The organism is Pseudomonas marginalis, from assembly GCF_001645105.1.
In the GTDB taxonomy this organism is placed as follows: Bacteria; Pseudomonadota; Gammaproteobacteria; order Pseudomonadales; family Pseudomonadaceae; genus Aquipseudomonas; species Aquipseudomonas petroselini.
Window position 1 is genome coordinate 57,387 of record NZ_LKEG01000026.1, and the last position, 57,671, is coordinate 115,057.

The 57,671-nt window shown below is 60.8% G+C and carries 49 protein-coding genes and 1 other RNA gene (2 of these 50 cut by a window edge); 33 read left to right on the forward strand and 17 right to left on the reverse strand.

What is annotated here, in order from left to right; all coding sequences use genetic code 11:
* From ppsA to AO064_RS05300, 8 genes are all read left to right on the forward strand, one after another.
* On the forward strand, positions 1-916 hold the end of the coding sequence (ppsA, locus tag AO064_RS05265; protein ID WP_015885351.1) for a phosphoenolpyruvate synthase. Its footprint begins 1,460 nt before the window's first position; 916 of the gene's 2,376 nt are visible here — the last part of the coding sequence; its start codon lies off the left edge, out of view; it ends in the stop codon at positions 914-916.
* Between the two features lie 106 nt (positions 917-1,022).
* A complete protein-coding gene (locus AO064_RS05270; protein ID WP_064052645.1) occupies positions 1,023-2,012 on the forward strand; it encodes an alpha/beta fold hydrolase in 990 nt (329 codons plus the stop codon).
* Positions 2,013-2,200: 188 nt separating this feature from the next.
* Positions 2,201-2,692 (forward strand): ribonuclease E activity regulator RraA, encoded by a 492-nt coding sequence (gene rraA / locus AO064_RS05275; RefSeq protein WP_064052646.1) that lies wholly within the window; start codon positions 2,201-2,203, stop codon positions 2,690-2,692.
* Positions 2,693-2,716: 24 nt separating this feature from the next.
* Positions 2,717-3,712, forward strand: coding sequence for a zinc transporter ZntB (locus AO064_RS05280; RefSeq protein ID WP_064052647.1), 996 nt, complete (start codon positions 2,717-2,719; stop codon positions 3,710-3,712).
* Positions 3,713-3,798: 86 nt separating this feature from the next.
* The gene (locus AO064_RS05285; RefSeq protein ID WP_015885347.1) at positions 3,799-4,044 is read left to right on the forward strand and encodes a hypothetical protein; all 246 of its coding nucleotides are present in this window, start codon (positions 3,799-3,801) and stop codon (positions 4,042-4,044) included.
* 2 nt (positions 4,045-4,046) lie between these two features.
* Positions 4,047-4,871 (forward strand): mechanosensitive ion channel family protein, encoded by an 825-nt coding sequence (locus tag AO064_RS05290; protein ID WP_003175519.1) that lies wholly within the window; start codon positions 4,047-4,049, stop codon positions 4,869-4,871.
* An 87-nt stretch (positions 4,872-4,958) separates the two neighbouring features.
* Positions 4,959-5,549, forward strand: a complete 591-nt coding sequence (sigX, locus tag AO064_RS05295; RefSeq protein WP_003175518.1) for an RNA polymerase sigma factor SigX — start codon at positions 4,959-4,961, stop codon at positions 5,547-5,549.
* 107 nt (positions 5,550-5,656) lie between these two features.
* Positions 5,657-6,637, forward strand: a complete 981-nt coding sequence (locus AO064_RS05300; RefSeq protein ID WP_015885346.1) for an OmpA family protein — start codon at positions 5,657-5,659, stop codon at positions 6,635-6,637.
* A 60-nt stretch (positions 6,638-6,697) separates the two neighbouring features.
* On the opposite strand, the gene cobA is transcribed toward AO064_RS05300, so the two are convergent.
* From cobA to AO064_RS05325, 5 genes are all read right to left on the reverse strand, one after another.
* Positions 6,698-7,441 (reverse strand): uroporphyrinogen-III C-methyltransferase, encoded by a 744-nt coding sequence (cobA, locus tag AO064_RS05305; RefSeq protein ID WP_064052648.1) that lies wholly within the window; start codon positions 7,439-7,441, stop codon positions 6,698-6,700.
* 26 nt (positions 7,442-7,467) lie between these two features.
* On the reverse strand, positions 7,468-9,138 hold the full coding sequence (locus tag AO064_RS05310; protein WP_064052649.1) for a bifunctional protein-serine/threonine kinase/phosphatase: 1,671 nt from the start codon (positions 9,136-9,138) through the stop codon (positions 7,468-7,470).
* Entirely contained in the window at positions 9,138-10,349 is a 1,212-nt protein-coding gene (locus AO064_RS05315) for a nitrate/nitrite transporter (protein ID WP_043205751.1), read from the reverse strand. The genes AO064_RS05310 and AO064_RS05315 overlap by 1 nt, the downstream gene beginning before the upstream one ends.
* A gap of 209 nt (positions 10,350-10,558) precedes the next feature.
* Complete coding sequence (locus AO064_RS05320; RefSeq protein WP_015885342.1) at positions 10,559-11,134, reverse strand: ANTAR domain-containing response regulator; 576 nt, start codon at positions 11,132-11,134, stop codon at positions 10,559-10,561.
* A gap of 13 nt (positions 11,135-11,147) precedes the next feature.
* On the reverse strand, positions 11,148-12,374 hold the full coding sequence (locus AO064_RS05325) for a CmpA/NrtA family ABC transporter substrate-binding protein (RefSeq protein ID WP_064052650.1): 1,227 nt from the start codon (positions 12,372-12,374) through the stop codon (positions 11,148-11,150).
* 277 nt (positions 12,375-12,651) lie between these two features.
* Here AO064_RS05325 and sctC point away from each other — a divergent pair, with 277 nt between their 5' ends.
* From sctC to AO064_RS05345, 4 genes are all read left to right on the forward strand, one after another.
* Positions 12,652-14,097 (forward strand): type III secretion system outer membrane ring subunit SctC, encoded by a 1,446-nt coding sequence (gene sctC / locus AO064_RS05330; protein ID WP_064052853.1) that lies wholly within the window; start codon positions 12,652-12,654, stop codon positions 14,095-14,097.
* A gap of 156 nt (positions 14,098-14,253) precedes the next feature.
* A complete protein-coding gene (locus AO064_RS05335) occupies positions 14,254-14,673 on the forward strand; it encodes a winged helix-turn-helix domain-containing protein (RefSeq protein WP_064052651.1) in 420 nt (139 codons plus the stop codon).
* Between the two features lie 31 nt (positions 14,674-14,704).
* Positions 14,705-15,127 carry a transglycosylase SLT domain-containing protein gene (locus AO064_RS05340; protein WP_279615280.1) on the forward strand — a complete coding sequence of 141 codons (423 nt, stop codon included), beginning with the start codon at positions 14,705-14,707 and terminating at the stop codon, positions 15,125-15,127.
* 86 nt (positions 15,128-15,213) lie between these two features.
* Complete coding sequence (locus tag AO064_RS05345; protein WP_046036415.1) at positions 15,214-16,239, forward strand: quinone-dependent dihydroorotate dehydrogenase; 1,026 nt, start codon at positions 15,214-15,216, stop codon at positions 16,237-16,239.
* A 132-nt stretch (positions 16,240-16,371) separates the two neighbouring features.
* Here the strand turns inward: AO064_RS05345 and rmf are convergent, their stop codons facing one another.
* Positions 16,372-16,587, reverse strand: coding sequence for a ribosome modulation factor (rmf, locus tag AO064_RS30050; RefSeq protein WP_002553055.1), 216 nt, complete (start codon positions 16,585-16,587; stop codon positions 16,372-16,374).
* Between the two features lie 532 nt (positions 16,588-17,119).
* Between rmf and rlmKL the strand changes: the two genes are divergently transcribed.
* Positions 17,120-19,384 (forward strand): bifunctional 23S rRNA (guanine(2069)-N(7))-methyltransferase RlmK/23S rRNA (guanine(2445)-N(2))-methyltransferase RlmL, encoded by a 2,265-nt coding sequence (rlmKL, locus tag AO064_RS05350; protein ID WP_046036416.1) that lies wholly within the window; start codon positions 17,120-17,122, stop codon positions 19,382-19,384.
* 140 nt (positions 19,385-19,524) lie between these two features.
* Positions 19,525-21,921 carry a sensor domain-containing diguanylate cyclase gene (locus AO064_RS05355; RefSeq protein WP_064052652.1) on the forward strand — a complete coding sequence of 799 codons (2,397 nt, stop codon included), beginning with the start codon at positions 19,525-19,527 and terminating at the stop codon, positions 21,919-21,921.
* A gap of 239 nt (positions 21,922-22,160) precedes the next feature.
* Here the strand turns inward: AO064_RS05355 and dacB are convergent, their stop codons facing one another.
* On the reverse strand, positions 22,161-23,621 hold the full coding sequence (gene dacB / locus AO064_RS05360; protein ID WP_015885335.1) for a D-alanyl-D-alanine carboxypeptidase/D-alanyl-D-alanine endopeptidase: 1,461 nt from the start codon (positions 23,619-23,621) through the stop codon (positions 22,161-22,163).
* A gap of 237 nt (positions 23,622-23,858) precedes the next feature.
* On the opposite strand from dacB, the gene AO064_RS05365 reads away from it, so the two are divergent.
* Positions 23,859-24,203: a YggL family protein gene (locus AO064_RS05365; protein WP_046036418.1), complete on the forward strand. Its 345-nt coding sequence runs from the start codon at positions 23,859-23,861 to the stop codon at positions 24,201-24,203.
* A gap of 36 nt (positions 24,204-24,239) precedes the next feature.
* Here AO064_RS05365 and AO064_RS05370 read toward each other — a convergent pair whose 3' ends face one another.
* Entirely contained in the window at positions 24,240-25,430 is a 1,191-nt protein-coding gene (locus AO064_RS05370) for a benzoate/H(+) symporter BenE family transporter (protein ID WP_064052653.1), read from the reverse strand.
* Positions 25,431-25,656: 226 nt separating this feature from the next.
* Here AO064_RS05370 and AO064_RS05375 point away from each other — a divergent pair, with 226 nt between their 5' ends.
* Positions 25,657-26,421: a GntR family transcriptional regulator gene (locus AO064_RS05375; protein ID WP_015885332.1), complete on the forward strand. Its 765-nt coding sequence runs from the start codon at positions 25,657-25,659 to the stop codon at positions 26,419-26,421.
* A gap of 126 nt (positions 26,422-26,547) precedes the next feature.
* Here the strand turns inward: AO064_RS05375 and guaD are convergent, their stop codons facing one another.
* The 4 genes from guaD to xdhA all read right to left on the reverse strand — a co-directional run bounded on the left by guaD (position 26,548) and on the right by xdhA (position 32,680).
* Entirely contained in the window at positions 26,548-27,852 is a 1,305-nt protein-coding gene (guaD, locus tag AO064_RS05380; RefSeq protein ID WP_064052654.1) for a guanine deaminase, read from the reverse strand.
* A 7-nt stretch (positions 27,853-27,859) separates the two neighbouring features.
* Positions 27,860-28,717, reverse strand: coding sequence for a xanthine dehydrogenase accessory protein XdhC (gene xdhC, locus AO064_RS05385; RefSeq protein ID WP_064052655.1), 858 nt, complete (start codon positions 28,715-28,717; stop codon positions 27,860-27,862).
* A 122-nt stretch (positions 28,718-28,839) separates the two neighbouring features.
* A complete protein-coding gene (xdhB, locus tag AO064_RS05390) occupies positions 28,840-31,239 on the reverse strand; it encodes a xanthine dehydrogenase molybdopterin binding subunit (protein WP_064052656.1) in 2,400 nt (799 codons plus the stop codon).
* Positions 31,232-32,680, reverse strand: a complete 1,449-nt coding sequence (gene xdhA, locus AO064_RS05395; protein ID WP_064052657.1) for a xanthine dehydrogenase small subunit — start codon at positions 32,678-32,680, stop codon at positions 31,232-31,234. Before xdhA ends, xdhB begins: the two co-directional genes overlap by 8 nt.
* 280 nt (positions 32,681-32,960) lie before the next feature.
* Here xdhA and AO064_RS05400 point away from each other — a divergent pair, with 280 nt between their 5' ends.
* The 10 genes from AO064_RS05400 (at position 32,961) to AO064_RS05445 (ending at position 46,696) form a co-directional block, all read left to right on the forward strand.
* Positions 32,961-33,620: a GntR family transcriptional regulator gene (locus tag AO064_RS05400; RefSeq protein ID WP_015885327.1), complete on the forward strand. Its 660-nt coding sequence runs from the start codon at positions 32,961-32,963 to the stop codon at positions 33,618-33,620.
* A 2-nt stretch (positions 33,621-33,622) separates the two neighbouring features.
* Positions 33,623-37,111, forward strand: a complete 3,489-nt coding sequence (smc, locus tag AO064_RS05405; RefSeq protein ID WP_064052658.1) for a chromosome segregation protein SMC — start codon at positions 33,623-33,625, stop codon at positions 37,109-37,111.
* A 259-nt stretch (positions 37,112-37,370) separates the two neighbouring features.
* Positions 37,371-38,234, forward strand: coding sequence for a cell division protein ZipA (zipA, locus tag AO064_RS05410; protein ID WP_064052659.1), 864 nt, complete (start codon positions 37,371-37,373; stop codon positions 38,232-38,234).
* Positions 38,235-38,321: 87 nt separating this feature from the next.
* Complete coding sequence (ligA, locus tag AO064_RS05415; protein ID WP_064052660.1) at positions 38,322-40,679, forward strand: NAD-dependent DNA ligase LigA; 2,358 nt, start codon at positions 38,322-38,324, stop codon at positions 40,677-40,679.
* A gap of 243 nt (positions 40,680-40,922) precedes the next feature.
* Positions 40,923-42,089, forward strand: coding sequence for a zinc-binding metallopeptidase family protein (locus AO064_RS05420; RefSeq protein ID WP_064052661.1), 1,167 nt, complete (start codon positions 40,923-40,925; stop codon positions 42,087-42,089).
* Between the two features lie 175 nt (positions 42,090-42,264).
* An RNA gene (ffs, locus tag AO064_RS05425) (signal recognition particle sRNA small type) lies at positions 42,265-42,361 on the forward strand.
* 125 nt (positions 42,362-42,486) lie between these two features.
* Positions 42,487-42,918 carry a hypothetical protein gene (locus AO064_RS05430; protein ID WP_064052854.1) on the forward strand — a complete coding sequence of 144 codons (432 nt, stop codon included), beginning with the start codon at positions 42,487-42,489 and terminating at the stop codon, positions 42,916-42,918.
* A 20-nt stretch (positions 42,919-42,938) separates the two neighbouring features.
* Positions 42,939-44,900, forward strand: a complete 1,962-nt coding sequence (locus AO064_RS05435) for a hypothetical protein (protein WP_064052662.1) — start codon at positions 42,939-42,941, stop codon at positions 44,898-44,900.
* 157 nt (positions 44,901-45,057) lie between these two features.
* A complete protein-coding gene (locus AO064_RS05440) occupies positions 45,058-46,104 on the forward strand; it encodes an N-acetylmuramidase family protein (RefSeq protein ID WP_015885320.1) in 1,047 nt (348 codons plus the stop codon).
* A gap of 1 nt (position 46,105) precedes the next feature.
* On the forward strand, positions 46,106-46,696 hold the full coding sequence (locus AO064_RS05445; RefSeq protein WP_064052663.1) for a hypothetical protein: 591 nt from the start codon (positions 46,106-46,108) through the stop codon (positions 46,694-46,696).
* A gap of 213 nt (positions 46,697-46,909) precedes the next feature.
* Here the strand turns inward: AO064_RS05445 and AO064_RS05450 are convergent, their stop codons facing one another.
* Positions 46,910-47,776: a LysR family transcriptional regulator gene (locus tag AO064_RS05450; RefSeq protein ID WP_043205739.1), complete on the reverse strand. Its 867-nt coding sequence runs from the start codon at positions 47,774-47,776 to the stop codon at positions 46,910-46,912.
* Between the two features lie 103 nt (positions 47,777-47,879).
* On the opposite strand from AO064_RS05450, the gene AO064_RS05455 reads away from it, so the two are divergent.
* Positions 47,880-48,839 carry a DMT family transporter gene (locus AO064_RS05455; protein WP_064052664.1) on the forward strand — a complete coding sequence of 320 codons (960 nt, stop codon included), beginning with the start codon at positions 47,880-47,882 and terminating at the stop codon, positions 48,837-48,839.
* Here the strand turns inward: AO064_RS05455 and AO064_RS05460 are convergent.
* Positions 48,753-49,124, reverse strand: coding sequence for a VOC family protein (locus tag AO064_RS05460; protein ID WP_064052665.1), 372 nt, complete (start codon positions 49,122-49,124; stop codon positions 48,753-48,755). The genes AO064_RS05455 and AO064_RS05460 overlap by 87 nt on opposite strands.
* A 53-nt stretch (positions 49,125-49,177) precedes the next feature.
* Complete coding sequence (locus AO064_RS05465) at positions 49,178-49,927, reverse strand: substrate-binding periplasmic protein (RefSeq protein ID WP_064052666.1); 750 nt, start codon at positions 49,925-49,927, stop codon at positions 49,178-49,180.
* 133 nt (positions 49,928-50,060) lie between these two features.
* On the opposite strand from AO064_RS05465, the gene dnaX reads away from it, so the two are divergent.
* The 5 genes from dnaX (at position 50,061) to AO064_RS05490 (ending at position 55,732) form a co-directional block, all read left to right on the forward strand.
* On the forward strand, positions 50,061-52,127 hold the full coding sequence (gene dnaX / locus AO064_RS05470) for a DNA polymerase III subunit gamma/tau (RefSeq protein ID WP_064052667.1): 2,067 nt from the start codon (positions 50,061-50,063) through the stop codon (positions 52,125-52,127).
* A gap of 42 nt (positions 52,128-52,169) precedes the next feature.
* The gene (locus AO064_RS05475) at positions 52,170-52,508 is read left to right on the forward strand and encodes a YbaB/EbfC family nucleoid-associated protein (RefSeq protein ID WP_003175481.1); all 339 of its coding nucleotides are present in this window, start codon (positions 52,170-52,172) and stop codon (positions 52,506-52,508) included.
* A 133-nt stretch (positions 52,509-52,641) separates the two neighbouring features.
* The gene (locus AO064_RS05480) at positions 52,642-53,676 is read left to right on the forward strand and encodes an NADP-dependent oxidoreductase (RefSeq protein WP_046036433.1); all 1,035 of its coding nucleotides are present in this window, start codon (positions 52,642-52,644) and stop codon (positions 53,674-53,676) included.
* Positions 53,677-53,741: 65 nt separating this feature from the next.
* Positions 53,742-54,344, forward strand: a complete 603-nt coding sequence (gene recR / locus AO064_RS05485) for a recombination mediator RecR (protein ID WP_015885312.1) — start codon at positions 53,742-53,744, stop codon at positions 54,342-54,344.
* A 239-nt stretch (positions 54,345-54,583) separates the two neighbouring features.
* Positions 54,584-55,732, forward strand: coding sequence for an acyl-CoA dehydrogenase family protein (locus tag AO064_RS05490; protein WP_064052668.1), 1,149 nt, complete (start codon positions 54,584-54,586; stop codon positions 55,730-55,732).
* 129 nt (positions 55,733-55,861) lie between these two features.
* Here AO064_RS05490 and AO064_RS05495 read toward each other — a convergent pair whose 3' ends face one another.
* Positions 55,862-56,410 (reverse strand): adenine phosphoribosyltransferase, encoded by a 549-nt coding sequence (locus AO064_RS05495; RefSeq protein ID WP_015885310.1) that lies wholly within the window; start codon positions 56,408-56,410, stop codon positions 55,862-55,864.
* 106 nt (positions 56,411-56,516) lie between these two features.
* Positions 56,517-57,251, reverse strand: a complete 735-nt coding sequence (gene fnr / locus AO064_RS05500; protein WP_064052669.1) for a fumarate/nitrate reduction transcriptional regulator Fnr — start codon at positions 57,249-57,251, stop codon at positions 56,517-56,519.
* Between the two features lie 153 nt (positions 57,252-57,404).
* Between fnr and AO064_RS05505 the strand changes: the two genes are divergently transcribed.
* Positions 57,405-57,671, forward strand: the 5' portion of a protein-coding gene (locus tag AO064_RS05505; RefSeq protein ID WP_064052670.1) for a FlxA-like family protein. Its footprint extends 201 nt past the window's final position; the window shows 267 of its 468 coding nt (coding positions 1-267); it begins with the start codon at positions 57,405-57,407; its stop codon lies off the right edge, out of view.

A 57,671-nucleotide genomic window follows, 5' to 3' on the forward strand; every position in this document is an offset into this window, starting at 1 on the left:
CGGCAACCCGGACCGCGCCTTTGACTTCGCGCAGTTGCCGAACGCCGGTGTGGGCCTGGCCCGCCTGGAGTTCATCATCAACCGCATGATCGGCGTGCACCCCAAGGCCCTGTTGAACTACGACGGCCTGCCGCTGGACATCAAGGAAAGCGTCGACAAGCGTATTGCCGGCTACAACGACCCGGTCGGCTTCTACGTCGAGAAGCTGGTGGAAGGCATCAGCACCTTGGCGGCGGCGTTCTACCCGAAAAAAGTCATCGTGCGCCTGTCGGACTTCAAGTCCAACGAATACGCGAACCTGATCGGCGGCAAGCTCTACGAGCCGGAAGAAGAAAACCCGATGCTGGGCTTCCGTGGTGCCTCGCGTTACATCAGCGAAGCGTTCCGTGATTGCTTCGAACTCGAATGCCGCGCCCTCAAGCGCGTGCGCAACGAGATGGGCCTGACCAACGTCGAGATCATGGTGCCGTTCGTGCGCACCCTGGGCGAGGCGAGCCAGGTGGTCGACCTGCTGGCTGAAAACGGTCTGTCGCGTGGCGAAAACGGTCTGCGCGTGATCATGATGTGCGAACTGCCGTCCAACGCCATCCTGGCCGAAGAGTTCCTGGAGTTCTTCGACGGTTTCTCCATCGGCTCCAACGACCTGACCCAACTGACCCTGGGCCTAGACCGCGACTCCGGGATCATCGCGCACCTGTTCGACGAGCGTAACCCTGCGGTCAAGAAGCTGCTGGCCAATGCCATCCAGGCGTGTAACAAGGCCGGCAAGTACATCGGTATCTGTGGCCAAGGCCCTTCCGACCACCCTGACCTAGCCAAATGGCTGATGGAGCAGGGCATCGAAAGCGTCTCGCTGAACCCCGATTCCGTGCTGGAAACCTGGTTCTTCCTGGCGGAAGGCCAAGCGTCCGTCTAAGGTCGTTACGTCAAAAGTGCCGGTCACCTCTCGAGGGTGACCGGCATTCTTATCTGTGCAGGGCGGAATTCCTTCCGGACGCCGCCCTTTTTTGTGCAAGAGCATTATGCAAAGCAGCAGCAACCTGTTTCCCGTCGCCCTGATCAGCGCTGAACGTCGTGGCGACCTGAGTGAAGATGTGTACCGCCTCAAACCCGGTAACAGCCCCGACGGTACCGTCGAGCTGGCCGTTACTCGTTTGGGCTTGGCCGATGTCCCGGAAAACCGGGGCATCCCGGTTATTTTGTTGCATGGCAGTTTTTCCAACCGGCGCTTCTGGTACTCACCCAAGGGCATTGGCCTGGGGGCTTACCTGGCACGCCAGGGGTTTGATGTGTGGATCCCGGAAATGCGCGGCCATGGTTTGTCCAAGCGCAATCATAACTACGCCCGCAATCGCGTCGCTGACTATGCACGCTATGACTTGCCGGCGATTGGCGCGTTTGTGCGTGAGCAGAGTGCGCAGATTCCCCACTGGATCGGCCATTCCCTGGGCGGCACAAGCCTGGCTGCGGCGCTGGGTGGGCACCACCTTGGCGCGCCGGCAGTGGCTTCGGTGGCGTTGTTTGGTTGCCAGGTCAGCCGCACCCACTGGCCGTTGAAATTGCCACCGGTGGAGTGGACTGGCCGCTTGCTGCTGAAACGCTTCGGCGAACTGTCCGGCTCACGGTTCAAGCGTGGCCCGGAGGACGAGCCCGCGGGCGTGTTGATCGAAGCCATGCGTTGGAATGGTCTGTTCGGCCGCTTTGGCGAGGGTAAAAACGACTGGTGGAAAGGCTTGGCAAGTGTCGATGTGCCGTTGTTGGCGGTCAGCGCCGCCGGCGATCATCAGGACCCTGACTGGGCGTGTCGCAAATTGTTCGAGCAAGTCGGATCCGAGCACCGTCAATACCTGTGCCTGGGCCGCCAGCAAGGGTTTACCGAGGATTTCGGGCACGTGGAAATGCTGGTCAGCAAAGCCGCACAGGTTCAAGTGTGGCCATTGGTGGAGCAGTGGTTGAAAGATCCGCTCACACCCTTATTCGGTGTGCAGGCCGAGGTGCTGGCCACGGTTTGAGGCAACGCTCTGCCAAGGGCGTTTCACTCGTGTGTGGTTGCGGCTAAGATATGACGCGTTAAACGCTTCTGGTCATATTCAGTCGCGCAGTGGCTATTGCGTTGCGGCGATGCGGATGGGATGTTTCGCCCCTGCTTGGGCTGGCGCTTCTTTCGAAAGACACCTCTTTGACAGAAAGGAATTTTTCAATGAACCATTACGTGACCCCTGACCTGTGCGACGCCTACCCGGAACTGGTGCAGGTGCTTGAGCCGATGTTCAGCAATTTCGGCGGCCGAGATTCCTTTGGTGGTGAAATTGTCACCCTAAAATGTTTCGAAGATAACTCCTTGGTCAAGGAACAGGCCGACCAGCCTGGCGCCGGCAAGGTGCTGGTGGTCGATGGGGGTGGTTCCCTGCGCCGCGCGCTGCTGGGCGACATGATCGCCGAGAAAGCCGCAAAAAATGGCTGGGAAGGCCTGGTGATCTACGGCTGCATCCGTGACGTCGATGTGATCGCCCAGACCGACCTGGGGGTGCAGGCCTTGGCGAGTCACCCGATGAAGACCGACAAACGCGGCATCGGTGACTTGAACGTGGTGGTCACGTTTGCGGGGGTGACGTTCCGTCCGGGTGAGTACATCTACGCCGACAACAACGGCGTGATTGTGTCGCCCAGCCCGCTGAAAATGCCTGAATAAACCGCAATAATCGACGGGGTGAGGATGTTCGAGGAAGAAAACGCGCAATGGGGGCTGGTGCATGCCCTGGTGCTGGACGGTAAAGGCGGTGCGCGTTCGATTGCCCGGACAGAGCTCGACGACTTGCAACTGCAACCTCAGGAAAGCCTGTGGTTGCATTGGGATCGCAGCCATCCGCAGACTCAGACCTGGCTGCGTAAATCCAGTGGCTTGAGCGAGTTCGCCTGTGACCTGTTGCTGGAGGAGAACACCCGTCCGCGTCTGTTGCCGTTGCCGGACGCGGAATTGCTGTTGTTTCTGCGTGGGATCAACCTCAACCCAGGGGCAGAGCCGGAAGACATGGTTTCGGTGCGTATCTTCGCCGCAGCCAGTCGTGTGATTTCCCTGCGTTTGCGCCCGTTGCGCGCCACTGACGAGCTGCTGGTGCAGTTGGCGGACGGCAAGGGCCCGAAAACGGCCTCGGAACTTATCCTTTATATGGCGCAGTACCTGACCAATAAAGTGCAGGATCTGGTCACGGACTTGTCTGAAGTCGTCGATGCAGAGGAAGAAAAACTCGATACCGACGAACGGTATACGCCGGAACATGGCAGCGTTTTGCAGATCCGTCGACGCGCCGCTGGGCTGAAGCGATTCCTCGCACCGCAGCGGGATATTTTTGCCCAGCTCACGCGGATCAAATTGCCGTGGTTCTGTGACGACGATGCCGACTATTGGAACGAATTGAACAACAGCCTGACCCGCTACCTGGAAGAGCTCGAATTGACCCGGGAGCGCGTGGGGCTTGTGCTTGAGGCCGAAGACCGGCGCTTGAGCGTACGCATGAACCGCACCATGTACCGGTTCGGGATCATCACCGGGATCTTCCTGCCGATGAGTTTTCTCACCGGGCTGCTGGGTATAAATGTGGGCGGGATTCCGTTCTCTGCCAGCCCCTATGGATTCATGATTGCGTGCCTGTTGATGGTCTCGGTCGCGCTTGGACAATGGTGGCTTTTTCGACGGTTGCGCTGGGTTTGAGCTGAATATGACCTGAACGTATGAAGGGTCCTATGTGACCTCAGGAATTTTACCCTCGTCTTTTAAATCACTTGCGAGAGGTCTTTATGCACGATCCGTTCGAACAGTCTTTGCGTGACATGCTCAATGCCTCGCCGTCCAATCGGGACGACGATGCCTGCCTGGGCCGCGTGTTGAAAACCGCCAACCGCCAGGTGGGTGCGGGTGACCTGTTCGGTCTGCTCGGCCGCTGGATGCCGGCGCTGATGATGGCGCTGAACAATGGTTCGGCCCACGTATCGCCTGTTTCCCGTCGTAAACCTCTTGCTCGTACTGCTGATAAGGCTGATTGAATATGGAACTTGATCTCTGGACGCAGAGCCTGGTCACCGCGATGACCGCATTGTGGACCAAGGTGGCGAATTTCATTCCCAACCTGTTTGGTGCGCTGGTGCTGGTGCTGTTGGGTTTTGTCGTAGCCAAGCTGCTCGACACCCTGCTGTCCAAATTGCTGGCAAAACTGGGCCTGGACCGGCTGATGGCAGGCACCGGCCTGACCAAGCTGTTGGGCCGTGCCGGGCTGCAAGTACCGATCTCAACATTGATCGGCAAGATTGTTTATTGGTTTGTTTTGCTGATTTTTCTGGTTTCTGCGGCTCAATCCCTTGGACTTGAGCGAGTTTCAGCTACGCTCGACATGCTGGCGCTGTATTTGCCGAAGGTTTTTGGCGGCGCGCTGGTACTGCTGGTAGGCGTTTTGCTGGCGCAATTGGCCAATGGGCTTGTGCGGGGCGCCGCCGAAGGCGTGGGACTGGATTACGCCGCCGGCCTGGGGCGAATCGCTCAAGGGCTGGTGATCATCATCAGTATTTCGGTCGCGATCAGCCAGTTGGAGGTCAAGACTGACCTGCTCAACCATGTGATTGTGATCGTTTTGATTACCGTTGGTCTGGCAGTTGCGCTGGCCATGGGCTTGGGAAGCCGGGAAATTGCCGGTCAGATTCTTGCGGGAATCTATGTGCGTGAGCTGTATCAGGTTGGGCAACAGGTGCGTGTGGGCGAGGTCGAAGGGCAAATCGAGGAGATCGGCACAGTCAAGACAACGGTGCTGACCGATGACGGCGACCTGGTGTCGCTGTCCAATCGGATTCTCCTGGAACAGCAGGTCAGTAGCCGCTAACCCGGCAAACCCTGCTAATGTACGCCGCCGCGAACCCGGCTGATCGGGCTGTGGCGGACATTGACCTGACTGTCGGCACGACTTGTTTTGAATAAAGCCCAAACGCTGTCCACGCGCTATGACCCCCGTGAGCTCTCTGATGAGGAGTTGGTCGCGCGTGCGCACACGGAGCTGTTTCACGTAACTCGCGCGTACGAAGAATTGATGCGCAGATATCAACGCACTTTGTTCAACGTTTGTTCAAGGTATTTAGGGAACGATAGAGATGCGGATGATGTCTGTCAGGAAGTGATGCTCAAGGTGTTGTACGGCCTGAAGAACTTCGAGGGCAAATCGAAGTTCAAGACCTGGCTGTACAGCATCACGTACAACGAGTGCATCACGCAGTATCGGAAGGAACGGCGAAAGCGTCGCTTGATGGACGCTTTGAGTCTGGACCCCCTTGAGGAGGCGTCTGAAGAAAAGGCGCCGGCACCCGAGGAGAAGGGCGGACTCGATCGCTGGCTGGTGTATGTGAATCCGATTGACCGGGAAATTCTGGTGCTACGATTTGTCGCAGAGCTGGAATTTCAGGAAATCGCCGACATCATGCACATGGGTTTGAGTGCTACAAAAATGCGTTACAAACGTGCTCTTGATAAATTACGTGAGAAATTTGCGGGCGAGACTGAAACTTAGTGCGTGGCAAATATCTCTTACGTGTAGGCAAGTTCTGTTAGACTTGTCGCCGAGTTGTCCCCCGGTTTGTGGGACTGCTTTACAATCACCAGATGGGGATTTAACGGATGAAACTGAAAAACACCTTGGGCTTGGCCATTGGTTCTCTTATTGCCGCTACTTCTTTCGGCGTTCTGGCACAAGGCCAAGGCGCAGTTGAAGGCGAGCTGTTCTACAAGAAGCAGTACAACGATAGCGTCAAGCACATCGAAGACGGCTTCAATCCTGGCGCTCGCATCGGTTACTTCCTGACCGACGACCTGTCCTTGAACCTGTCCTACGACAAAACCAACCACACCCGTTCGAACGACGGTACTGGTAACCAGAAGATCAAAGGCGATACCGGCAGCCTGGTTGCCCAGTATCACTTCGGTCAAGCTGGCGTAGACAGCCTGCGTCCATACGTAGAAGGCGGTTTCGGCCACCAGAGCCGTACCAACGTTCAGGCTGACGGCCACAGCGGTCGCGACCAGACTACCTTCGCTACCGTTGGTACTGGCGTGAAGTACTACTTCACCAACAACCTGTACGCTCGTGCCGGTGTTGAAGCTGACTACGGTCTGGACAACGGCAAGTGGGACTACTCCGCACTGGTTGGCCTGGGCGTGAACTTCGGCGGTAACGCTGGCGCAGCTGCTCCAGCTCCTACCCCAGCACCAGCTCCAGAGCCAACTCCAGAGCCAGAAGCTCCAGTTGCTCAGGTTGTTCGTGTTGAGCTGGACGTTAAGTTCGACTTCGACAAGTCGGTTGTTAAGCCTAACAGCTACGGCGACGTGAAAAACCTGGCCGACTTCATGGCTCAGTACCCAGCTACCAACGTAGAAGTTGCTGGTCACACTGACTCCGTAGGTCCAGACGCTTACAACCAGAAGCTGTCCCAGCGTCGTGCTGACGCTGTTAAGCAAGTCCTGGTTAAAGATGGCGTTGCTCCAAGCCGCATCACCGCAGTAGGTTACGGCGAATCCCGCCCAGTTGCTGACAACGCAACTGAAGCTGGTCGTGCTGTTAACCGTCGCGTAGAAGCGTCGGTTGAAGCTCAAGCTCAGTAATTACTGAGTGGTAGAAAAAAGCCCGGCTTAGGCCGGGCTTTTTTTCGCCTGCGATTTGCCTCAGGCGCGTACCGCTTCTGCGAGGTAGGCGGCCTGTTCGGCGGCGGCAACACGGCCGATCACCAGGATCGCGGGGCTCTTCAGGGCAAATGCCTGTGCATCTTCATACATCCGGGACAGCTCGCTGCGGCATTCCCTTTGTTGGGGCAGCGATGCGTTTTCGATCATCGCCACCGGCATATCCGCCGCCATCCCGCCGTCGAGCAATTGCTGACGGATCTCCTCCAGCTTCGCTACGCCCATGTACACCACCAAGGTGGTCCCGCCCTCTGCCAGTGCACGCCAATTCAGGCTGCTGTCGTCCTGGGTGTGCGCTGTGACCAGGGTCACGCCACGACTCACGCCGCGCAACGTCAGCGGAACCGCGCAATTCGTCGCGCCCGCCAGCCCCGCCGTAATCCCGTTGACCAACTCCACTTCGACACCTCGTTCACGCAGCCAAACAGCTTCTTCGCCACCGCGCCCGAAAATGCATGGGTCGCCGCCCTTCAGTCGCACCACGCACTTGTCTTGACGGGCATAGCGCAGCATCAGGCGGTGAATAAAGTCTTGCGGCGTTGAGCGGCAGCCGCCGCGTTTGCCGACGGTGATCACTCGTGCCCCTGCGCAATGCTCCAGTACGGCCGGGTTGACCAGATCATCGATCAGCACCACATCGGCTTCGTGCATGGCCCGTACGGCCTTGAGGGTCAACAGTTCTGGGTCACCGGGACCTGCGCCTACCAGCCAGACTTTTGCGTTCATGTGTTTTCCCTCGTGTAGAGATGACGTCAGCGGTGAAAGAGTGAATACAGCAGCACCAGATTGATCAGCAGCGAAGCCAGCGCCAGGGTCCGCCAGACTTTCAATGGCTCGCGCTCCAGCAAAGGCCTGGGCCGGATGCTCAGTTCCTGGCGGTCTGCCTGTTCCAGCACCCGCAACCATTCCTCGGCGGTTTCATATCGATGCTCAGGCTGGGCGGCCACGGCTCGCTCCAGGCTGAGCGGCAGCCAATCCGGCAAGTCGGGGCGATAACGGCTGGCGCTGACCGGCTGGGTAAACTTGGGGCGTTGGAAGGCCTCGATCTCACCGTAGGGGTAATGCCCGGTCAGCAGGTAATAGAGGGTGACGCCGACGCTATATAAATCCTGTTGAGCGGTAGGAGGGTCACCATTGAATGCCTCGGGTGCGATAAAGCTCGGCGTACCAGGCAGTACGTGAGCGCGGTCCTCCGAAAGGCCGGGGCAGTAGGCCAGGCCGAAATCCAGCACCCGCAGTTCACCGTCGTCCCCTTGCAGCAGGTTTTCCGGCTTAATGTCGCGGTGCAGGATTTGCCGTCGATGCAGCATGCCCACCGCCCGCAGCAAGCGCTCGGCAATGGACTGCCACTGCGCCAGGGGCAACGTACCCTGTTGCTTGAACACTTCAGCCAGGGTTTGCCCTGGGTATTCGCGCATGACGTAGTACAAATGCTGACGCCCGCTGGCGGGATGGACTTCAGGAAAGGACCGCCCGGCGACGCGTCGTAAAAACCACTCCTCCGACAACAACGCCTGGCCGGCGTCGCTGTCATCGTCGCGGCTCAACGGCAGGGTTTTCAGCAGCCAGGGTTGCTGTTGGGCATCCCGCACCCGGTACAGCAATGACTGTCGGCTTTGCGCCAGCACGGTTTCTACCTGCCAGCCTTCAAAACGTTGTCCGGCCTTCAAGGCTGGCGGCAGTGGCCATTGCTGTAATTGCACCAGCGCATCGCCCAACGTGGCCTCGCCGAGGGTGTCCACGCGCACCAGCAGGGCGCTGGCGTTGTCCTGGCTGCCCGCCAGGTGCGCGGCGTTCACTAGCGTGTTGACCGCCAGATCCAAGTCCGTTTGTTCGCGCAGGATGGCGCTGATGCTGTGATCGCCCAGGGTTGCCCACACGCCGTCACTGAGCAGCAGGAAACACTCGCCTTCGCGCAATTGGCCATCCAGGAAGTCCAGCACCAGGTGCTGGTCCAGACCCAATGCGCGCTTCAGAACGTGTTGCATGCCCGGCTGTTCCCAGACGTGATCCTCGCTGATGCGCTGCAACTCACCGTCCAGCCAGCGATACGCCCGGCAATCCCCAACATGCGCCAGGGTAAAGCGCTGGCCGCGAAACACCAGGGCGCTGAGGGTGGTCAGCAAGGGCTGGCCACCCCCATTGGCTTGCAACCAGCGATTCTGTGCCAGCAGCAAACGTTCCAGGGCCTGGGCCACGCCCCAGGTTTGCGGCGTGGCGTAGTAATCCAAGGCCAGCGCCTGCAAGGTCGAGCGCGCGGCCAAGCCACCATCGGCACACTGGCTTACGCCGTCGGCGATGGCGCACAGGTAGCCTTTGCTGGCCGCCAGTTCGGCCACGGGCGTCACCACCCGCAGCGCGTCCTGGTTTTCCGTGCGTGGGCCGATGGCACTGGCCTGGGCGACGCTCAGCTGCAGGCTCATCAGACGCGGGCAGCCGTCACAGCGGCCGAGCCCCAGGTGGTTCTCCAGCGGCGTTTCACGCCATGCAGGCCAAACCAGGCCAACACGCCCAGGCTGGCAAACAGCCACAGCGCCATTTGATAGCTGCCGGTGCTTTGTTTGATCGCACCCATGCCCGCCGCCAGGGCGAAGCCGCCGATGCCGCCGGCCATGCCGATCAGGCCGGTCATCACGCCGATCTCACGCCGAAAACGCTGTGGCACCAGTTGGAACACCGCGCCATTACCTGCCCCCAGGCCGAGCATGGTGCAGACGAACAGGGCCAGCGCCGCGTAGGAACTCGGCAGGTTGAAGCCCACCGCCGCAATGCAGATCGCCGCTACGCTGTACATGCCCAACAGGGTCCGGATCCCGCCGAAACGGTCCGCCAGTGCTCCGCCCAGTGGGCGCATCAGGCTGCCGCCGAACACGCACGCGGCGGTGTAGTAGCCGGCGGTCACCGGGCTCAGGCCGTACTGGTCGTTGAAATAGCCGGGCAGAGCGCTCGCCAGGCCGATAAAGCCGCCGAAGGTCACGCTGTAGAAAAACATGAACCACCAGCTGTCACGGTCGCCCAGCGCCTTGAAGTAGTCGGCCATGGACTTGGCTTTGGGCCGTTCAGGGGCATTGCGGGCGAGCCAGGCAAAGACGATCAGGGTCAGCACCAGTGGGATCAAGGCGAAGCCGAAGACGTTGCTCCAGCCAAATGCAGCGGCCAATACCGGCGCCAGCAATGCGGCGAACACCGTGCCGGAGTTACCTGCACCGGCGATGCCCATGGCTTTGCCCTGATGCTCGGCCGGGTACCACTGGGACGCCAGCGGCAGTGCAACCGCAAACGACGCGCCGGCCATGCCCAGAAACACGCCCAGCAACAAGGCTTGCTCGTAACTGTGAATGCCCAGTTTCCAGGCGCCGAACAAGGCGCAGATGACTATCACCTGTCCAATCATGCCGGCGGTCTTGGGCGACAGTTTGTCCGCGAGCATGCCCATCAAGAAGCGCAGCACCGCGCCGGCGAGAATCGGCGTCGCCACCATAAGGCCGCGCTGCTGGGTGGTGAGGTGCAGGTCGGCGGCAATTTGGATTGCCAGTGGGCCAAGCAGGTACCAGACCATGAAACTCAGGTCGAAATACAGGAAGGCGGCAAATAGGGTCGGGGTGTGCCCGGATTTCCAGAAGCTTGATTTCATCACGCACCTCAACGGTTGGGAGTCTTGTAAGAAGGCCTGGTGATGGAACAGCCGGCTAAGGCCGCCCCACCGGCCCCGTTTCCGGGGCCAAAACAAAAAAACGCCGCCACCGGGTTCGCAAGGGCAAACCGGGTGTGCGACGTCTTTGTCGTGGAGGGGCAACCGCCGTTGGCTACCTGTGATGTTTACTTAGCAAGAGCTGCGCCAAATCAGCCAAGCAACTCACTCATGGCGATAATCTGCTCCGCTACCTGGATCAGCTTCTGCTGGCGGCTCATGGCCTGGCGGCGCATCAGCGTGTACGCCTCTTCCTCGTTGCAGTCCTTCATTTTCATCAGCATGCCCTTGGCCAGCTCGATGCGCTTGCGCTCGGCGAGCTGTTGGTCCCGCGCTTGGAGTTGGGCGCGCAAGGCCTGGTCGCTTTCGAAGCGGGCCATGGCCACGTCGAGGATCGGCTGCAGGCGCTGGGCCTGGATACCTTCGACGATGTAGGCGCTGACGCCGGACTTGATCGCCTGGCGCATCACGTTCGGGTCGTGTTCGTCGGTAAACATCACGATGGGCCGTGGTTGATCGCGGCTGACCAGGACCACTTGCTCCATCACATCGCGGCCCGGTGACTCGGTATCGATCAGGATGACATCCGGACGCACCGTTTCGACGCGCGCCGGCAGGTCGATGGTCAGGCCGGACTCATCGATCACCTCAAAACCGGCTTCGATCAGCGCTGCCCTGAGACGGCCGACCTTGCGCGGGGTGTCGTTGATTAACAGGATTCGCAGCATGGACGTCCTCCTGTCAGCGCAAGGCTTGGCGGTGGGTGTGATCGGCCAGGGCATGCAGGCGGAAGCTGCGGGCATAGCCGGCGGGGTCGGAACCGTCCCAGATTTTGCCGTCGATCAGTTGGCTGCTGCGCATGTCCTGGTCTTTCGTGGTGATACCCAGCGCCTCGGCGGCCTGGCGATAAAGCCCAAGTTGCTGCACCTGGCGTGCGACACCGAGATAGTCGGGGTCTTCGCGCAAGAGGCCCCAGCGTCGGAATTGGGTCATGAACCACATGCCGTCGGAGAGGTAGGGCAGGTTGACGTCACCACCGGCAAAAAACCTCAGGGCGTGCGGATCCTGCCACCGGTTGCCCAGGCCGTCGTCATAGGCGCCCAGCAGGCGCGGTTCGATGCAATCGAGCGGGGCGTCGAGGTACTCGCGGCCACTGAGCAATTGCGCGGTGGAGCGGCGGTTTTCGCTGCTCGCTTCGATAAACCGACTGGCTTCCAGGATCGCCATCACCAGTACACGCGCGGTGTTGGGGTACTGTTCGACAAACGCCTGGGTGCAACCGAGCACTTTTTCCGGATGATCCGGCCAGATCGTCTGGGTGGTTGCCAAGGTAAATCCTTGGTTTTGCTTTACCGCGCTGGCACACCAGGGTTCGCCGACGCAAAACCCATCGATGCGCCCGGCTTGCAGGTGCGCCACCATTTGCGGTGGCGGCACCACCACGCTGTCCACATCCTGTAATGGATGAATCCCTTGGCTCGCCAACCAGTAATAGAGCCACATGGCGTGGGTGCCTGTAGGAAAGGTCTGGGCGAAGGTCAGTTTTGTTCGGCTTTGGTGCACGTGACGGTCCAGCGCCTCAGGAGTGATCACCCCTTGCTGCTGCAAACCGTGGGACAGGTTGATGCTCTGGCCGTTCTGGTTGAGTCCCATCAGTACGGCCATGTCGGTGGGCGCGACGCCGCCGATGCCCAGGTGCACGGCATAGATCAACCCGTACAGGCTGTGGGCGGCATCCAGTTCGCCGCTGACCAGTTTGTCGCGCAGATTGGCCCAGGACGATTGACGCTTGAGGTTCAGGGTCAGGCCGTAAGGTTGAGCGAACCCTTGGGTGGCTGCCACCACCATCGAGGCGCAGTCGCTCAGGGCCATGAAGCCGAGGTCGAGGCTGCTCTTTTCCGGGGCATCACTGCCGTTGACCCAGGCCAGCGGGTCGTTCATCGGGCTGTTGCCAACCGAATCGTTCATCTACACCTACCTTTTCATTCAAAAAAAAGCGTCGTTCCCTCAGATGGCGATGTAAGCCACTGCGGGTAACGACGCCTTTGTCTGTCAGCTCGCGCCGCCGTTGGTGCGTGCTCTGATACCGAGTTCATAGCAAGGCACATGCCACGGGCGGTGCGCCTCGGGCAGCCATCAACTTTCCATCAAGATTGAAACCGGGCGGCCTTTCACTATGGCGGCACTCTCAATGCCAGACTGCCCAGGAATCCCACCCCCGGTGTACGCCGACTTCATTGCAACGATGCCCCGTCTCTGGCTGTGCCGTCGGTTGTTGTTTGCCGTGCTGCTTGCCGTGCTGGTGTCGGAAAGTACGCTCGTCTGGGGCGAGCTTTACCAGGCGCAGGACGAAAGCCTGCATACCGTGTTCACCGCCCTGTCGGAGCCGCTGGGGTTGCCTATCGTTGTCAGCGCCGCGGTGGCGCGCAAACGCGTCAGCGCAGCGCTTGATTTCGAGACGCCGCAGCCGGCCCTGGAGGCGCTTGCACTGCAACAAGGGTTGATCTGGTACAGCGACGGTCAAGCGCTCTATGTCTATGACGCTGACGAGGCGAAAAGCTCTGCGGTGACCTTGCGGCATATTTCCGTCGACAGGCTGCGTAGCCTCATGCGCCGATCGGGTCTCGATGAGTCACGCTATCCCTTGCGTGAAAGTGGAGTGCGCACATTTTATGTGTCCGGCCCACCAAACTATGTCGACCAAGTGCTGCGCCTGACCCAATTGATGGACCGGCAAAGGGCCGATCTGCGGGTGGGCAAGCAGGCTTTTGGCGTGGTGCAGGTGCTCAATACCGATGTGGCCGACCGACAGTACGGCACGAGCGACAGCCCGCTCACCGTACCCGGGATGGCGTCGATGATCGAAACCCTGCTGGCCAGTGAGCATCAGGGGATGCTGGCCGACAAGAGCCTTGGCGTGATTGCCTACCCGGATAGCAACAGCCTACTGATCAAGGGCAAGCCGGCGCAGGTGAGTTTCATCCAGAAACTGGTGGCGGAACTCGACATACCCAAGCGATCGATCGAAGTCTCGCTGTGGCTGGTGGATCTGGAGCGCGACGAACTGAAGAAGCTGGGCATGGACTGGGGCGACGACACCAACACTTCGACCACGCGTGTTCTGGCGCCCGTGGACGACAGTCACTTGATGGCCAGCATCGGTGCATTGGAGCGTCGGCGGCGGGCGACGGTGGCGACATTGCCGGTGATTCTCACCCAGGAGAACGTCCCCGCGGTGTTTCAAGATAACCACACGTTCTATATGCCACCTCCCGGAAGTGACCGAACTGACTGGAAACCTGTGCGTTATGGCACCCAGGTCAGCGTACTGCCGCGTTTTGCCGAGGCTAACCAGATCGAGATGCGCCTTGAGGTTCAGGACGGACGCCAGATGAGTGAGGCGCAGGGGCGTGAAAAAAACACGGCGGTGGGGCGAGTGGGTGTCAACAGTGTGGTGCGTTTACCTCCAGGCAGGCGCCTATGGCTGGGCGCGTTTAACCGCAAGTCAGAAGGGCGAGGGCGTCTGGCTCAAGTGCGGCTATTTGTGGTCCAGGCCAGAGCCGTGGGCGGCGAGTTGAAGGACGCGGTCGAGCGCGCAGGCCCACCCCCCTTGACGGCCGCGCAATACGACCGTGTTCAACGTGCATTTGTACGGCCGGAGCGTGATCTCGCACCTGCATCAGGTGAATAGCGAAACGTCTTACAACATGACTTTGAAAAGCGCTGCGCGTATGAGCCTTTTCCTAACGTGAGCGGCAAGGCAGGCTCTATATAGTCGTGACATCGGTACTTGAGCCAGAAATGGAAATGGGGTCTTCAATGTCAGTCGTCGGAGGTCGAGGTGGTAATGGCTGTCATGGATAATGGAGGGACGGCCATTACCCTGTTTTTTTCGCATTGGGCCTTGCATGACGATGGTCGCCTGGTCGGCGAGGGGTCGGACGACCAGTTACCGCCCAAGGAACTGCAGGTGTTGCGATTGCTGCTGGAGTCCGAGGGCGTTTTGATGACCAAGGATCGGTTGTTGGAGCTGGCCTGGCCCCAGGGGGAGGTCGCCGAGGAGTCACTGACACGCTGCATATATTCGCTGCGCAAGTACCTTGGCGCCGACAAGGGGTTTATCAAGACGATATACGGTCGTGGCTACCGTTTTACCTGCCCGGTGAGCGTCGAAGGGCATGCACCGGGTCATAGGGCGCATGTGTGCTCGGTATGCGGCCAAGTCAGCCATGGCGGGTTAAAGCGTGGTTCGGTAACCCGTGGCTAGGTTCTGGAGCAAGGGCTGGGTGTTGAGTGTGATGATGACCAGCAACCAGGCGCTGGCCTATTGCTGGGAGGAGGCGGCCAGTCACTACAATATCGAGCCGGAGTTACTGCAAGCGATCGCCGCCGTAGAGTCGGGTTATCGGGCGCAAGCGATGAATCATGCCAACCGTAATGGCACCCGAGACATCGGCCTGATGCAGATCAACAGTATCCACTTGCCTCGCCTGCTCAAGCAGGGCATTACCGAAGATCGGTTGCTCAATGAGCCCTGCCTGTCGGTGGAGGTGGGCGCCTCGATTCTCGCCGAGTTCATCCAGCGCTTTGGCTATAACTGGACAGCGGTAGGTTCCTATAACGCAGGGACGGGGGCCGGGCCCGAGCGTGAGGCGTTGCGCATGCAGTATGCACAGAAAATCTGGGCGTATTATGAGCAACTGGTTGCGCATCGCTACTGACGATTGAGGTTCACGCCTCGCACGCTCCCTATCACCCCGGCTATAATCGCCGCCACCTTTCGCCGCCATCCGAGTCTAGCCCGCCCATGTATACCCTGGCCCGCCAGCTGTTGTTCAAACTCTCCCCGGAAACCTCCCACGATCTGTCCCTGGACCTGATCGGTGCCGGTGGTCGCCTGGGGCTCAATGGCCTGGTATGCAAGGCACCGGCAAAGGTGCCGGTATCGGTGATGGGGCTCGATTTCCCCAACCCGGTCGGGCTCGCGGCTGGCTTGGATAAAAACGGTGCGGCCATCGATGGTTTTGCACAGTTGGGTTTCGGCTTTGTCGAGATCGGCACCGTGACCCCGCGACCACAACCGGGTAACCCCAAGCCGCGTATCTTCCGCCTGCCGGAAGCCGAGGCGATCATCAACCGCATGGGGTTCAATAACCTGGGCGTTGATCATCTGTTGTCGCGGGTTCAAGCGGCAAAGTACAAGGGCATCCTGGGCATCAATATCGGCAAGAATTTCGATACCCCGGTTGAGCGTGCAGTGGATGATTACCTGATTTGCCTGGACAAGGTTTACGCCCACGCCAGCTATGTCACCGTTAACGTCAGCTCACCCAATACCCCGGGCCTGCGCAGCCTGCAGTTCGGCGACTCGCTCAAGCAATTGCTCGAAGCTCTGCGCCAGCGCCAGGAAGACCTGGCCGTGCGCCATGGCAAGCGCGTGCCGTTGGCAATCAAGATTGCCCCGGACATGAGCGACGAAGAAACCGTGCTGGTGGCCCAGGCCCTGGTCGATTCCGGCATGGATGCAGTCATCGCCACCAACACCACCCTCAGCCGCGTCGGTGTCGAAGGCCTGGCCCATGGCGACGAAGCGGGCGGCCTGTCGGGTGCGCCAGTGCGTGACAAGAGCACGCATATCGTCAAGGTACTGGCTGCCGAGCTGGCCGGGCGCTTGCCGATCATCGCGGTCGGCGGCATTACCGAAGGCAAGCACGCGGCGGAGAAGATTGCTGCCGGCGCGAGCCTGGTGCAGTTGTACTCCGGCTTTATCTACAAGGGGCCGGCACTGATTCGCCAGTCGGTGGATGCGATTGCAGCCCTGCCCAAAGCCTGAGAAACCCTAAACAGCGCCCATTAAAAAGGGCTCCTTAAAAGGAGCCCCTGGGCCGAAGCCCGCCGCCTGGATAGGGCGTGCGTGGTTAAGTCGTTACATATTCGTGGTGGTGTCGGAATGTATTGCCCTTGATTAGCCGACGGCGTGAAGTTCGTTGAGTCTGTGGATGCCCGCAGTGCCAGTCATACCGTCCCAGTTGTCGCCGCGTCCTTCTCGCCAGCCGTTGATCCAGGCTTGGCGTACCGACGGTAGAGTAAATGGGCAAAGCTCACGGGATTTGCCATGAACGCCATATTGATATCCGCGTAAAAATGCTCTTTCCAACGGATCACGCTTAAGTCTTCTCATAGGGTGTTTCCCTCACTTGTTGACTGTCTTGATATCCTTCGGCCTCGTCTGAGGCCGGGCAGAGTTTTTCTGCCGTTGGTGGGCTCGCTGCCGGCGTGGCGAGCCTAGGTGTCGGCGTCGTTACGGCGCCAACCTGTGTTGAGTTCTAACCAATAGGTCACATGGATTCAATGATCGTTTTGTCATAAGCACGTAACGATAACGATGCTATAGCCATAAGCTGGGATGGCTTTTCGCCCCTTTTATTGGGCAAAGCCAGCTATGATGCACCCTGCAAAGAGGATGGGTTTAATCCTTTAGTGAGAATGTCCGCCCGTTGCAGTCGGTTATTATTCGACGAAGGGTCGGAATATTTCTTTTTGTTGCTGCAAATTCTCTCTCTGCCCCGTCGATAAAGGCCCAAGGGCTCGTTAGACGGGGTGGGACGGCACATTCGTGCCACGCGAGCACTCTTCAAGAAAAGTGCTTGATTGAAAACCGAACCGGCGATGCGTCGCCCGTTCATTTATTGCTGAAAAGCCTGGATTGCCCCATGTCGGACCGTTTTGAACTCTTCCTCACTTGCCCCAAGGGCCTCGAAGGCCTGCTGATCGAGGAAGCCGTCGGGCTTGGCCTTGAGGAAGCCCGCGAGCACACCTCGGCCGTGCGCGGCATGGCCGACATGGAAACCGCCTACCGCCTGTGCCTCTGGTCGCGACTGGCCAACCGCGTGCTGCTGGTGCTCAAGCGCTTCCCGATGAAGGACGCCGAAGACCTCTACCACGGCGTACTGGATATCGAGTGGGCTGACCACATGGTGCCGGATGGCACCCTGGCGGTTGAGTTCAGCGGCCACGGTTCTGGCATCGACAACACCCACTTCGGCGCGCTGAAGGTCAAGGATGCGATCGTCGACAAGCTGCGCACCCCGACCGGCGAACGCCCGTCCATCGACAAGATCAACCCGGACCTGCGCATCCACCTGCGCCTGGACCGTGGCGAAGCCATCCTGTCCCTCGACCTGTCCGGCCACAGCCTGCATCAGCGTGGCTACCGCCTGCAGCAGGGCGCGGCACCGTTGAAGGAAAACCTGGCCGCCGCGATCCTGATTCGTTCGGGCTGGCCGCGCATTGCTGCCGAAGGCGGCGCGCTGACCGACCCGATGTGCGGCGTCGGTACCTTCCTGGTCGAAGGCGCGATGATCGCTGCCGACATGGCGCCCAACCTGAATCGCGAACTGTGGGGCTTCACCACCTGGCTCGGTCACGTCCCTGCGCTGTGGAAGAAGCTGCACACTGAGGCGACTGAGCGCGCGGCCATCGGCATGAACAAGCCGCCGCTGTGGGTGCGTGGCTATGAAGCTGATCCTCGGCTGATCCAACCCGCGCGCAACAACATTGAGCGCGCCGGCCTGAGCCACTGGATCAAGGTGTACCAGGGCGAAGTCGGTACCTTCGAGCCACGCCCGGACCAGAACCAGAAAGGCCTGGTCATCTGCAACCCGCCGTACGGCGAGCGCCTGGGTGACGAAGCCAGCCTGTTGTACCTCTACCAGAACCTCGGCGAGCGTTTGCGCCAGGCGTGCATGGGCTGGGAGGCGGCGGTGTTCACCGGCGCGCCGGACCTGGGCAAGCGCATGGGCATTCGCAGTCACAAACAGTATTCGTTCTGGAACGGCGCGTTGCCGTGCAAATTGCTGCTGATCAAGGTCAACCCTGACCAGTTCGTCACCGGCGAGCGTCGTACCCCGGAGCAGCGCCAGGCCGAGCGTGAGCAAGCCGCTTACGATCAAGCCCCGGTCGAGCCGCAAGAGCGTCAGTACAACAAGAACGGCAACCCGATCAAACCCGCCCCGGCACCGGTGGTCGAGCAGGCGCGCCTGAGCGAAGGCGGGCAGATGTTTGCCAACCGCCTGCAGAAGAACCTCAAGCTGCTGGGCAAGTGGGCCAAGCGTGAAGGCGTGGATTGCTACCGTGTGTACGACGCCGACATGCCGGAATATTCCATGGCCATCGACCTGTACCACGATTGGGTCCATGTACAGGAATACGCCGCACCGAAGTCCATTGACCCGGAAAAAGCCTCCGCGCGTATGTTCGATGCCTTGGCGGCGATTCCCCAGGCGCTGAACATCGACAAGAGCCGTGTGGTGGTCAAGCGTCGCGAGCGTCAGAGCGGCACCAAGCAGTACGAGCGCCAGAGCGCCCAGGGCAAGTTCACTGAAGTCAGCGAAGGCGGCGTGAAGCTGCTGGTCAACCTCACCGACTACCTGGACACCGGCCTGTTCCTCGACCATCGTCCGATGCGCATGCGCATCCAGAAGGAAGCGGCCGGCAAGCGCTTCCTGAACCTGTATTGCTACACCGCCACCGCCAGCGTGCACGCGGCCAAGGGCGGCGCGCGCAGCACTACCAGCGTCGATTTGTCCAAGACTTACCTGGACTGGGCGCGTCGCAACTTCTCCCTCAACGGTTTCTCTGACAAGAACCGTCTGGAGCAGGGTGACGTGATGGCGTGGCTGGAGGCCAGCCGTGATGAGTTCGACCTGATCTTCATCGACCCGCCGACCTTCTCCAACTCCAAGCGCATGGAAGGCATCTTCGACGTACAGCGCGACCACGTGCAGTTGCTCGACTTGGCCATGGCCCGCCTGGCGCCGGGTGGCGTGCTGTACTTCTCGAACAACTTCCGCAAGTTTGTGCTCGAGGACAACCTCAGCGAGCGCTATGCGGTCGAGGAAATCAGCGACAAGACCCTCGACCCGGATTTCGCGCGTAACGCGAAGATCCACCGGGCGTGGAAAATCACCGCGCGCTGATCGCCGTCACCCAAAGCCGCAAGCCTGGATTATTCCGGCCTTGCGGCTTTTTTACGCTGGTCAAACGCTGGGTCGGTAGCTATAACTTAAGGCCTAGCCAAAGTGACACCCCCCGCAGGCTGGCGTTGTGAGTGTTGCCTATGCCGTTGCAAGCCGTTCGCCCGAAAATCCTAGGCTTTATCAGTGAGCAGGCGTCGGCTTGGCTGGTGGCATTGGTGGTGTTGCTGGCAGGGTTTACCCTGACGGCAATCGTCGCCTGGGCCGCGTCCGACCTTTATCAGCAACAGGTGCGCCAGCGCTTTCAGTTGCTGGTCAACGAGCGTTATACCCGCTTGCAGGAACGCTTCGAAGACCAGGAGCAACGCCTCAACAGCCTACGGCGTTTCTTCGTCAATTCCGACGAGGTGTCCCGTGAAGAATTCGACGGGTTTGCCCTGCCCTTGTTGTTGCGCGCCCGTGCTTACTCCTGGGCGCCCCGCGTGTATCGCGAGCAGCGCGAGCAATTTGAGCAGACGGTGTCTGACCAGCGCGGCACACCCTTTGTTATCCGTGAATTGAATTCGGCCGGTGAACTGGCGCCTGCGCCCGAGCGCGATGAATACGTGCCGGTGCTGTACAGCCAGACTCAAAGCTTGCTGGGGGCACCGCTGGGCTTTGATCTGCTGGCCCAGCCGCTGCGGCGCTCGGCCCTTGAGCGTGCGCAGAAGACCGGCAAGCTGGCGGTCTCTCAGCCGATGCAATTAGTGGGGGTCGAGCCGGCTTATTCCACCGGGGTTTTACTGGTCGCGCCGGTGAGCCGCCTGCCCACTTACGAACAGTCCCAGAATGAGCCCTATGGCTACGTGATGGCGGTGATCAGCATGCGTCAGCTGGTGGCCGACGGTTTGCCCAAGCCCGACCGGGACAACCTGACGATGCAGATAGTCGATACCTCCGACCTGCAAAAGCGCGTGCTCTTCGAGTCCGGCACGGTTGTGTCCGACAGTGACCTAGTCGGCGCGCGTCGACTCACCTTGGGCGATCACGTGTACGCCTTGAGCCTGCGTCCGAGCCAGGTGTTCGACCAAGCGAACCACTCTTCGCTGTCCACCGTCTTGACCATGGGCGGCCTGCTCAGCCTGCTGCTAAGCGCCTTGCTCTATATGCTGGTGAGCCAACGCCAGCGCGCGTTGAAACTGGTTGAGCAACGTACCGTACAACTGCGTCTGCGCGAGCAGGAGTTGCGCGGTGCCCATGGTCAGTTGCGCAGCGTGCTCAACGCGGCCACGCAGGTCGCGATTATTGCCACCGACCTGCGCGGCATCATCAACACCTTCAATGCCGGTGCGGAACAGATGCTGGGGTTCCAGGCCGAGCACGTGGTGGGGACATATACCCTGGAAAGCCTGCACCTGGGGACGGAGTTGGAAGTGCGTGCGGCCAGCTTGAGTGTGGCCTTGGGCAAGCGTATTCCGGCGAGCCAGGCCATGCTGGTGGAAAGCCCTGACAACCTGCACGAAGCCCGTGAATGGACCCTGATCCGCCAAGACGGCAGCCCGTTGACGGTGAACATGTTGGCCACGGTGTTGCTGGACGACCATGGTTTGTGGATCGGTCACCTGGCGATTTACCTGGACATCACCGAACAAAAGCGCGCATACGAGGCCTTGGCTGCCAGGGATCGCCTGCTCAAAAAGCTCAGCGCCCATGTCCCCGGCGGAATCTTCCAGTTCACCCTGGAGCCCCAGGACAACTGGAAATTCATCTACGCCAGCGATGGCATGCGCGACATCTATGAAATCGAGCCCGGTGTGTTGCAGCAGGATGCGAAGAAGGTCTTCGAGCGTATTCACCCGCTGGACGCGGAACGGGTACGCGCCTCGATTCGCTTGTCGGCATTGCAGTTGAGTCATTGGCGCGAGGAGTACCGGGTGCAGTTGCCGCAACGCGGCCTGCGCTGGATTCGTGGCGAGGCGACGCCGGAAGAGTTACCCGCAGGCGGCACGTTGTGGCATGGCTACGTGTCGGATATTTCCGATCTCAAACGGGTGGAGGAGGAGCTGCGCGCGCTGTCCATCACCGACTCATTGACCGGCATCCACAACCGCCGCTATTTCCAGGATCGTCTCAAGGCCGAGATGGTGAGGCTCAACCGCACCTCGGGGGCATTGTCGGTGATCATGCTTGATATCGATCACTTCAAGCGTATCAACGATCAGCATGGGCATGCCGTTGGCGATGGGGTGTTGCAGGAGCTGTGCAAACGCATCAGCCAGCGCCTGCGCCGCACCGATGTGTTCTGCCGCCTGGGCGGTGAGGAATTCATGGTGCTGTGCCCTCACACGGACGGCGACCAGGCCTACAGCCTGGCGACGGAGTTGTGGGCGTCGCTGCGCAGCGCGCCGATGGAGCCGGTCGGCATTGTCACCGCCAGCTTTGGCGTGGCCAGTTGGCGGGTGGATGAAGGTATCGACGGGCTGTTGCTGCGCGCCGACTCGGCGGTGTACGTGGCCAAGCAGGGCGGCCGCGACCGGGTCGAAGCGCCCCCGGTTTGCTGACCGGCCCTGTTGTTTGATGCGCGGGGTTGTTGTGGTGCTCGGGATTGTGTGTGATGCACTGGATTGTGGTGGTGAGCGGGCTTGCCCCGCGCTGGGGCGCGAAGCGGCCCCAATAAGAACACTGCGGTGAATCAGGTTTTTCTCAGCGCCTGCTTTGGGGCTGCTGCGCAGCCCAGCGCGGGGCAAGCCCGCTCACCACAACCACAGCAAGCCCGCTCACCACAGTTGCTCACTCGGTTTCAGAGGACCGGAGCGGCCGCCACTGCCTTTGGCTGGCGATATAAATCCAGCAGCACCTGATCCAGCACCGACGAAGCACCCCATGGCTTCGGATCGTTGAGGATCGCCACCACGGCCCAAGTGTTGCCGTTGTTGTCACGGCTGAACCCGGCGATGGCGCGCACGGTGTTCAAGGTGCCGGTCTTGACGTGGGCTTCGCCGCGCATGGCGGTGGTTTTCAGGCGCTTGCGCATGGTGCCGTCAGTGCCGGCAATCGGCATCGAGCTGATGTACTCCGCCGCGTAAGGGCTTTTCCACGCCGCTTGCAGCATGGCGGCCATCTCGCGGGCGCTGACCCGTTCTGCACGTGACAGGCCGGAGCCGTTCTCCATCACCAGGTGCGGCGCGGTGATGCCTTTTTTCGCCAGCCACTGGCGCACTACGCGTTGCGCCGCCTTGGCATCGTCGCCGTCGGCATCGTTGCGAAACTGCGCACCCAGGCTCAGGAACAGCTGTTGGGCCATGGTGTTGTTACTGTATTTGTTGATGTCGCGGATGATTTCCGCGAGGTCCGGCGAAAACGCCCGAGCCAGCACTTTGGCATCCTTGGGCACCGGCGCCTGGATATCACGGCCCTGGATGGTACCGCCCAGTTCCTTCCAGATCGCCCGGACGGCACCGGCCGTGTAGGTGGCGTGATCCAGCAACGACAGATAGGTCTGCGAACTGCAGCCATCGGCCAACTGGCCGCTGACCGTCACTGTCACGCTGCCATCGGCGGCGGTGACCGGGTTGTAACGCACGTCGCCGGTACACTGCTTGGCGTTGGAGACCTTGACCTGGTTGTCGATGCGAATGCTCGCAATCGGTGGCTCGACCGACACCAGCACTCGGCCGGAATCATTGCGGGTCACAAAGCGCAGGGCCTTGAGGTTGACCAGCAGCGCGTCCGGCTTGACCAGGAACGGTTTGTTCTCGTCGTTGCCATCGTCATTGAATTCGGGCAACAGCGGTTGGTTGAAGAAGCTGCGGTCCAGCACCAGGTCACCGGTGACCTGCTGCACGCCGTTGGCGCGCAGGTCGCGCATCAGCAGCCAGAGTTTTTCCATGTTCAGCTTGGGGTCGCCGCCGCCCTTGAGGTACAGGTTGCCGTGCAGCACGCCACCGCTGAGGGTGCCGTCGGTGTAGAACTCGGTTTTCCACTGGTGGTTGGGGCCGAGCATTTCCAGGGCCGCATAGGTGGTGACCAGCTTCATGGTCGAGGCCGGGTTCACCGACACGTCGGCATTGAAGACGGTCGGCGTGCCGGGGCCGTTCAGGGGGATCATCACCAGGGACAGCGCGGTGTTTTGCAGCTTGGCTTTCGCAAGCGCCTGCTGAACATTCGGTGGCAGGGTGTTATTGACGGGGGCAGCGGAGGTGGAAAAAGCCAGTGGAAGGAGAAAACCGGCGAGTAGTACGGAGCGCAAAGATTTGATCATAAGAAGTAAAACCCTACTGCTGAGGAGGGTGAAAAAGGCGAGGGGTATATAAGAAAATCCCTCAATGGTCATGAAAGTGTCGGCATTATGCCCCAAGGCGTAGCCACTTGTAGCTGAACGATAGCGGGTAATGGGCGTTTTTTTTACCGGTAAATGGCCGCCTGTCCCAGAGAGTCGGGCAATCGCCGCCTTAAACTGCTAAAGTGCCGCCCGTTATTACTTATGAGGATTGTTCCAATGGCGACTAACCGTTCCCAGCGTCTGCGCAAAAAACTGTGCGTTGATGAATTTCAAGAGCTGGGTTTCGAACTGAACCTGGACTTCAAAGAAGGCCTGAGTGAAGAAGCTACCGATGCTTTCCTCGAAGCATTCATCAAAGAAGCCATGGAAGCCAATGGTCTGGGCTATGTCGGCGGCGATGACTTCGGTCTGGTTTGCCTGCAGAAGCGTGGCTCGGTCAACGAAGAACAGCGCGCAGCTGTTGAAAGCTGGCTCAAAGGCCGCAGCGAACTGAAAAGCGCTGAAGTCAGCCCGCTGCTGGACGTTTGGTATCCGGAAAAGCCGATCAACGCGGCTAAGTGATACTAAAAAAACGGCGACCTCAGGGTCGCCGTTTTTTTATGCCTTGCGCCCATTCAGAATCAGCAGCGTCAACACCCCCGCCACAATCCCCCAGAACGCCGAGCCGATGGAAAACAGCGTCAAGCCAGACGCCGTGACCATAAAGGTGATCAGCGCCGCTTCCCGTTCCTTCGGCTCATTCATGGCGATACTCAAGCCATTGATGATCGAGCCAAACAACGCCAACGCTGCAATCGACAGCACCAGTTCCTTGGGCAAGGCCGCGAACAAGGCCGCCAAGGTCGCGCCGAACACCCCTGCAATCCCGTAGAACACCCCGCACCACACCGCCGCGGTATAGCGCTTGTTGCGGTCCTCATGGGCATGCGGCCCGGTGCAGATCGCCGCGCTGATCGCCGCGAGGTTGATGCCGTGGGAGCCGAAGGGCGCCAGCACCAGGGAGGCCAGGCCCGTGGCGGTGATCAAGGGTGAGGCGGGCACGTTATAGCCGTCGGCCCTGAGCACCGCGACGCCGGGCATGTTCTGCGACGTCATCGCCACCACAAACAACGGGATGCCGATGCTGATGGTCGCCGCCAGCGAGAAGTGTGGCGTGGTCCATACCGGCGTCGCCACTTCCAGGTGAAAAGCGCTGAAGTCCAACAGCCCCATCAATTCCGACAAGGCGGTACCGATCAGCAGCGCGGCCAGCACCGCATAACGCGGCGACAGGCGCTTGATCACCAGGTAGGTGAAGAACATCCCCAGCACCAGCCCGGTGCGATGCTGCGCGGCGACGAAGATCTCGCTGCCGATCTTGAACAGAATCCCCGCCAGCAAGGCGGCCGCCAGCGATGCCGGGATGCGCTTGACCAGTTTTTCAAAGCTGCCGGTCAACCCGCAAATCGTCACCAGCACGGCGCAGGTGATGTAGGCACCAATGGCCTCGCCATAACTCACACCGCCCAGGCTGGTGATCAGCAGCGCCGCGCCCGGCGTCGACCAGGCGATGGTGATGGGCGTGCGATAGCGCAGCGAGAGACCGATGCTGCACACCGCCATGCCGATGGAAATCGCCCAGATCCAGGAAGAAATCTGCGCCGTGGTCAAACCGGCGGCTTGTCCGGCCTGAAACATCAGGACCAGGGAGCTGGTGTAGCCGGTCATCATGGCGATGAAGCCGGCGACGACGGCCGACGCAGAAGTGTCGGCCAGCGGGCGCAAAGGCGCTTGGGTGGCGTCGGTCATGGAGCGGTGTTCCTTTTACCTGGAAGTTTGCCGGTGACGGCACGGATTCAAGCCTAAACTCAAACCTGACAAGTCATTGCAATACAGCCGGCGCCGCAAACAGCCGTACAGTGTGTTGGCGCATCCGGTTGTGTACAATGTGCCCTGTTTTTAGGTGATACTTGCCAGCGACACGCCGTTGCCGTATTACCGTTAATTCGCCGCCGTTCTCCAAACCCGAGTGCCCATGAACGAACAGTTGCAACCTCTCAAGAAACAACCGCGAGCCGGCAAGGCCGGTCGCAGCGGAACCCAGGACGATATCGTCTACGCGCATATCTTCGAGGCGATCCTCGAACAACGCCTGGCACCCGGTACCAAGTTGAGTGAAGAGGCTCTGGGCGAAATCTTCGGCGTCAGTCGCACCATCATTCGCCGCGCCCTGTCGCGCCTGGCCCATGAAGGCGTGGTGTTGCTGCGGCCCAATCGCGGTGCGGTGGTGGCCAGCCCGAGCGTCGAGGAAGCGCGCCAAGTGTTCCTCGCGCGGCGTCTGGTGGAGCGGGCAATCACTGAATTGGCGGTGCAGCACGCAACGGCCGAACAACTGGCCGAGCTGCGTCAGATGGTCAATGACGAGCGCGACAGCTTCTCCCGTGGCGATCGCGGTGCCGGTATTCGCCTCTCCGGCGAATTCCACCTCAAGCTGGCCGAAGCGGCGAAGAACGCGCCGTTGATCAGCTTCCAGCGCAGCCTGGTGTCCCAGACCTCATTGATCATCGCCCAGTACGAAAGCGGCAACCGCTCGCACTGTTCGTACGATGAACACACCCAATTGATCGATGCGATCGAAGCACGGGATGCGGCGCTGGCGGTGAACCTGATGATGCACCACATGGACCATATCGACAGCAAGCTCAACCTCGATGAGGAAAGTGCGTCGGATGATTTGCATGCGGTGTTCTCGCATTTGTTGCAGACCAAGAAGCCGGGGCGTTCGTCCATAAAGTTGTAAATACGACCAACAATGTGGGAGGGGGCTTGCCCCCGATAGCGGTGCATCAGTCAATTAATCCAGAGACTGACACTCTGCTATCGGGGGCAAGCCCCCTCCCACATTTGTTTTGGGGTGTTTGTGGAATTAGCGCTGGTGCACCAATTGCCCGGCTGCATACGTCTGCAACACCGTCCGATCATCCCCCAGTGTCATCAACACAAACAACGTCTCGGCAATGTTCTTCGCCTGCTTCAGGCGGTAGCTCAGCAGCGGCGTGGCGTTGTAGTCCAGCACCAGAAAGTCCGCATCCGTGCCCGGTTGCAACGTACCGATCTTGTCTTCCAACCGCAGCGCCCGCGCGCCACCCAGGGTGGCCAGGTACAGCGATTTGAACGGGCTCAACCGTGCACCCTGCAACTGCATGACCTTGTACGCTTCGTTCAGGGTTTGCAGCAGCGAAAAACTGGTGCCGCCGCCCACGTCAGTCCCCAGGCCCACATTCAGTTTGTGTTTCTCAGCCATCGGCAGGTTGAACAAACCGCTGCCGAGGAAGAAGTTCGAGGTTGGGCAGAACGCGATCGCCGAACCTGTTTCCGCCAGCCGTGCGCATTCGTCATCACACAAATGCACGCCATGGGCAAACACCGAGCGCTCGCCCAGCAGTTTGTAGTGGTCGTACACATCCAGGTAGCCCGTGCGCTCCGGGAACAGTTCCTTCACCCATTCCACTTCCTGCTTGTTCTCACTGATGTGCGTCTGCATGTACAGATCCGGGTATTCGCCCAGCAGTTGCCCGGCCAGCGCCAGTTGCTCCGGCGTGCTGGTCGGCGCAAAGCGTGGCGTCACCGCATAGTGCAGGCGGCCCTTGCCGTGCCAGCGCTCGATCAGTGCTTTGCTTTCCTGGTAGCCGGATTCGGCGGTGTCGGTGAGATAGTCCGGCGCGTTGCGGTCCATCATCACCTTGCCGGCGATCATGCGCAGGTCGAGCTTTTCGGCCGCTTCGAAAAACGCATTCACCGATTGCGGATGCACGCTGCCGAACACCAACGCGGTGGTGGTGCCGTTGCGCAGCAGTTCCTTGATGAAAATATCCGCGACTTCTTCGGCGTGCGCCTTGTCGGCGAACTGGCTTTCGCACGGGAAGGTGTAGGTGTTGAGCCAATCCAGCAACTGCTCGCCATACGCGCCGACCATGCCGGTTTGCGGCAGGTGGATATGGGTGTCGATCAGGCCGGGGGTGATCAGCGCGTCCTGGTAATGGGTGATGTCGATATCGGCGGGCAGGGTCGGCAGCAAGTCGCTGGCGTGGCCGACGGCGCTGATCTGGCCGTTTTCGATGACCAGCAGGCCGTCTTCGAAATACTCGTAGGAGGCTTCGATACCCACTTCAGCGGGGTCGGCGAGGCTGTGCAGAAGGGCGGCACGGTAGGCTTTGCGGGTCAAAGGCATGGTCGTCTCAATTCTTGGAAAAAGAAGTCAAAGCTTGGCTGCGGCGCGAAGCCACAAGCAGTTTGGCAATGGGTTCGGCGCCGGCAGTGTGCTGGCCGAAATTCGCGTTATAAGTGGCGATGATTTCGCCGGCGATGGAGATGGCGATCTCCACCGGCAACTTGCCCTTCACATCGGTGAGGCCCATGGGGCAGCGCATGCGTTGCAATTGCGCGGCGTCGAAGCCACGATCGCGCAGGCGGTGTTCGAACTTGACGCGTTTGGTCTTCGAACCGATCAGGCCGAAGTAGGCAAAGTCATTGCGCTTGAGCAGGGCGGCGGTCAGTTCGAGGTCCAGCGCGTGATTGTGGGTCATGACGATGCAGTAACTGCCCACCGGCAAGTCGGCAATTTCGTCGACCGGTTCTTCGCTGACGATTTTACGCACGCCTTGCGGGATCTGTTCCGGAAACTCCTGGTCACGCGAATCGATCCAGCGCACCCGGCATGGCAGGCTTGCCAGCAACGGCACCAGGGCACGCCCCACGTGGCCGGCGCCAAACACGGCAATCTGCGCTTGCACTTGGCCCATGGGTTCGAACAGCAATACGGTCACGCCACCGCAGCACTGGCCCAGGCTCGCGCCCAGGCTGAAGCGCTCCAGGTGGGTGTTCTGCTGGCCACGCACGAGCATGTCGCGGGCGATCTGCATCGCCTTGTATTCCAGGTGCCCGCCGCCGATGGTGTCGAAGGTCTGGGTGGTGCTGATCACCATCTTAGAACCGGCATTGCGCGGTGTAGAGCCGAGCTCTTCGATGATGGTCACCAGGACGCAGGGTTCGCCGCTGTTTTGCAGGTCGGCGAGGGCGCTGATCCAATTGTTCATGTTTACCTCAACATTTCTGTTGTCAGTTCGGCCGTCATCGGGAGCAAGCCCCCTCCCACATTTAGAGCTGCGAATACATTCCAGTGTGGGAGGGGGCTTGCCCCCGATGGCAGCGCCTCGATCTAAAGCGAAGCCATCTCGGTATCAGCCTCAACCACCTTCGCCACAGTCAATTGGCGCATTTGTTCGCAACCCCACAACACCCGCTCCGGCGTCGCCGGCGCATCAATCTTGGGCTGATGGCGATACTCACCCAAGCTCGCCACCGCATCCTTGATCGCGCACCACGATGCAATCCCGAGCATGAACGGCGGCTCGCCCACGGCCTTGGAATGGAACACCGTGTCTTCGGGGTTCTTGCGGTTTTCCACCAGCTTCACCCGCAGGTCCAGCGGCATGTCTGCCACTGCCGGGATCTTGTAGCTGGCCGGGCCGTTGGTCATCAGCTTGCCCTTGTTGTTCCACACCAGCTCTTCCATGGTCAGCCAGCCCATGCCCTGGATAAAGCCGCCTTCGACCTGGCCGATGTCGATGGCCGGGTTCAGCGAAGCGCCCACATCGTGGAGGATGTCGGTGCGCAGCATCTTGTATTCGCCGGTGAGGGTGTCGACGATCACTTCGCAGCACGCCGCGCCGAACGCGTAGTAATAGAACGGCCGCCCCCGTGACTGGCTGCGGTCGTAGAAGATTTTCGGGGTCTTGTAGAACCCGGTGCTCGACAGCGAGACCTGGGCGAAATACGCCTGCTGGATCAGCGCCTCGAAGGACAGGATCTGTTCACGCACTCGCACATGACCGTTGCGGAACTCCACATCGGCTTCGCTCACGTCGTATTTGCGGGCGGCGAACTCCACCAGGCGCTGCTTGATGGTTTCGGCGGCGTTCTGCGCGGCCTTGCCGTTCAAGTCGGCACCGCTGGACGCCGCGGTCGGCGAGGTGTTGGGCACCTTGTCGGTGTTGGTGGCGGTGATCTGCACGCGGTCGATTTCGACCTGGAACACCTCGGCCACCACCTGCGCGACCTTGGTGTTCAAGCCCTGGCCCATCTCGGTGCCGCCGTGGTTCAAGTGGATGCTGCCGTCGGTGTAGATATGGATCAACGCGCCGGCTTGGTTGAGGAAGCTGGCGGTAAACGAAATACCGAATTTCACCGGGGTCAACGCCAGGCCTTTTTTCAGGATCGGGCTGTGGGCGTTGTACAGGCGGATGGCTTCGCGGCGCTCGGCGTATTGGCTGCTGGCTTCCAGCTCGGCGGTCATCTCTTCGAGCATGTTGTGCTCGACGGTCTGGTAGTAGTGAGTGACGTTGCGCTCGGTCTTGCCGTAATAGTTGGCCTTGCGCACCGCCAGCGGGTCGAGCGCCAGGTGACGGGCGATGGCGTCCATCACTTCCTCGATGGCAACCATGCCTTGCGGGCCGCCGAAGCCGCGATAGGCGGTGTTGGAGGCGGTGTTGGTCTTGCAGCGATGACCGTTGACGGTGGCATCACCCAGGTAATACGAGTTGTCGGCGTGGAACATCGCGCGGTCGACAATCGAGTTGGACAAGTCCGGCGAACAGCCGCAGTTACCCGCCAGTTCCAGGTTGATTCCGTGCAGGCGGCCGCTATCGTCGAAGCCCACGTCGTATTCGATGTAGAAGGGGTGGCGCTTGCCGGTCATCAACATGTCTTCGACGCGCGGCAGGCGCATCTTGGTCGGCTGGCCGGTCAGGCGCGCCACCACCGCGCACAGGCATGCCGGGCTGGCGGCCTGGGTTTCCTTGCCGCCGAAACCGCCGCCCATGCGGCGCATGTCGACCACGATCTTGTTCATCGACACGTCCAGCACTTCGGCCACCAGCTTCTGCACTTCGGTGGGGTTCTGCGTGGAGCAGTAGACGATCATGCCGCCGTCTTCGGTGGGCATCACCGACGAGATCTGGGTTTCCAGGTAGAAGTGTTCCTGGCCGCCGATGTGCAGCGTGCCCTGGATACGATTTTTCGCGGTCGCCAGTGCGCCGGCCGAATCTCCGCGCTGATGGGTGTGGCTGTCCAGCACGAAATGTTTGTTGCGAAAGGCCTCGACCACGTCCAGCACCGGTTCCAGGTCTTCGTATTCGATCACCGCCGCCATCGCGGCCTTGCGTGCGGTTTCCAGATCGCGGGCGGCCACCGCCAGCACCACTTGACCTACAAACTGCACGGTGTCGATGGCCAACAACGGATCGCCGGGCATCAACGGGCCAATGTCTTTCAGGCCCGGCATATCTTCATGGGTGATGACAATGCGCACGCCATCGAAGGCGTAGCAGGGCGCGGTGTCGATGCTGATGATTTTCGCGTGGGCGCGGTCGGACATGCGCGCATACAGGTGCAACTGATTGGGGAATTCCAGGCGGTCATCGATGTACTGCGCTTCACCGGACACGTGTTTGGCGGCGCTGTCATGCTTGACGCTGCGGCCGACCCCGGAGGTAAGGTCTTGGGCGAACAGCTCGGCAAGCTCGGCCTGGGTTTTAACGACGGCGTGATGGTTAGACATAAGCGGTCACCCGAGTCTCGATGTGCGGCGTTTGCAGTTCGATGAAGTATTTGCGCAGCAGGTTCTGCGCGCTGAGCAGGCGGTATTCCTTACTGGCGCGGAAGTCCGACAGCGGGGTGAAATCCTCGGCCAGGGCGGCGCAGGCTTTCTCCACGGTGGCGCTGTTCCACGTGGCGCCGACCAACGCGGTTTCGCAGCTTTTGGCGCGTTTGGGCGTGGCGGCCATGCCGCCGAACGCAACGCGGGCCTCGCGGATCACGCCGTTGTCGATCTTCAGGTTGAACGCGGCGCAGACGGCGGAAATATCATCGTCCAGGCGCTTGGACACCTTGTAGGCACGGAACAACGCGTGGCCCTTCGGCACGATGATCTTCTCGATGAACTCGCTGTCCTGGCGGGCGGTGACGCGGTAGTCGATGAAGTAGTCTTCGAGCGCCAGGGTGCGGCGTGTCTCGCCCTTGCACAGCACAATCTGCGCGCCGAGAGCGATCAGCAGCGGCGGCGAATCACCAATCGGCGAAGCGTTGCCGATGTTGCCACCGAGGGTGCCCTGGTTGCGGATCTGCAGGGAGGCGAAGCGGTGCAGCAGTGCGCCGAAGTCCGGGTAGGCGTGGTGCAGCGCGGTATAGCAGTCGGAGAGGGCGGCGGCGGCGCCGATTTCCAGGCGGTCGTCGAAGTGTTCGATGCGCTTCATTTCTTCAATGTTGCCGACGTAGATCATCACCGGCAGCGTGCGGTGGAACTGGGTGACTTCCAGCGCCAGGTCGGTGCCACCGGCCAGCAGGCGGGCTTGCGGGTAGGCGTCGTAGAGGTCGGCCAGGTCAGCGACGGTGAGCGGCACCAGGCAGCGTTTATCGCCGCTGTTGAGTTCACCGGTTTGCGTCGGCGCGATGGCTTTGAGGCGGGCGATGGTCTCAGCTTGCCGGCTGTCGAACTGGTCCTGGGGCTTGTTGCAGCAGGCCTGCTCGGCGGCGGCGAGAATTGGGCGATAACCGGTGCAGCGGCACAGGTTGCCGGCCAGGGCTTCATGGGCTTTCTGGCTGTCGGGGGCGTCACTGTTCTTTTGCAGGGCAAACAACGACATCACAAAACCGGGGGTGCAAAAGCCGCATTGGGACCCGTGGCACTCGACCATGGCCTGTTGCACGCTGTGCAGTTGGCCCTGGTGCTTGAGGTCTTCGACGCTGATCAGTTGTTTGCCGTGCAGCGATGACACAAAGGTAAGGCAGGAATTGAGGCTGCGATAACGAATCTGCTCGGTGCCTTGGTCATCCGTGTGCAGTTCGCCGACCACCACAGTGCACGCACCGCAATCGCCGCTGGCGCAGCCTTCCTTGGTACCGGATTTGCCCAGGTGCTCACGCAAATAGTTGAGCACGGTCAGGTTGGGGTCCAGGGCGTGCTCGCTACGGAGTTCCTGGTTAAGTAAAAACTGGATCACGGAAGGCCTCGCAGACTCATTATTGTTGTTAACCGCTTTGCGCCGAATCTAGTCATGTCTGACTTTTCGGTCAATGGTTTTCTGACTTAAGGGTCAAGAAAATGCAGTCACAACACTTTCAATTATGGTTCAGTCTTCTGGAACCGGTGTTTTTAAAGGCTTTTGGGTGTTCAACGTTGCTTATTTCATGCCAAATTCGCCGCCGTGGGCGTAGCGCCATCAGCGGGCCAATGCGCTACACTGCCGCGCTTGTACCGATAGAAGATTTTGAAGGGAAAACATGACGTTCAAGGCGCCGGACAGTCTCGCCGAGCAAATTGCTCACCACCTCGCCGAACGCATCATTCGCGGCGATCTCAAGCCTGGGGAGCGGATCCAGGAGCAAAAGGTCACGCTGGCACTCAATGTCAGCCGTGGTTCCGTGCGCGAAGCCTTGCTGATCCTCGAGCGCCGTCACCTGATCGCGATCCTGCCGCGCCGTGGCGCCCACGTCACCGAACTCACCGCGCACAAAGTGCAGAGCCTGTGCACCTTGATGAGCGAGTTGTACATCCTCCTGGGCAATGCGGTTGCCCAAGGCTGGCAGACCCAGGTGGACATGGCGCCCTTTGTGCAGATCCAACAGCGCCTGGTGACCAATTTCGAGCGCCAGGACATCCGCGCCTTCGTCGAAGAGTGCTTCAATGTGATGCGCGCCGCTTACCCCTTCGCCAACAACCCGTATCTGCAGGAGACGGTCGAGAACCTGCAGCCGGCGATGAACCGTGCCTATTACCTGGCACTGGATCAACGCAAGGCGTCCATGAGCGAGTACCTGGCGCTGTTCGAGCAATTGCTCGCCGCCGTACTCGCCCGTGACCTGCCGCAGATTCGCCTCGTGCTGTCGGCTTACTGCCAGCGCAGTTCCTCGCTGGTCATCGCTGCGTTGGCGGACGCCTAAGCGTGCGGCTCAAGTGCATCAAACTGGCGGGGTTCAAATCCTTCGTCGACCCGACCACGGTCAACTTCCCCAGTAACATGGCGGCGGTGGTCGGGCCCAATGGTTGCGGCAAGTCGAACATCATCGACGCCGTACGTTGGGTGATGGGCGAGAGCTCGGCTAAAAACCTGCGTGGCGAGTCGATGACCGACGTCATCTTCAACGGCTCCACCAGCCGCAAGCCGGTGAGCCAGGCGAGCATCGAACTGGTGTTCGATAACTCCGACGGCACCTTGATCGGCGAGTACGCGGCCTACGCGGAAATTTCGATCCGCCGCAAAGTGACCCGCGACAGCCAGAACAGCTACTTCCTCAACGGCACCAAGTGTCGCCGTCGGGACATCACCGATATCTTCCTCGGCACAGGCTTAGGCCCGCGCAGCTACTCGATCATCGAGCAGGGCATGATCTCCAAGCTGATCGAAGCCAAGCCCGAAGACCTGCGTAACTTTATCGAGGAAGCGGCCGGTATCTCCAAGTACAAGGAGCGCCGCCGCGAGACCGAAAACCGTATCCGCCGCACCCACGAGAACCTCGCCCGCCTGACCGACCTGCGTGAAGAGCTGGAGCGCCAATTGGAGCGCCTGCACCGCCAGGCCCAGGCCGCCGAGAAGTACCAGGAATACAAAGGCGAGGAGCGCCAGCTCAAGGCACAACTCTCGGCCCTGCGCTGGCAGGCGCTGAATGATCAGGTGGGACAGCGCGAAGCGATCATTGGCACCCAGGAAATCAGCTTCGAAGCCTTGGTGGCCGAGCAGCGCAATGCCGACGCCAGCATCGAGCGCCTGCGTGACGGCCACCATGACCTGTCCGAGCGCTTCAATCTGGTGCAAGGCCGTTTCTATTCGGTGGGTGGCGACATTGCTCGCGTGGAGCAGAGCATCCAGCACGGTCAGCAGCGCCTGCGCCAATTGCAGGATGACCTGAAGGAAGCCGAACGCGCGCGCCTGGAAACCGAATCGCACCTGGGCCACGATCGCACCTTGCTGCTGACCCTCGGCGAAGAGCTGGACATGCTCACGCCCGAGCAGGAACTCACCAGCGCCGCCGCCGAAGAAGCCGCCGCCGCCCTGGAAGAAGCCGAAACTACGATGCACGGCTGGCAGGAACAGTGGGATACCTTCAACCTGAAGTCCGCCGAACCACGCCGCCAGGCCGAGGTGCAGCAGTCACGCATCCAACAGCTGGAAACCAGCATGGAGCGCCTGGCCGAGCGCCAGCGTCGTCTGCAGGAAGAGCGCGTGTTGCTCGCCGCCGACCCGGAAGACGCGGCGATCATGGAGCTGAGCGAACAACTGGCCGAAAGCGAAATGACGCTGGAGGAACTGGAAGCCAGCGAAGAACAACAAGTGGAGCGCCTGGAGCAATTGCGTCAGCAACTGCAACAAGCGACCCAGGCTCAGCAACAGGCCCAGGGGGATTTGCAGCGGCTCAATGGCCGCCTGGCATCCCTTGAGGCGTTGCAGCAAGCCGCTTTGGACCCGGGCACCGGCACCGCCGAATGGCTGCGCGACCAGCACCTGGCCGAACGCCCGCGCCTGGCTGAAGGATTAAAAGTTGAAGCCGGTTGGGAGCTGGCGGTAGAGACCGTTTTAGGCGCCGACCTGCAAGCCGTACTGGTGGACGATTTTGGCGGTTTTGACCTGGCCGGTTTTGCCCAGGGCGATTTGCGTTTGCTCAGCCCGGCCGCTGACGGCGCGCGGGTGCCGGGCAGTTTGCTGGATAAAGTTGAGGCGGCGATTGATCTGTCGCCGTGGCTCGGCCAAGTCAAACCGGTCGAATCTCTTGAGCAGGCCCTGGCCCAGCGCGGCCAGCTGGCGGCCGGCGAAAGCCTGATCAGCCGTGACGGCTATTGGGTGGGTCGCCATTTCCTGCGCGTACGGCGCGCCAGTGAAGCGGAAAGCGGTGTTCTGGCCCGTGGCCAGGAAATCGTCAACCTGATCGCCGAACGTGAAGAGCGCGAAGCCACGCTGGAGAGCCTGGAAACCGAACTGCAAACCCTGCGGGCCACCCAGCGCCAGCAAGAGACCGGTCGTGAACACCTGCGCCGCCTGTTGCAGGACGAAGCGCGCCAGCAAGGCGAATTGAAAGCCCAGCTGTCCGCGAGCAAAGCCAAGGTCGAGCAACTGACCCTGCGCCGCACCCGTCTGGACGAAGAAGTTGCCGAGATGGGCGAGCAACGCGCCCTCGAACACGAACAGATCGGCGAAGCCCGCCTGCAGTTGCAGGAAGCCCTCGACAGCATGGCGCTGGACACCGAGCAGCGCGAATTGCTGCTGGCCCAGCGCGACAGCCTGCGCGAGCGCCTTGACCGCGTGCGCCAGGAAGCGCGGCAGCACAAGGACCACGCTCACCAGTTGGCGGTACGCTTGGGGTCGCTCAAGGCCCAGCACGCGTCCACGGCCCAGGCCCTTGAGCGCCTGGAGATGCAGTCCGAGCGCCTGACCGAAAAGCGCGAGCAACTGAGCCTCAACCTGGAAGAAGGCGAGGCGCCGCTGGAAGAGTTGCGCCTCAAGCTCGAAGAGTTGCTCGACAAGCGCATGACCGTCGACGAAGAACTCAAGACCGCACAGATCGCCCTGGAAGACGCCGACCGCGAACTGCGCGATGCTGAAAAACGCCGGACCCAGGCCGAGCAGCAATCCCAGCTGATCCGCGGCCAGCTCGAACAACAGCGCATGGAATGGCAAGCCCTGACCGTGCGCCGCAAGACCCTGCAAGACCAATTGCTGGAAGACGGCTATGACCTGCACGGCGTGCTTAACACCCTGACTGCCCAGGCCAACGAGAAAGACGCCGAAGAAGAACTTGAGCGCATTGCTGCACGTATCCAACGCCTCGGCGCGATCAACCTCGCCGCCATCGACGAATACCAGCAGCAATCCGAGCGTAAACGTTATCTGGATGCCCAGGACGCCGACCTGGTGGAGGCCCTGGACACCCTGGAGAACGTGATCCGCAAGATCGACAAGGAAACCCGTAACCGCTTCAAAGATACCTTTGATCAGATTAATGGCGGTTTACAGGCCTTATTCCCAAAAGTTTTCGGCGGTGGCAGCGCTTACTTGGAACTGACGGGCGAAGATCTACTCGATACAGGGGTAACGATCATGGCGCGGCCTCCGGGCAAGAAGAACAGCACCATCCATTTGTTGTCCGGCGGCGAGAAAGCCCTGACCGCATTGGCCCTGGTATTTGCCATCTTCAAGTTGAACCCGGCGCCGTTCTGCATGCTCGATGAAGTTGACGCTCCGCTGGATGACGCTAACGTTGGACGGTACGCGCGGTTGGTCAAAGAGATGTCCCAGACCGTGCAGTTCATCTATATCACCCACAACAAGATCGCCATGGAAATGGCTGATCAGTTGATGGGGGTAACGATGCACGAGCCGGGCTGTTCGCGTTTGGTGGCGGTGGATGTGGAAGAGGCGATGGCGATGGTGGAGTCTTGAACCCTGCCGCGAGAGAATTTTTTTAGCACGCCGTAAGACGGTTTACCGGTCTGGCGAAAGTGGCAAATGGACATATTTGTTCAAGGCATTTTGACAGACGGTGTAAAGTTATCTTTGGTCGTGCTAGTTTAATGTCAATTTTTCGTATGCGTGGGCAAAACGTCAGTCAGAACATAGAGTTGGCGCCACGTTTTAAAGCGGTTTGCACGGTGCTAAACCCCTTATTTTTCAGCATTTTTTATTAGAGGCACGGGATTACATGGAAATCGGTCTGCGCGAGTGGCTGATCGTCATCGGCATTATTGTCATTGCCGGTATTCTTTTTGATGGCTGGCGCCGAATGCGCGGTGGCAAGGGCAAGCTCAAATTCCGTCTGGACCGCAACCTGTCCAACTTGCCCGACGACGACGACAGCGCCGAGCTGCTGGGGCCGCCCCGCGTGCTGGATACCCATAAAGAACCCCAACTGGACGAGCACGACTTGCCGTCGATGAGCGCGCCAGTGCGTGAAGCCCGCGAGCCGTCCTCCAAGCGTGGCAAGCGCGCCAGCGCCGGCGTGGCCGAGCCGCATCAGGGTGACCTGAACCTCGACGTCGATGAAGGCCCGAGCTTCAGCAGCCGCGATGATGATTTCCCGGATGAAAACGCGGGCAAGAACGCACCGCGCCAGTCCGTGAACGATCAGCCGCCCGCCGAAGAAGTGCTGGTGATCAGTGTGATCTGCCGCGACGCCGCCGGCTTCAAAGGCCCGGCCCTGTTGCAGAACATCCTGGAAAGCGGCCTGCGGTTTGGCGAGATGGATATCTTCCACCGTCACGAAAGCATGGCGGGTAACGGCGAAGTGCTGTTTTCCATGGCCAATGCGGTCAAGCCGGGCACGTTCGACCTGGACGATATCGACCTGTTCAGCACCCCGGCCGTGAGCTTCTTCCTCGGCCTGCCAGGCCCGCGTCACCCGAAACAGGCGTTCGACGTGATGGTGGCGGCAGCCCGCAAGCTGTCCCAGGAACTGAACGGCGAGCTCAAGGATGACCAACGCAGCGTCTTGACCGCGCAAACCATCGAACACTACCGTCAGCGCATCGTCGAGTTCGAGCGTCGCGCCCTGACACAGAAACGCTGAGGTTCGATCTTAAGCGTTGTCTGTAGAATCCGTGCACTAACATATTGAGCAGCTTCGGCTGCTCTTTTGCTTTATGAGAGAACACCCATGACCGCCGCCCACACCCGCATCCTCGAACTGCGCGCTGAACTGGATCAGCACAACTACCGTTACCACGTCCTTGACGAACCGAGCATTCCGGACGCCGAGTACGACCGGCTGTTCCACGAGCTCAAGGCCCTGGAGGCCGAGCACCCGGACCTGGTCACGCGTGATTCACCGACGCAGCGGGTCGGCAGTGCGGCGTTGTCGGCGTTCACCCAGGTCAAGCACGACATTCCGATGCTCAGCCTCGGCAATGCCTTCGATGAAACCACTATGCTCGAATTTGATCGCCGGGTGACCGAAGGGCTCGACCTGCCGGTGGGCGATCTGTTTGGCGGCGGGGCAGCGGTGGAGTACAGCTGCGAACCGAAGCTCGATGGCCTGGCGGTCAGCCTGCTGTATCAGGACGGCGAGTTGGTACGCGGCGCCACCCGTGGCGACGGCACTACCGGCGAAGACATCAGCGTCAACATACGCACCGTGCGCAATATTCCGTTGAAGCTGCACGGCAGCGGCTGGCCGGCGACCCTGGAAGTGCGGGGTGAAGTGTTCATGTCCAAGGCCGGTTTCGAACGGCTCAATGCCTCGCAACTGGAAGTCGGCGGCAAGACCTTCGCCAACCCGCGTAACGCCGCTGCCGGTAGCCTGCGCCAGCTGGACTCGAAGATCACTGCCAGCCGCCCGTTGGAATTCTGCTGCTACGGTGTGACCACCGACATCAGTGATACCCATATCGGCAACCTGCAACAACTGAAGAAGTGGGGCATGCCGATCAGCCACGAGCTGAAACTGGCCAAGGGTATCCAGGATTGTCTGGATTACTACCGCGACATCGGCGAGCGGCGTAACAGCCTGCCGTATGAAATCGACGGTGTCGTATTCAAGGTCAACAGCATCGCCTCTCAGCGCGAGTTGGGGTTCCGCGCCCGCGAACCGCGCTGGGCCATCGCGCATAAATTTCCGGCCATGGAAGAGCTGACCGAACTGCTCGACGTGGAATTCCAGGTCGGCCGTACCGGTGCCGTCACGCCGGTCGCGCGACTTAAACCGGTCAAGGTCGCGGGTGTGACCGTGTCCAACGCCACGTTGCACAACATGGACGAAGTCGCGCGCCTGGGGCTGATGATCGGCGACACCGTGATCATCCGCCGCGCCGGTGATGTGATCCCGCAGGTCGTGTCGGTCGTCCCCGAGCGCCGCCCGGAAAATGCCCGCGCGGTGCAGATCCCCGAAAGCTGCCCGGTGTGTGGCTCCCATGTGGAGCGCACGCAACTGGTCAAGCGCAGCAAGGGCAAGGAAACCGTCAGCGAAGGGGCGGTGTACCGTTGCGTCGGCCGTCTGGCCTGTGGCGCACAGCTTAAGCAGGCGATTATCCATTTCGTTTCGCGCCGCGCCATGGACATCGACGGCCTGGGCGACAAGACCATCGAGCAACTGGTGGATGAAAAGCTCATCGGCTCGCCGGCCGACCTCTACACGCTCAAGTACGAGCAGATCATCGACCTGGAAGGCTTTGCCGATATTTCCAGCAAAAAGCTGATCACCGCCATCGAAAACAGCAAGACCCCGACCCTGGCGCGGTTTATCTACGCCTTGGGCATTCCCGACGTAGGCGAGGAAACCGCCAAGGTGCTGGCGCGCTCCCTGGCGTCTCTGGAGCGCGTGCAAAAAGCCTTGCCGGAAGTGCTGACGTACTTGCCGGACGTGGGCCTGGAAGTGGCGCACGAGATTCACAGCTTCTTCGAAGACAGCCACAACCAGGACGTGATCGGCGCGCTGCTGTCGCCGCAGGCATGCGCCCTGCAATTGCAGGATCAGGGCGAGCTGAGCGCCGAATTCGCCGCCAGCACCACCTTGGGTGGTTTGCTCGACAAGCTCCACGTGCCCAGCGTCGGCCCTGGCGCTGCGCAGAAGCTGGCGGACAAGTTCGTTACCCTGGAAGGTGTGATCAAGGCCGACTGGCTGGATATGCGTCAGGCACTGCCCGAGAAGCAGGCCAAGGCCGTGCGCGAATTCTTCGATAACGCAGACAACGCCAACCACGCCCTGGCCATCGAGCAGCAGCTCAAGGATTTTGGTATGCATTGGGACAGCGAGAAGAAGGTGGTCGAAGGCTTACCCGAGGCCGGGCATACCTGGGTGCTCACCGGCTCCCTGGAGCTGATGAGCCGTGACGTGGCCAAGGACAAACTTGAAAGCCTGGGCGCCAAGGTGGCGGGTTCGGTCTCGGCGAAAACCCACTGTGTGGTGGCCGGGCCGGGTGCCGGTTCCAAGCTGGCCAAGGCCAGTGAATTGGGCCTGAAGGTGTTGGATGAAGAAGCTTTCGTCGCCTTCCTCGCCAAACACAACATCCCCGTCTGATTCGGGACCTTTGTGGTGAGCCCGATTGCTGTGGTGATCGGGCTTGTTGTAGTGAGCGGGCTTGCCCCGCGCCGGGCTGCGAAGCAGCCCCCACACAGACACCGAGGTGTTTCAGATAGACCGAAGTGCCTGGATCTGGGGCAGCTTCACCACCCAGCGCGGGGCAAGCCCGCTCACTACAATAATGTGGAACGATTTCGGCGGGGAAATGATCTAGTCTCAGTCACCCTGGGAGAGATCGCCATGTTCCGCTACTTCGAGCAACTCAGTTCGCGTATTGCTGCGCCCTTCGCGGCCGGCCCGTCTCGCGACAGCAAGGTATGGCAGTGCCGCTGCGGCCAATCCCTGTTCTTTCGCAACAGCCAGTGCCTGGCTTGTCAGGCACTGCTGGGTTATCAACCGCAACAAAGTCGACTCGCGTCCCTGCAGCCCGGCCCCGTGGAAGGCACGTGGCTGCAAGATGACAATCTCGATGCCGGCGCCTTCCGCCGCTGCGCCAACCTCGACACGCCGGCTGCCTGCAACTGGCTGATCCCGGCCCACAGCACCGCGCCGGTGTGCGTGGCGTGCAGCCTCAACCGCACCATCCCCGACCTGTCGATTCCGGAAAACCATGAGCGCTGGCGCAAAGTAGAAACCGCCAAGCGCCGCCTGGTCGCGCAATTGATCAGCCTCGGCCTGCAAGTCGTGCCCAAAACCGCCGACGAAGACAACGGCCTGGCCTTCGACTTCGTCGGTATCGACCTGGAAGGCAATGCGCCGATGACGGGCCATGCGAATGGCTTGATCACCCTCGACATCAAGGAAGCCGACGATGCCCACCGTGAAAAAGTCCGCGTACAGATGCGCGAACCCTATCGCACCCTGCTCGGCCATTTTCGCCATGAGGTCGGCCATTACTACTGGGACCGCCTGATCGCTGATACCCACTGGCTTGAAGCCTTTCGCGCCCTGTTCGGCGATGAACGCGCCAGTTACGCCGAGGCGCTCGACCAGCACTACCAGAACGGCCCGCGCCCCGACTGGCAGCAAACCTGCGTCAGTGCCTACGCCACCATGCACCCTTGGGAAGACTGGGCCGAAACCTGGGCCCACTACCTGCACATGATGGACGCCGTCGACACCGCCCTCGGCTTTGGCATGAGCGGTCGCGAGATGGACCTGGATTACCAGCCATTCCCCCTCAGCACGCTCTACGACCCCGAGCACCCTGGCGGCGCGGCGTTCCTATCGTTCGTCAACGCCTGGATCGAACTGGCCGGTATGCTCAACGAACTGTCGCGCAGCATGGGCCAGCCAGATTTCTATCCCTTCGTGCTGCCACCGGCAGTGATCGCCAAGCTGCACTTTATTCACCTGGTGATCCAGGAAGAGGGCGGAAGGGCAGATGAGGTCGTGCACGCACAGTGATGAGCCAAGGTGGGAGGGGGCTTGCTCCCTCCCACAGGAGAACACGCTAATCTCCAGAGCTATGACAAGTACTTGAACCCCCTCATTTTTTAATCCGGCCCCAACGGTTGTAACTTCCGATGAGATCGGTACAATGGCCCCGCTTGCCGAGAGGCCAGCGTCGTTATGGTGACCCCATCGGTCCCCCCGCAACGATTACCCGTGAACCTGGTCAGAGCCGGAAGGCAGCAGCCACAGCGGGAACATTGTGTGCCGGGGTGTGGCTGGTGGGGTTGCCTCCATAACGCTCTTCCTTGCATTACCTCTTAAATTTCACTTCAAAAATGCTTTCACGCCATCTGCCATCGGGCGGTCCATGGCGGCATACTCCAGTGCCTGGCATGCGGAGACAACACACGTGGAAAAAGTCGACGACCTCACTCGCGAAAAACTGCGGGAGTGGCAGATGCGGCGCCTGGAGATCAAGGACCGTATTCAATCGCACCCTGAACAGACCCTGGAATTAGCGAGGGTGCTGGACCTGATGGATGACGAGCACGCGGAGATCCTCAGCCAGGCGCAAATGATCCAGGTTGCGCAGGTGGCCGATGAACCCGCGCCGCCGGCCGAGCCCGCGTCGCCGCCACTCGCGGGTGCCTGTACGCTGCAGTTGAATGTGGCCGCACAGAGTGCCGAGGACTTGCGCAGGCTGCTGGATATGGCGGTGTTCGAACTCCAACAGCAGATCAATGCGATGGCCTCTACGCCGCACGTGCATCCTCATAGCGGCGGCATGTCGGGGTCTCTTGGGGAATATCGGTTTGAGCTGGGCGGTCAGGGCAATGCCTGATTGCCTGGCTGCGAGGAACTATGCAACCGGAACACTTTGATTTATCCAGCCCCGTCTTCCTGCCCGTGACGGATGAGACCTGCACGGCCCTGCTGGGCACCGACGGTGCCACCGCCCTTGCCGGTCTGACGGACCCGGAGCTGGCCGCCGTGCTGGTCATCCAGAACCTGGCCCAGACCGCAGAAAAAGACCTGACCTGCACGGGCGCCGAGCGCATCCTGACCAAGCTGATCGACTGGGCGGTGGACACGCAGGCAGAAGGCGCCGCGAGATTACTGTCCGAAGCCCAGCGGCTGTTCGATCCGCGCAAACTGTACTTTGGCTTCAATGCGCTCAAAACGGTCAACCTGCGGCTGCTGTCGGCTGAAGAAGTCGCGGCGCGGGATTACCTGCTGCCTTCGGGCAAATGGGATATCGGCTACAAGGTCCGCCACCTGCGCAGCAATGACCCGTTCAGCCAGCAGATGATCACGCCCCGGCACCGCGAACGCTGGCTCAGTCCGGCCCAGGACAAGCTGGTGCGCACCTTTCGCGCCAACCTGAACGAAGACCTGCATGTGCAAGGCTATGCGGGCATCGGCAAGAGCCACTTGCTCGGCGCATTGATGGAGTGCCTGCGGCCCGCCCAGACCCTCGTACTGGCGCGCACGGGGGCAAAACTGGCGACGCTTCGCGAGCGTATGGGGTTGGCGCGTGACAGCAAGGCCGGCTCGACGTTTGCCGCCTTCGCCAAGGCCTTGTTGCAGGGGCCACGGCCCTCCGCGCAGATTTCGCCGGTGAGGTTGCCCGGCAAGCACGATGTGTCCCAGGCCCTCAATATCCATGGCTGGCGGGGGCACGATGGCGCGGCGACACTCGATATCTGTCTGAAGGTGCTCGAAAGCTACTGCCACTCCAACCATCACAGCCTGTCGGCGAGGCACTTGCCGCATTTCAAGCAACCGCTGTCCAGCGTCGACGCCCAAGCGTTGCTGGAGTATGCCAGCCGCGTGTGGACCTACCTGGAAGCCAACCCGCAATGGGCCAACCAGACTGGTTTCGCGGCGTTGTGGCTGATCAAGCGTGCGAGCCTCGAAGGGTGCGTGGTGCCGCCCCGTTACACCCATGTACTGATCGACGAAAGCCAAGACATCCCGCCGTCGTTGCTGCAAATTATCGAGCGCGGCCGCCAGGTGCTGATCACCCTCGGCGATGAATACCAATTGGCCAGCGGTGTGATGGTCCGGAGAAAGCGTGAGGTCCGGCACACTGACATCAGTTACTCCGTCCGCTCAGGCCGCAACGTCGAACGTCTGGTCAATCCGTTGATCAGCGTGCACTCGCAGAAGGGCAAGACGCCCTTTGAAGGCGCCCGGGATGCCGATGTCGGCATCGAGCATTACCCCCAAGGCTTCGTGCCGCCGGAAGGCTGCGTGGTGCTGACCGCCTCCCATTGGGACACCATGAAATGGGCGATTCAGTTGCAGCAGGCCAACTGCCCCTTTGGTCTCCTCGACAACGCCGCGCAGCAGGACCTTGAGCGCTTCATGATCAGCGCCGTCGCCTTGTTCAAGCCGGAGTTCTACAGCAACGAGCACAACGACAACGGCCCGCATGCGTATTTCAGCGACATGGACGACTGGCAGCAGGTGCGCGATGCCGGCCAGTTCGATGAATCGTTCCTGTGGGTCGAGAGTGAATTGGAAAAAGGCTTCAACGTCGCCGACATTACCCGTTTGAACCGGTTGAGCGGCGTCCCCGGCAAGCGCTGCCTGCTGATGCTCGCGGAAGAGGCGGGCGGCATGGAGTTCGACCGCGTATTGCTCACGCCCGAGCTGCTCACCAACGTTAAGTTCAAGGATGCCTACGCGTTCGATCAGCGACTGTGCGCGGTGTACATCGCCATTTCCAGGGCTCGCGCGCAGCTGTACCTGCCTTACGACGTGGTCGAGTGGATTGATTTCCACACGTATCAGAAAACCCGAGAGTTTCACGGTTACTGATCAAATATATTCGGCTGTTTCACAACTTTTACCGGTCGCTCTGGACAACCCCAAACCTCCTTGTTAGTTTCCGCCAGCCACTTGTTTCAGAGTATGACAAGGTGGTGGAGTTGATATTGAAGTGCCACTACTTCTTTAACTAACAAGGATGTCTGTGATGAAAAGCCTGCAAGGGTTGCCCCGTCTTATCAGTGCTTCGGTGGGCGCCCCCGGTAAAGCCCGTAACTTGCCCGCCGATGTGCAGTGCATCCAGTATCTATTCAATTTGATCATTCCCAAGCTGGGGTTTCCGCTGGCCGAAAACGGCAAGTGCGACGGCCAGTTGGTGCAGTGCATCAGCCAGTACCAGTTTCGCCACCTCAAATATGCCCACCCCGATGGCGTGATCGACCCTACCGGCAAAACCTTCAACAGTTTGATCGAAGAGGCGGTGAAGGTGCCGGTGAAGGCCTTCCCGACCCTGCGTATTCCGAGCTTTCTGAATACGTTCGGCAATAACCAGGGGGATGCGGTGCAAGCCACGGTCAATGTGTACCTGGACCGCATGCGCGCGGTGATCGAGGCCGAGCGGCGTAACCGCCAATTGATGCTCCAGGCCACGTGCGACGGGGGCATGACCCTGAGCGAGAGCGACTTTCAGAACGCCGCTACGCAGTTGGGCAGCGGCATTTCGGTGAATATCATCAAGGCTTTCGCCACGGTGGAGTCCGGCGGGCGTTCGGGGTTCGGGCCGGCCAAGTTGCCGGTGATCGCGTTTGAAGGGCACCTGTTTCAGCGGTACACCAAGCACATCTACGACCAGGCACACCCGCTGCTGTCCTACACCTATAAGAAAAAGGCCGGGCCCCAGTGGCAGATTAACAACAAGGACCAGACCAAGGCCTGGGAAACCATGGCTACCGCCTTCGCCCTGGATCAGGAAGCGGCCTTGATGTCGGCGTCGTGGGGCATGTTTCAGATCATGGGGTTCAACTTTGCATCCTGTGGTTACAAGACCGTGTTTGAGTTTTCTGCGGCATTAAAAGTGAATGCGGGCAACCAACTAAAGGCGTTTCTCGGGTTTTGCAGTAAGAGCCCGGCGTTGATGAAGGCCATGAAGACTAAAGATTTTACCGGCATGGCGCGTAACTATAACGGCGAGGACTACGGCAACTACGACGTCCTGATGCAAAAAGCCTACGAGAAACTTGAAGGGAAAAAATAAGATGATCCGTTTTCTAGCACTGGGTGTGTTGTCGTTGTGCGCCGTAGCGCCTGCCTTTGCCGGTTCGCCCGCGTTGCATTCAGGCAAATACGAAGGGCTGATGCTCGCGGTGACGCCTGAGCACCATGTCGAAGGCTACTACTCGGAACAGATGGGCGAAGACGTGACGCGCGGCTGCACGTTTTACCTGCAAGGCCAGCCCGCCGCGCTGACCACCTGGCTCGACGAGTCTTACCCCGGCAGCGTGGCAGCGTCGTCTGACGGCGTGACCCTGACCGTGGCAGAAGGCCGCCAGCATCCGGGTTGCCTCAATGTGCTGATGCCGGAGATTGCCACCGGCCTGGACCTGACCCAGACCGCCAGCAAAAAATGGATCGGCCTGGTGAAGGTGTCCGCCGACAAGGCTTACCTGCTGAAAAACCCAAGTGCCAAGGCGGCGAAACGGCCGTACATCGTCAAAAATGACGTGGTCGGTGTGCTGGCCTTCAAGGATGGCTGGGCCCAGGTCGAGTTCATCAATGCGGATGATCGCTCGTTTACGGGGTGGATTAGCCAGGATCAGTACGCGCGGTTGGCGGCCCCCAAAGGCTGATCTCGACAACGATAAGCGTCTAAGTCTGGACGCGGGGGGTTGTGGGGAATGGGGCTTTTGGGGGGAGCGGGGCTTGACCCCCTGCGGGTTCACTGTAGATCTGATGGGGCTGCTTCGCAGCCCGGCGCGGGGCAAGCCCGCTCACTACAAAAAAACCGCACATCACAGAGAGCCCCATTTAACACAACAAGCTCACACCCACATTTTGGATCTTCATCCGCCAAAGGTTTCACGCAACAAGTCGGCAAACGCATCCCGCGCCAGGTGTCGCTGGGTGTCCTTGTGCCAGAACAGCAGGTTGTCCACTGCCTGCCATTCCTCAAAGCGGTACGACGCCAGCTGATTGGCCTGCTCATAGCGGGCCAGGATGCCTTCCGGCGCCAGCGCCACGCCAATCCCGGCACTCACGCAACCGATGATCGTGCCCCAGCTGGCATAGCTGGCAATCGCCGGTTTGAAGGCGTGGGGCTTGACCCAGTTCTCCAGCGCCGCCCGATAAGGGCAGCCCGGTGGCCACACCAGCAAGGTGCGGCCAGCCAGGTCTTCGGCGCTGTGGATCGGGTCGCTGGAGGCGCTGGCGATCAGCACCAGGCGTTCGCTGTAGACCACGCTGTGTTCGAGCTTCGCGCGTTTGTTGCCGGCGGCCACCAGCGCCACGTCCAGGCGGTGGTGTTGCAGGTCGTCGAGCAGTTCGCCCCAGGCACCGGTCACCAGTTCCAGGCTGACGTCCGGGTAGCGCCGGTGGTACTCGGCCAGCAGGGGCGGCAGACGCCCGCTGGCGCTGGACTCCACGGCGCCGATACGCAGGGTGCCACGGGGAATGGCGTTGGCGTCCACCGCGCGTTTGGACTCATCCACCAAGGCCAGGATGCGTTCGCAATACTCCAGGAAGATCTCACCGGCAGCACTGATCACCAGCCCACGCCCGGCGCGAATAAACAGTGGCGTGCCCAACTCGCTTTCCAGCTGCTTGATGCGCGTGGTGATGTTGGACGGCACGCAATGCAATTGCACGGCGGCCTGGGCCACGCTGCCGGTTCGCGCCACGGCTCGCACCATGTTCAGTTGGGCCAGTTCCATTGCTCAGTTCCAGTGATTTCAGAAGTCAGAAACGGTTAATTGTCCTACGCCTTGCCTGGGCCAAGACTGACGGCATTCCTTCTCAGTTTTCGGATGGCCGTCAATGAATACCCCGTCACCCCTGAAGCTTACGCTAGTCATCGCCAGCGTCATCCTGTGTTGGGCCTATTCACCGATTGGCGTGCATATGGGCCTGCACAGCTACAGCCCTGGCCAGCTCGCGCTGCTGCGGTTCTTGATCGCGTCAGTGTTCATGGCGGGCGTGGCGCTGGTGCTGGGCATCGGTCGACCCCGCGTGCGGGATCTGCCGTGGCTGCTGGTGTTGAGTTTTTTCGGCGTGTTCCTGCACCACACCAGCCTCAATTACGGGCAGCAATTCGTGACCGCTGCGGCGTCGAGCGTGCTGGCGCAATCGGCGCCGCTGTTCAGTGTATTGCTCGCGTTTTTCTGCTTGAAGGAACGGGTCAGCCTCTGGCGCTGGAGCTGCGTGTTGCTGGGCTTGCTCGGCGTGCTGGTGGTGATCTGGGGCGATCACGGTGTGGGCGATATCGACCCGCGCGGCTTGCTGATCCTGCTCGCGGCCGTGTCGTGGAGCTTTTACTTCGCCATCCAGAAACACTATGCGCACCGCTACAGCCCGCTGACGATGGCGTGCTACATGGTGTGGGCGGGCACCTTGATGCTCTGCGTGAATCTGCCAGGTCTGCCCTCGGCAGTGATGAAGGCGCCGTTGCCGGAAAACCTCGCGGTACTGGTCCTCGGGATTTTTCCCAGCGCCTTGGCGTACCTGGCCTGGGGGTATGTGTTGAAACATGTCGAGGTCAGCCGCGCCTCAGTGGCGATGTACCTGATCCCGCCGGTGGCGATGACGATGGCGGCAACGCTGCTGGGCGAGCACATTGCCCTGCAAGTGGTGCTGGGCGGCGTGATCGTGTTGGCCAGCGTGGCCGCCATCAGCCTGGAAGGGCGTTGGCGGTCAATCGTTCAGGCAGAACGCGCGCAGCCGGTGACCATCGAGGTCCTGGGCGACGAAGGTGTAGCCGAAGTCCAGGGCGGTCGGTGACTGGATGATCGTCGCACCGCGCTCGACCCACAGGGCGTGCAAGGCATCCACGGCGGCCTTGTCGGCCAGGGACATGCCCACTTCACCGCCACCGCCCGTGAGCTGGGCCGCCGGCTGTACGGTATGGCGCGACCACAGCCCCAGTTTTACCCCATTGTCGAGAATGAACAGGGCGAAGGTCGGGTTGAGCTCCACCGGTGGCTTGTCCAGCAGGCGGCTATAGAAGTTGGCGCTGGTGGCCGGGCTGTCGACGTACAGCAGGAAATAGTGGGCAATGGTGTTCATGCGGGCTCCTTGGACATGCGTGTTTGGGGAGCCGAGTCTATAAGGCGGTGCTGTCAGTTCCTGTCAGGAGTCTCACCGGTGTAGAGCTGGATGAGTTGATCGATCTCGCCCGACAGCTTCATCCGCAATAAGGTGCGCAGGATCTGCTGCACCGGCACATTCGGGTCGTTGCGTACGGCGCAGCCCAGGTGCTGTTCATCCATCACTGCCACCTTGTGCAGCCGTTTGCCGACCGGCATCCGCTGGTTGAAACGGTCGAGTATCCATTCATTGGCCACGGCGAACTTGAAGCGCCCGGCCACCAGTTTGTGCAGCACTTGCTCCTCGCTGCGCGCATCGTCGCGGCTGAGCTGGCCACTGGCAAACAGCGGGTCGAGGGTGGCGTAGCGGTAATTGAGCACCGTGCCGATGGCTTGCGGCGCGAGTGTGCTGACGTGTACCGGCTGCGCGGGGATGTGGGTGCTGACCAGCAGGTTGCGCTGCACCATCAGCGGGACGCTCCAGTTGTAGTCGTCGGACAGGTTGTCGACCCAGGCCTGGGTGACATAACAGCGCACATCAATGTCGCCATGCTCCATGGCGCCGGAGATGCGCGCCCGCGCCAGCACGTGGAATTCGGCCGGTCGGCCAACTTGGGTGGCCAGGCTCAACATCAGGTCATACAAAATACCCTGGGTCGGCCGGCCGTCCTCCAACTGCACCACGGGCATGGCCCAGCTGTCGGAGACCGAGAAGCGCAAGGGGGCGGGGGCTGCAAGGCAAGCCGAGGTGATCATCCATAAAGCGCCCAGGACTCCGCGCATACACTCTCCGGGTTCAGGCCTTTTTGGGGCCAATCAGGCAAGCTTAGTCAGATTAGGCGAGCGTGCCGGATGCAATTTCCCCCTTGCTCCGCTAGCATTACCGGCTTCCGCTTCCCAGTTGCGACGGTTTTCGATGAGTTATCAGGTTCTTGCACGTAAATGGCGTCCGCGCTCGTTCCGCGAAATGGTCGGCCAGACCCATGTGCTCAAGGCTCTGATCAATGCCTTGGACAGCCAACGGCTGCACCACGCCTACCTGTTCACCGGTACTCGGGGCGTGGGCAAGACCACCATTGCGCGCATCATCGCCAAATGCCTGAACTGTGAAACCGGTATCACTTCGACGCCCTGCGGCACGTGCTCGGTGTGCAAGGAAATCGACGAAGGGCGTTTCGTCGACCTGATCGAGATCGACGCCGCGAGCCGCACCAAGGTCGAAGACACCCGTGAGCTGCTCGACAACGTGCAGTACGCGCCAAGCCGCGGCCGCTTCAAGGTCTACCTGATCGACGAAGTGCACATGCTCTCCAGCCACTCCTTCAACGCCTTGTTGAAAACCCTGGAAGAGCCGCCGCCCTACGTCAAATTCATCCTGGCCACCACCGACCCGCAGAAACTTCCTGCAACGATTCTGTCGCGGTGCCTGCAGTTCTCCCTGAAAAACATGACCCCCGAGCGGGTGGTCGAGCATTTGACCCACGTGCTGGGCGTCGAGAACGTACCGTTCGAAGACGATGCCCTGTGGCTGCTCGGCCGCGCCGCCGATGGTTCGATGCGTGACGCCATGAGCCTCACCGACCAGGCCATTGCCTTTGGTGAGGGCAAGGTCATGGCCGCCGACGTGCGCGCCATGCTCGGTACCCTGGACCACGGCCAGGTATTCGACGTGCTGCACGCGCTGATCGAAGGCGACGCCAAGGCCTTGCTCGAGGCCGTGCGCCACTTGTCGGAGCAAGGTCCCGACTGGAATGGCGTGCTCTCGGAAATCCTTAATGTGCTGCACCGCGTTGCCATCGCCCAGGCGCTGCCTGAGGGTGTCGACAACGGCCATGGCGACCGCGACCGCGTGTTGGCCCTGGCCCAGGCGTTGCCGGCCGAAGACGTGCAGTTCTACTACCAGATGGGCCTGATCGGTCGCCGCGATCTGCCCCTGGCCCCCGACCCGAGGGGCGGCTTTGAAATGGTGCTGCTGCGGATGCTGGCCTTCCGGCCTGCCGACTCGGCAGACGCGCCGAGACAGCCGCTAAAGCCAGTGGGGATCAGCCAGGCCACAGTTGATTCCGCCAAACCAGTGGCTGGCGCGGCGGTGGTTGCGCCAGTGGTTGCTGCACCCGCGCCGGTTGCTTCGGTGCCTGCGCCTGAACCTGAGCCTGAACCAGTGTCTGCTGCGCCGGCGGTTGAGCCGGAACCGGTCAGCGCGCCTGAGCCGGTCGTCGACCTGCCTTGGAATGACCCGGTGGAGGCTGACGCCGACGTCGAGCGGGTGCCTGCCGTAGAGCCCGTGCTGGAAACCAGCGGCGAGCAGCCCGAGCTGACGCCGATGCCCACGCCGACCCCGGACAGCGTGGTGCCGGATGCCCCCGAGTGGGTGTCCGCGCCGGTCCCCGAGCCCACCGTGGCCCAGGTGGAAGCTGCCACGCCGGGCATCGACCTCGACGACGAACCGCCGCTGGACGAGGACTACATCGAGCCGGACATGGATTCGGCCTACAGTTACTTGGACGACTTGGCCAGCGAACACACCGCCGAGCCGGCCCCCGAGCCCGAGGCGGAACCCGCTGCGGCCCCGGCCACCGGCCTGGCCCTGCAATGGCTGGAGCTGTTCCCGAAACTGCCGATTTCCGGCATGACCGGCAGCATCGCCGCCAACTGCACACTGATCTCCATTGAGGGCGACCACTGGCTGTTGCACCTGGACCCGGCCCACAGCGCCCTGTTCAACGCGACCCAGCAACGCCGCCTCAACGATGCACTGAACCAGTATCATGAGCGCCCGCTGACCATCACCATCGAGCTGATCAAGCCCGAGCAGGAAACCCCGGCCCAGGCCGCGACCCGCCGGCGTATCAACCGCCAGCGCGAGGCCGAGGATTCGATCCAGGGTGATCCACTCATCCAGCAAATGATGCAACAGTTCGGTGCGGTCGTCCGTCACGATACTATTGAACCCGTCGAAGCCCCGGTGCCTCAGGCGTCATAACACCGGGCTACTAATTGATCCACGTACTTTGAGGTGATTCCCATGATGAAAGGTGGCATGGCCGGCCTGATGAAGCAGGCGCAGCAGATGCAGGAAAAGATGGCCAAGATGCAGGAAGAACTGGCCAACGCCGAAGTCACCGGTAAAGCCGGTGGCGATATGGTCAGCGTGGTGATGACCGGTCGTCACGACATCAAGCGCGTGAGCATCGACCCAAGCGTCCTGCCGGGCGTTGGCGAAGATGACCTGGAAATGCTCGAGGCGCTGTTCGCCGCGGCCGTTAACGACGCCGTGCGCAAGATCGAAGCCAACAGCCAGGAAAAAATGGGCGGCGTGACCGCCGGCATGCAACTGCCACCGGGCATGAAGCTGCCGTTCTGATCGATGTGTTTTAGCTACACTCCACTGCCAGGCCACGTGCCTGGCATTTTTTTGTGTGCCAATTGGATCGAACCCTGGTACGCCACGCAGGGTCTGCACCCTATACCGATACATTCGATAAAGGAGCCCCCTCATGCCTCAAGAACCGATCCTGAACCAGCGCATTGTCCTGGTCTCACGCCCTCAAGGCGCACCGACCCCGGAAAATTTCCGCCTGGAGCGTGTGAATCTGCCTGACTTGGCTGACGGCCAGGTCCTGCTGAAAACCCTGTACCTGTCCCTCGACCCCTACATGCGCGGACGTATGAGCGATGCACCGTCCTACGCAGCTCCGGTGGAAATCGACGAAGTGATGACCGGTGGCGCTGTCAGCCGTATCGAACAGTCGCGTAACCCGAAATTCGAAGTGGGCGACCTGGTCGTCGGCGCTACCGGCTGGCAGAGTCATAGCATTTCCGATGGTCGCAACCTGATCCCGGTGCCTAGCGGCCTGGCGAGCCCGTCCATGGCCTTGGGTGTGTTGGGCATGCCGGGTATGACCGCCTACATGGGCCTGATGGACATCGGGCAGCCCAAGGCGGGCGAAACCCTGGTGGTCGCCGCAGCGTCCGGCGCGGTGGGCTCGGTGGTGGGGCAGGTGGCCAAGCTCAAAGGCTTGCGTGTAGTGGGCATCGCAGGGGGCGCCGACAAATGCCGCTACGTGGTGGACGAATTGGGCTTTGATGCCTGCGTCGACCACAAGAGTGCGAATTTTGCCGATGACTTGGCCCAAGCGTGTTTCAACGGTGTGGACATCTATTTTGAAAACGTCGGCGGCAAGGTCTTTGATGCCGTGATGCCGCTGCTTAACCCCAAGGCGCGCATTCCGTTGTGCGGCCTGATCGCCGGCTACAACGCCCACGAGGCGCCCAGCGGTCCTGACCGGTTGCCCGCACTGCAGCGTACGTTGCTGACCAAGCGTGTGCGCATCCAGGGCTTTATCGTGTTCGATGACTACGGTGATCGCCAGCCGGAGTTCCTCAGCGCCATGGCGCCGTGGGTGCGCGATGGCAAGATTAAATTCCGCGAGGATGTGGTCGACGGCCTGGAGCAGGCACCCGAGGCCTTTATCGGTTTGCTGGAAGGGCGCAACTTCGGCAAGTTGGTGGTGCGCGTCGCGCAGGATTGAGGATTTGACGCTAATCCGGGGCGCGGGTATAAACCGCGTCTCGTTGTTTTGTCGGACCATTGCCCATGAGCTTCAGCCCCCTGATTCGCCAACTGATCGACGCCCTGCGCACATTGCCGGGTGTCGGCCAGAAAACCGCCCAGCGTATGGCGCTGCAATTGCTCGAGCGTGATCGCAGCGGCGGCACCCGGTTGGCCCAGGCCCTGAGCCAGGCTATGACCGGCGTGGGCCACTGCCGCCAGTGCCGCACCCTCACCGAGGAAGAGCTCTGCCCGCAATGCGCCGACCCGCGCCGCGACGACACACTGCTGTGCGTCGTGGAGGGGCCCATGGATGTCTACGCGGTAGAGCAGACCGGCTATCGTGGGCGCTACTTTGTGCTCAAGGGCCACCTGTCGCCGCTGGACGGCCTTGGCCCGGAAGCCATCGGCATTCCGCAACTGGTGGCGCGCATCGAAGAGCAGGGCACCTTTACCGAAGTGATCCTGGCCACCAACCCGACGGTGGAAGGTGAGGCGACCGCGCATTACATCGCCCAATTGCTGACCAACAAAGGGCTGATCACCTCGCGCATCGCCCACGGCGTGCCGCTGGGTGGCGAGTTGGAGTTGGTGGATGGTGGGACGCTGGCGCATTCCTTCGCCGGGCGTAAACCCATCGCCCTCTAAAGACCACCGCACTACAAATGTGGGAGCTGGCTTGCTGTGGTGAGCGGGCTTGCTGTGGTGAGCGGGCTTGCCCCGCGCTGGGCTGCGAAGCAGCCCCATTAGATTTGCTGGGAGACTGGTTCCTTCACCACAGCAAGCCCCTTCCACATCGCGTTTGTGCCATTAGCAATCGCTGAGTACGGCTTGATAACCAAGCAAGCGCTTGGTAATTTCCCTCCACCCCCCCGTGGAGTTTGCCGATGTCTGCCTACCTGGACTACTTCGACCCCAGCCACCAATTGGTCCGCGACAGCGTGCGTCGCTTTGTCGAGCGTGAGCTGTTGCCAGGCATCGAGCAGTGGGAGGAGGCGGAAAGCTTTCCCCGCGAGCTGTACCTCAAGGCCGGCGCGGCGGGGATTCTCGGCATCGGTTATCCCGAAGCCCTGGGGGGTAGCCATGAAGGCGATCTGTTCGCCAAGGTGGCCGCCAGCGAGGAGTTGATGCGCTGCGGCTCTGGCGGTGTCGTGGCGGGGCTGGGGTCGTTGGATATCGGCCTGCCGCCCGTCGTCAAGTGGGCCCGGCCCGAGGTGCGCGAACGGGTGGCGCCGCAAGTGCTGTCGGGCGAAAAGATCATCGCCCTGGCGGTCACCGAACCGGGCGGCGGTTCCGATGTGGCCAGCCTGCAGACCCGCGCCATTCGTGACGGTGACCATTACCGCGTCAGCGGCAGCAAGACCTTCATCACCAGCGGCATCCGCGCCGATTTCTACACCGTGGCCGTGCGCACCGGCGGGCCGGGCTTTGCCGGTATCAGTCTGCTGCTGATCGAAAAAGACACCCCCGGTTTCAGCGTCGGCCAGCCGCTGAAGAAAATGGGCTGGTGGGCGTCGGACACGGCTGAATTATTCTTCGACGATTGCCGCGTGCCCGTAGGCAACCTGATCGGTGCCGAGAACATGGGCTTTGCCTGCATCATGGGCAACTTCCAGAGCGAACGCCTGGTCTTGGCCCTGATGGCCAACATGACCGCGCAAATGGCCTTGGAGGAAAGCCTCAAATGGGCGGCCCAGCGCGAAGCGTTCGGCAAGCCTATCGGTAAATTCCAAGTGCTCAAGCATCGCCTGGCAGAGATGGCCACTGCCGTAGAGGTCTCCCGCGAATTCACCTACCGCCAGGCGGCAAAAATGGCCGCAGGTATCAGCGTGATCAAGGAGATTTCGATGGCCAAGAACCTGGCCACCGACACCGCCGACCGCGTCACCTACGACGCGGTGCAGATCCTCGGTGGCCAGGGGTATATGCGCGGCAGCCTGGTGGAGCGGCTGTACCGTGACAACCGCATCCTGTCCATAGGTGGCGGTACGCGTGAAGTGATGAATGAGATCATCAGCAAGCAGATGGGGTTGTGATGTGCAGTGCTGCGGATGGCCTCATCGGGGGCAAGCCCCCTCCCACATTTGATCGTATTCACAACATATGAATGTGTGAACCCAACTAAATGTGGGGCTTGCCCGCGAAGAGGCCGGCCCAGGTAAACCTTAACGTTCAGTCAACGCAAACTGCGTCAAGCAAAACGTCGGAATCCCCATCTCTTCCAACCGCTGCGAGCCACCCAGCTCCGGCAGATCAATAATCGCCGCCGCTTCGAAGATCTTCGCCCCCATGCGCCGCACCAGGTTCGCCGCGGCGATCAGGGTGCCGCCGGTGGCGATCAAATCATCGAACATCAACACCGAGTCGCCCTCGCACAGGCTGTCCGCGTGCACTTCCAGGAAGGCCTCGCCGTACTCGGTCTGATAACCCTCGGCCAGCACGTCGGCGGGCAGCTTGCCCTGCTTGCGGAACAGGATCAGCGGCTTGTTCAGTTGGTAGGCGATGATCGAGCCGATCAGGAAGCCCCGTGCATCCATCGCGCCGATATGGGTGAAGTCGGCTTCGACATAACGCTGGGCAAAGCTGTCCGCTACCAGGCGCAGGGCGCGGGGCGATTGGAACAGGGGAGTGATGTCACGAAAGATCACCCCAGGCTTGGGGAAGTCGATGACGGGGCGGATCAGGGATTTGATGTCGAACGAATCGAAGGTCATCGTCGAAGAGTCCTGGGCTGGAAACGGACTCGAAGTATACCTGCGACCTCGCCGATTGGCGCGCCGCAGGTGTCTGGATCAACCCTTCTCTTAACCTTCGAGTGTCTCAACCTTCGAGCGAACCACCGGCCAGTGCACACAGCTGGATCGGGTCGAGGATATGCACTTCCTTGCCTTCGGCGGCAAGCAGTGAGTTCTGCTGGAAGCGGGTGAATACGCGGGACACGGTTTCCACCGCGAGGCCCAGGTAGTTGCCGATTTCATTGCGCGACATGCTCAGGCGGAACTGGTTGGCCGAGAAACCACGGGCACGGAACCGTGCGGACAGGTTGACCAGGAACGTGGCGATGCGCTCGTCGGCGGTTTTCTTCGACAACAGCAGCATCATTTGTTGGTCGTCGCGAATCTCGCGGCTCATCACCCGCATCAGCTGGCGACGCAGTTGCGGCAATTGCAGGGCCAGTTCGTCCAGGCGTTCGAAGGGGATTTCGCACACCGATGTGGTCTCCAGGGCCTGGGCCGACACCGGGTGAATCTCGGTGTCCATGCCCGACAACCCCACCAGTTCGCTGGGCAGGTGGAAACCGGTGATCTGCTCTTCGCCGCCATCGCTCAGGCTGAACGTCTTCAACGCACCCGAACGCACTGCATAAACGGAATCGAACTTGTCGCCCTGGCGAAACAGAAACTCGCCTTTTTTCAGCGGGCGACCGCGTTTAACGATTTCGTCCAGCGCTTCCATGTCTTCCAAATTCAGTGAAAGTGGCAAGCAGAGGGGGGCCAGGCTGCAATCCTTGCAATGGGCCTGGCTGTGAGCGCGCAGTTTAACTGGCTCGGACATTTCTTAAATCCTTGTGGGAAAACACACATAAGACGTAAGGGTAACGCACTGGGTGGCAGTGAGGCCAGCCTGTACAAAAAAACGACAGCCGTATAAAGCTTTTTGTATCGAGGTCGATACAGCAGGCATACCTATTTAGCCGGAGCCTGGATCATGTCTGTTATAGCCGCCTACAACCCTGCCATCCGCATTCCGACTGTGCCGGATGCAAAACCATTGGCTGAGGCCAAGGAAGAAGCACCAGGCGCTGAAACGGCTACTGCACCCAAGGTGGTTGAAGGTGTGACCGTGACTATTTCCGCCGATGCCTTCAAAGCCGCTGGTGCGGCGAAAAGCTCCAATGCGGATATCGATGACAGTGGTTTGGACGACAACGTCAAACAGGTGCTGAAAATGATCCGCCAACTGAAACAGCAGATC

Bases quoted from the DNA above. Each gene is read 5' to 3' on its own strand.
- xdhB (WP_064052656.1), bottom strand. From the start codon at position 31,239: ATGTCTAACCATCACGCCGTCGTTAAAACCCAGGCCGAGCTTGCCGAG.
- AO064_RS05300 (WP_015885346.1), top strand. From the start codon at position 5,657: ATGAAACTGAAAAACACCTTGGGCTTGGCCATTGGTTCTCTTATTGCC.
- AO064_RS05420 (WP_064052661.1), top strand. From the start codon at position 40,923: ATGTTCCGCTACTTCGAGCAACTCAGTTCGCGTATTGCTGCGCCCTTC.
- fnr (WP_064052669.1), bottom strand. From the start codon at position 57,251: ATGTCCGAGCCAGTTAAACTGCGCGCTCACAGCCAGGCCCATTGCAAG.
- AO064_RS05285 (WP_015885347.1), top strand. From the start codon at position 3,799: ATGCACGATCCGTTCGAACAGTCTTTGCGTGACATGCTCAATGCCTCG.
- dnaX (WP_064052667.1), top strand. From the start codon at position 50,061: ATGAGTTATCAGGTTCTTGCACGTAAATGGCGTCCGCGCTCGTTCCGC.
- AO064_RS05450 (WP_043205739.1), bottom strand. From the start codon at position 47,776: ATGGAACTGGCCCAACTGAACATGGTGCGAGCCGTGGCGCGAACCGGC.
- AO064_RS05475 (WP_003175481.1), top strand. From the start codon at position 52,170: ATGATGAAAGGTGGCATGGCCGGCCTGATGAAGCAGGCGCAGCAGATG.
- AO064_RS05315 (WP_043205751.1), bottom strand. From the start codon at position 10,349: ATGAAATCAAGCTTCTGGAAATCCGGGCACACCCCGACCCTATTTGCC.
- AO064_RS05440 (WP_015885320.1), top strand. From the start codon at position 45,058: ATGAAAAGCCTGCAAGGGTTGCCCCGTCTTATCAGTGCTTCGGTGGGC.
- ligA (WP_064052660.1), top strand. From the start codon at position 38,322: ATGACCGCCGCCCACACCCGCATCCTCGAACTGCGCGCTGAACTGGAT.
- zipA (WP_064052659.1), top strand. From the start codon at position 37,371: ATGGAAATCGGTCTGCGCGAGTGGCTGATCGTCATCGGCATTATTGTC.
- sctC (WP_064052853.1), top strand. From the start codon at position 12,652: ATGCCCCGTCTCTGGCTGTGCCGTCGGTTGTTGTTTGCCGTGCTGCTT.
- AO064_RS05400 (WP_015885327.1), top strand. From the start codon at position 32,961: ATGACGTTCAAGGCGCCGGACAGTCTCGCCGAGCAAATTGCTCACCAC.
- AO064_RS05370 (WP_064052653.1), bottom strand. From the start codon at position 25,430: ATGACCGACGCCACCCAAGCGCCTTTGCGCCCGCTGGCCGACACTTCT.
- AO064_RS05480 (WP_046036433.1), top strand. From the start codon at position 52,642: ATGCCTCAAGAACCGATCCTGAACCAGCGCATTGTCCTGGTCTCACGC.
- AO064_RS05465 (WP_064052666.1), bottom strand. From the start codon at position 49,927: ATGCGCGGAGTCCTGGGCGCTTTATGGATGATCACCTCGGCTTGCCTT.
- AO064_RS05445 (WP_064052663.1), top strand. From the start codon at position 46,106: ATGATCCGTTTTCTAGCACTGGGTGTGTTGTCGTTGTGCGCCGTAGCG.
- dacB (WP_015885335.1), bottom strand. From the start codon at position 23,621: ATGATCAAATCTTTGCGCTCCGTACTACTCGCCGGTTTTCTCCTTCCA.
- AO064_RS05325 (WP_064052650.1), bottom strand. From the start codon at position 12,374: ATGAACGATTCGGTTGGCAACAGCCCGATGAACGACCCGCTGGCCTGG.
- rraA (WP_064052646.1), top strand. From the start codon at position 2,201: ATGAACCATTACGTGACCCCTGACCTGTGCGACGCCTACCCGGAACTG.
- AO064_RS05335 (WP_064052651.1), top strand. From the start codon at position 14,254: ATGGCTGTCATGGATAATGGAGGGACGGCCATTACCCTGTTTTTTTCG.
- AO064_RS05490 (WP_064052668.1), top strand. From the start codon at position 54,584: ATGTCTGCCTACCTGGACTACTTCGACCCCAGCCACCAATTGGTCCGC.
- rlmKL (WP_046036416.1), top strand. From the start codon at position 17,120: ATGTCGGACCGTTTTGAACTCTTCCTCACTTGCCCCAAGGGCCTCGAA.
- AO064_RS05310 (WP_064052649.1), bottom strand. From the start codon at position 9,138: ATGAGCCTGCAGCTGAGCGTCGCCCAGGCCAGTGCCATCGGCCCACGC.
- xdhC (WP_064052655.1), bottom strand. From the start codon at position 28,717: ATGAACAATTGGATCAGCGCCCTCGCCGACCTGCAAAACAGCGGCGAA.
- recR (WP_015885312.1), top strand. From the start codon at position 53,742: ATGAGCTTCAGCCCCCTGATTCGCCAACTGATCGACGCCCTGCGCACA.
- AO064_RS05375 (WP_015885332.1), top strand. From the start codon at position 25,657: ATGAACGAACAGTTGCAACCTCTCAAGAAACAACCGCGAGCCGGCAAG.
- AO064_RS05365 (WP_046036418.1), top strand. From the start codon at position 23,859: ATGGCGACTAACCGTTCCCAGCGTCTGCGCAAAAAACTGTGCGTTGAT.
- AO064_RS05435 (WP_064052662.1), top strand. From the start codon at position 42,939: ATGCAACCGGAACACTTTGATTTATCCAGCCCCGTCTTCCTGCCCGTG.
- AO064_RS05340 (WP_279615280.1), top strand. From the start codon at position 14,705: ATGATGACCAGCAACCAGGCGCTGGCCTATTGCTGGGAGGAGGCGGCC.
- cobA (WP_064052648.1), bottom strand. From the start codon at position 7,441: ATGAACGCAAAAGTCTGGCTGGTAGGCGCAGGTCCCGGTGACCCAGAA.
- AO064_RS05270 (WP_064052645.1), top strand. From the start codon at position 1,023: ATGCAAAGCAGCAGCAACCTGTTTCCCGTCGCCCTGATCAGCGCTGAA.
- AO064_RS05455 (WP_064052664.1), top strand. From the start codon at position 47,880: ATGAATACCCCGTCACCCCTGAAGCTTACGCTAGTCATCGCCAGCGTC.
- AO064_RS05290 (WP_003175519.1), top strand. From the start codon at position 4,047: ATGGAACTTGATCTCTGGACGCAGAGCCTGGTCACCGCGATGACCGCA.
- AO064_RS05355 (WP_064052652.1), top strand. From the start codon at position 19,525: ATGCCGTTGCAAGCCGTTCGCCCGAAAATCCTAGGCTTTATCAGTGAG.
- AO064_RS05460 (WP_064052665.1), bottom strand. From the start codon at position 49,124: ATGAACACCATTGCCCACTATTTCCTGCTGTACGTCGACAGCCCGGCC.
- AO064_RS05345 (WP_046036415.1), top strand. From the start codon at position 15,214: ATGTATACCCTGGCCCGCCAGCTGTTGTTCAAACTCTCCCCGGAAACC.
- AO064_RS05320 (WP_015885342.1), bottom strand. From the start codon at position 11,134: ATGCTGCGAATCCTGTTAATCAACGACACCCCGCGCAAGGTCGGCCGT.
- rmf (WP_002553055.1), bottom strand. From the start codon at position 16,587: ATGAGAAGACTTAAGCGTGATCCGTTGGAAAGAGCATTTTTACGCGGA.
- AO064_RS05280 (WP_064052647.1), top strand. From the start codon at position 2,717: ATGTTCGAGGAAGAAAACGCGCAATGGGGGCTGGTGCATGCCCTGGTG.
- AO064_RS05495 (WP_015885310.1), bottom strand. From the start codon at position 56,410: ATGACCTTCGATTCGTTCGACATCAAATCCCTGATCCGCCCCGTCATC.
- guaD (WP_064052654.1), bottom strand. From the start codon at position 27,852: ATGCCTTTGACCCGCAAAGCCTACCGTGCCGCCCTTCTGCACAGCCTC.